Raw genomic sequence first — 56,235 nt, 5'->3', positions numbered from 1 at the left:
GAAAAAGAAACTCGGCATTGTAACAGTAGTACATCCAGGTGCCCGCTGGCACCGCTGCGATCACCTGATTGACCGCTTGCTGCATCGCATCCGGGGCATTCATATCATAGTCGATGCGGGTCACGACTTCGACCAAATCGCGGGGCAATTCGAACTGAGGCGGCATGCAAGCGATGATGTGTTGGAACCCTGCCTGCTGGTTGTGGCGCAAGGTGGTTGCGACCTCGACGTCGTCTTCGACCAAGACCAACGCGACTGGACCTTTTTGAGGAACAGCCTGACGGGAGTTGGTGAAGCTGCTTAAATTGTCGTACTGCATAACGTTCGGTTTCTCATGTATACTCTCTTTCATTCGGTCAATCTGCGGCGCATTGCAAGAGAGGCGGGTGGCTGGTACATCGCCAAAATCATTTTTCTTTGCTCTGGATATGCCCATGACGACGCCGAAAAAGCTCTTCATCAAAACTTATGGTTGCCAGATGAATGTCTATGACAGTGAACGCATGGCCGAAGCGCTGGGCGGGCAGGGCTATGAGCAAACGGCAACGCCTGATGATGCCGACATGATTTTGCTCAATACGTGTCACATCCGCGAGAAAGCAGCCGAAAAGGTCTATTCTGAGCTGGGGCGCTTGAAAACCTACAAGGCGGCGAACCCGGATGTGAAGATTGGTGTGGCCGGATGTGTTGCACAGGCCGAAGGGGGCGAAATCATGCGCCGCCAACCTGCGGTCGATCTGGTTGTTGGGCCGCAAAGCTATCACCGCCTGCCTGAAATGGAGGCCCTGACGCGCACAGGCGCGACGGCTCTGGACACAGATTTTCCAGAAGAAGACAAATTTGAACGCCTGAAGGCTCGCCCCAAAGCGGCCCGTGGCCCGACCGCGTTCCTGACAGTGCAGGAAGGGTGTGATAAATTCTGCGCCTTTTGTGTGGTGCCTTACACACGCGGCGCCGAAGTCAGCCGACCTGCCGCGCGTATTCTGGACGAGGCACGCGATTTGGTCGAACGCGGCGTGCGCGAAATCACCTTGTTGGGGCAGAACGTAAATGCCTATCACGGCGCTGGGCCAGACGGCTCGGACTATACACTGGCCAAATTGATCTGGGATTTGGACCGTGTGGACGGGTTGGAACGCATCCGTTTTACCACCTCGCATCCCAATGACATGACCGACGAGCTGATCGAAGCGCATGGGACATGTGCCAAGTTGATGCCCTATCTGCACCTGCCAGTGCAGTCGGGCAGCGACAAGATATTGAAGCGTATGAACCGCAGCCACACCGCAGAAAGCTATTTGCGCGTCATTGAACGTATCCGTGCGGCGCGCCCTGACATTGTGATGTCAGGCGACTTTATCGTCGGTTTCCCCGAAGAAACCGAAGAAGATTTTCAAGCAACCCTCGATTTGGTCGAGGCCGTGAAATACGGCTATGCCTATTCCTTCAAGTATTCGACTCGCCCAGGCACACCTGCCGCTGAACGCGCACAAGTCGATGTAGCCCAAGCGGATGACCGTTTGCAGCGACTGCAAACTTTGATCGTTGCGCAACAACAAACCATCCAACAGGGCATGGTGGGCCGCACTGTCAGCGTGCTTTTTGAAAAGCCGGGACGGGATCCAGGGCAAATGGTCGGCAAAAGCGAATACTTGCATGCGGTGCATGTGACAGATTCGCGTGTGACCGCAGGCGATATCGCCAAGGTTAGAATCACTGGCTCCGGGCGCAACTCTTTGTCCGGTGAATTGGCCTGAACTGAACTAAGAGTTGTAAATTCAATAGGAAAAGGCGATCCTTTTGGTAACTGAGGCCAAAATGGGCACAATATATAGTCGAAATGGGTTCACAGGACGTTAAAATATCCTTAGGCTGAACGATGTATTGCAAGCGCCGATCCCGTTCTCGACGTGGTTTCGACTTTTGCGGGGGGGCAATTAAAAAGGGACAAGTGTGGTGAATTCGTTTTCCCAAACAGTAAAAGATTTTCTGACCGTAGCGGCTGTCACCGCTGTGGCATCTACTTCATTCATGGTTTCGGACGTATCCGCGCAGGCGTTTGGGCAAACGCGGTCCCAAGAGGGACGCGACCAAGGACGGTATATTCCAACGATCTGGGTTGATCCCGATGGTTGCGAGCACTGGGTGATGGATGACGGCACGGAGGGCTTTATGACGCCCCACGTGAACCGGAAAGGTATTCCAGTCTGCCGCCGTGGTAATCTATGCGGTGTGATGCAATCGGATCAGTTTTTCAAAACGGATAGCTTCCGTGTTCATCCGGCCGGCAAGCAACGTCTGACAGAGTTCTTTTCGAACTCGACTGCGACCAGTTTTATTATCGTAGGTCACACGGATAGCCGTGCCAGCGACGCCTATAATTTGCGGCTTTCTCTGAACCGCGCCAACTCGGTGGCGGCAGTGGCGCAAGAATCGGGCGCTCGGATTGCAGATGTACGCGGTTTGGGCGAGCGGGTTCCGACAGCGTCGAACAAGACGGCACATGGTCAAGCTAAGAACCGCCGTGTTGAAATCATCTGCATTCAATAAGGGACAGGTATTATGACTAAGTTGAAATTCGTCCCACTGCTGATCGCGACTCTTGGGGTAACCGCTTGTGCCAATGGCCTTCCTGCGGACAAAACAATCGACCGCGGATTTGACCAAAAAAGCCTAAGCCAGCTTCAAGCGGGTATCTGGGTTGACCCGAATGGGTGTGATCACTGGATCATCGATGACGGTGTAGAAGGTTATCTTTCGGCGCGTCTTGACCCGTTCGGCAAACCAGTGTGTTCCGGTATCGCCGAGCCGACGCAAACAGTCGGTGACTTTAAAGGCGGCTCTACCTTTAACGATCCGAACTAATTGCGCTTAAGTTGCATGAAAAAAGGCCGGAGCGTTCCATGCGCTCCGGCCTTTTTGTTTGAAACGGTAAAATATCGCAGGCAGGCCGTTGCACCTGTCCGCATAACTTGCCACGCTTGATCAAATCAAACGCAAGGAGCAGGCATTGACCCTAGACCAACCGTCAAACGAAGTGGTTTTGGAATTTTCTGACAACAGGTTGCTGATCGACCTGTGTGGTCCCTATGACGGGCACCTCACGTTGATTGAAAACGCGTTGGATGTGCAATTGATTAGGCGCGGCAATGTTCTGGCTGTACAGGGCGAAGAAACCGTGCAATCGCGCGCCGCGGCGGTGCTGAATGCGCTTTATTTGCGTCTTGAGACGGGCAAAGATGTTGAACCCGCAGATGTGGATCGTGAGCTGCGCATGGGCAGCGCGCAACCAGACACCGACGCAGCGACTGGTGATCAACTTGAAATGCCAGTGGGCGACCGGATCGAAATTAAAACCCGCAAAAAGCTGGTCGAACCTCGCACGGCTGCACAAAAAGCTTACGTACAATCGCTTTTCGACCAAGAACTGGCCTTTGGCATCGGACCTGCGGGCACGGGCAAAACCTATCTGGCTGTGGCGGTGGGCGTGTCGATGTTCATCTCGGGCCAAGTGGACAAAATCATCCTGTGCCGCCCAGCGGTCGAGGCCGGCGAACGTCTTGGCTTTCTGCCCGGCACCCAAGAGGAAAAAGTCGATCCCTACATGCAACCGCTTTACGACGCGCTAAATGATTTTTTGCCAGGTAAGCAGTTGGCCAAGCTGAAAGAAGAAAAAACCATCGAAATCGCGCCATTGGCCTTTATGCGCGGGAGGACGCTGTCGCGCGCCTTTGTGGTGCTGGACGAGGCGCAAAACGCGACCACGATGCAGATGAAAATGTTCCTGACCCGGCTTGGGGAAGGATCGCGGATGGTGATCACAGGGGATCGCACGCAAATTGATTTGCCGCGCGGCGTACCCTCGGGGCTTGCCGATGCTGAAAGGTTGCTCAAAACCGTGCCTAAAATCGGGTTCAACTACTTCACGTCAAAAGACGTGGTGCGCCATCCGCTTGTGGCCGCGATCATCGAAGCCTACGAGGCGGACACAACCGCCTCGTGATCCCCTTCATCTTGCCAAATAAACTCCACGGGGGTGTGGGGGTGTGAAACCCCCACGTGCGACATATGCCACATGACATCGACATCTTGATCGAAGATGACCGTTGGCAAGGGATGGACCTTGTCACGTTGGCCACGACAGCGGTGGCGCAGGTATTAGAACACGCCAAACTGGCGCAGGTGGAACTGTCGGTATTGGCATGCGATGACGCGCGTATCTCGGTGCTCAATGCCGATTTTCGCGACAAACCGACCCCGACAAATGTACTCAGCTGGCCCGAAGAAGACCTAAACGCTGACACAGATGGCAACGCACCCCATGCCCCAACCGCTGATCCCGATGGTATATACAGCCTTGGTGATATCGCCATCGCCTATGACACTTGCGCGCGCGAAGCAGCAGCGCAAAACAAACCGATGGACGACCATGTGACACATTTGATCGTGCATGGGGTTTTACATTTGCTTGGTTATGACCATATCCGTGACAATGATGCCGCGGTCATGGAAGCCCTTGAAGTCAAACTACTTGGCAAAATGGGGGTGCCTGACCCATATTAAGGTACATCGATAGCCCACCCACATCCGGGGGGCATGTGAACTGGACAGGAGCCAATGGGCGAAAACGACGGACCGTCTGACGCAGCGCACCGCGCGCAGTCAGACAATGACACGGACCAACCCAATCAAGAGGTTGGATTTTTTGCGCGCGTCATCGGCGCGCTCAGCCCGGAACAAACGCCTCAGGACGATGCGGCCCCAAGCCATCCGCGCCCACAAAGCCACGGTATCATCAACCTGCATCGTATGCGGGTCGAAGACGTGGCCGTGCCGATGGCCGATATCACAGCCGTGTCTGACACCGTTTCCCTAGAAGAACTCGTGGCCGTGTTCAAAGAAAGCGGCCTGACGCGATTGCCTGTATTTGAGGGTACGTTGGACACCCCGCTTGGGTTTGCCCACCTCAAGGATATTGCGCTGAACCATGGCTTTAACGGATCCGACAAGGATTTCGATTTGCGCGCGCAACTGCGCCCTTTGCTGTTTGTGCCGCCTTCGATGACCATCGGTGTGCTGCTGACCAAGATGCAGACAGAACGGCGCCACATGGCGCTGGTGATCGATGAATATGGTGGCGTCGACGGGTTGGTCACGATCGAAGACCTAATCGAACAGGTCGTTGGTGAAATCGAAGACGAACATGATGTCGAAGACGACGTGCATTTCACCCGCGAAAAATCCGGCTGCTATCTGGCGCTGGCCAAAACGCCTCTGGATGAATTTGAGGCCGCAGTGGGCGTGTCGCTAACCACCCATGAAGATGTGGACGAAGAGGAAATCGACACGTTGGGCGGTCTTGTTGTCATGCTGGCGGGCCGTGTGCCTGCGCGCGGCGAAGTGGTGCAACATCCCGATGGCCCAGAATTCGAAGTGATCGATGCCGATCCGCGCCGCATCAAACGGCTGCGCGTGCGCCTGACAGGGCAGGACGCCGCCGAATGATCGCCCTTTCGGCGCGCATCGCGCAATTGCCGCGGTGGGCACAGTTGGGACTTGCAACGCTTTGCGGTGCATTCGGCGCTTTGGCGCATGCGCCGTTTGGATTTGTCCCAGCCATCGTAATCCCACTTTGTGCAGGCTTTGTCTTGCTACAAGCGGCCAGCACGGTGCGCATGGCGACATTGAATGGCTGGGCGCTGGGGCTTGGCTATTTTGCGCTGACCCTCACATGGATTACTGAACCTTTTCAGGTTGATGCCGCGACAACGGGCTGGATGGCACCTTTTGCCGTGGTGTTGCTTGCGCTTTTACTTGGGGCTTTTTGGGCCGGTGCTTTGGCCTTTGCCCGTTGGGCTGGCGGCGGGGCAATAACCCTTGTGATCGCATGGGCAGGCGCTGAAATGCTGCGCGCTTACATCTTCACAGGCTTCCCATGGGCGACACCTGTACAGGCGTTGGTCGATGCGTGGGCCGGGCAGGGGCTAGCGTGGCTTGGGCCACACGGGATGATGTTGGCGACGCTTGGCGCGGTGGCGGCAGTTTTGGCGTTGCCCAAGGGGTGGTATAGTTTTGCTGGCTTGGCGGCCTTGGCTTTGTCACTGCTGTTTGCAGTGCCGATGCAGGACAGCGCGTTAAGCGAACACACGATCCGCATGGTCCAACCAAACGCGCCGCAAGATGAAAAATGGGATCCCGAGATGATCCCGATCTTTGTCAATCGCCAGATCGATTTCACTGCAGCGCCCGGCGATCCAGACCTTATCCTATGGCCTGAAACCGCGCTGCCGTACTTGGCCGAAAATGCGCAACCAGTCTTTGATGTCATTGCCGATGCCGCGCGCGGCGCGCCTGTGGTGCTGGGTATCCAAAGACAGCAAGACAATGCCTACTTTAATTCCCTCGTAGTGCTGGATGGGGCGGGGCAGGTGACCCAGAGTTATGACAAGCACCACCTAGTGCCGTTTGGCGAATACATGCCCGCCGCGTGGTTGTTTCAGCGCATCAATGTTGGCGGTTTGGCCCAACGGGCACAGGGGGGGTATTCGGCCGGGCCAGGGCCGCAATTGCTGGACTTTGGGGCGGTCGGCCGGGCCTTGCCACTTATTTGTTACGAAGCCGTCTTTGCTCATGATGTCGGCAATGTGCCTGAACGGCCCGGTTTTTTGATGCAATTGACCAACGATGCGTGGTTTGGCGCGCGATCGGGTCCGCAACAGCATCTTGCACAAGCGCGGATGCGCGCGATTGAACAAGGTCTGCCCATGGTGCGCGCCGCCAATACCGGCATTTCGGCGATGATCGACCCCAAGGGGCGGGTGATCGCATCACTCGGTTTGAACGAGGCCGGATATCTTGACGCCATGTTACCTAAGCCGGGCGCGGTTACGCTTTATGCACGCACTGGCGATGTGCCGTGGGCGGTGTTTCTGTTGATCAGTGGTATCGCGTTTGTGTTGCGCCGTTCCCGTAGGCGGCGGGCGGGTGCCATTGACGGGTCTTGATCGGGGGCGTAAGTGCGTTTGAACCTGTCGCAACGGCTTCCTGACGCGACGGATGCAATTTGATTGGAGCACGTATGTCCCGCCAGAATTACACTTTCACTTCGGAATCTGTTTCCGAAGGTCACCCCGATAAGGTTTGCGACCGCATTTCCGATGCTGTTCTGGATGCCTTTTTGGCCGAAGAACCCGAAGCCCGCGTCGCCTGCGAAACCTTCGCAACGACCAACCGCGTGGTGATTGGCGGCGAAGTCGGCCTAAGCGATCAGGACAAATTGCACACCTATATGGGCAAGATCGACGAAATCGCGCGCGCGTGCATCAAAGACATCGGCTATGAGCAGGACAAGTTCCACTGGAACACCTGCGAGGTGACCAACCTTCTGCACGAACAATCCGCGCATATTGCCCAAGGTGTCGATGCGGCAGGGGACAAGGACGAAGGTGCCGGCGATCAAGGCATCATGTTTGGTTTTGCAACCAACGAAACACCCGAACTCATGCCTGCGCCGGTCCACTATTCGCACGCGATTCTTCGCCGTCTGGCCGAAGTGCGCAAAAATGGCACTGAACCTACTCTTGGGCCGGATGCAAAATCGCAACTGTCCGTAAATTACCGCGATGGCAAACCTGTTGGCATCTCTTCCCTTGTGCTGTCGACGCAGCACTTGGATGAAAGCCTGACCAGCGAAGACATCCGCGCCATCGTCGCCCCGTATTTCCACGAAGTGCTGCCTGATGGCTGGCTGACGGACGATACGGAATGGCACGTGAACCCGACGGGTAAGTTTGTGATTGGCGGCCCTGATGGGGACGCGGGCCTGACCGGGCGCAAGATTATCGTGGACACCTATGGCGGTGCCGCCCCACACGGTGGCGGCGCGTTTTCCGGCAAGGATCCGACAAAAGTTGATCGCTCAGCGGCCTATGCGGCGCGCTATTTGGCGAAAAACGTCGTGGCGGCCGGATTGGCTGAAAAATGTACCATCCAGCTGTCTTATGCGATCGGGGTGTCCAAACCTTTGTCGATCTATTGCGACACGTTTGGCACCAGCGAAGTGGACGAAGAGGCGATCGAACGCGCTGTTGCGCAAGCGATGGACTTGACCCCACGAGGTATTCGCGAACACCTGTCTTTGAATAAACCGATCTATCAGCGCACTGCGGCCTATGGCCACTTTGGTCGTACGCCCGAGGCCGATGGTGGTTTCAGCTGGGAACGCACGGATTTGGCGGATGTGCTGAAATCCAGCCTCTAACCCCCTGCTTTTGGGAATTGAAACGTGGGTGCCGTCCCGCAATTGCGACGGCACCGACGGGGCCACATTTTGGATAAAATTTGTGACAGTTCCATCACCAAACGGTGCTTGGCATTTAAAACTGATCTGGCTTAGCCTTTCCGTGTCGAAGGAGAGGTTGCTGACATGAATTTGCGCTTTATCACGCCCGTACTGCTGGCTCTTGCACTTGGTGGGGCGGCGACTGTGATCGCAGCCCAAGATGCCGAAACCCCAAATGCAGAAAACAATGAACCCCGCGCTGAAGCGCCAGCTGTCCCGGCGCCGGACGCGTTAGAACCGCCGATGACAATGCGGCGGATGGCGGAAATTATCCAAGCCATCGATCCCGACGCTCAGGCGGGCGGCAGTGGGATTCAATTCACCATCGACGACATCCCTTTGGTTGTCATCGCAGACCCCAACGCAGACCGGATGCGCGCGATGGTTCCGATTCGTTCAGCCGACGGCATTTCTGCGGACGAGTTGATGCGTTTGATGCAGGCAAACTTCGACAGCGCTCTTGATGCGCGTTATGCGGTGGCTCAGGGCCGACTGTGGGCTGTGTTTATTCACCCGCTCAGCCCATTGGAAAAAGACCAGCTGTTTTCTGGTTTTATACAAACAATCAACCTCGCACGGACCTATGGGCAGACCTATTCAGGTGGCGCAACGGTATTTGGCGGCGGCGATAGCAACGGTATATTTCAGGACCTGCTGAAAGAGTTGCAGGAACTCGGCGAGGAAATTTGATAAGGTTCAACAACCCTTTTGCGCTTAAGCGCAGCGAGGGGCCAGCCCCTCGCACTCCCCGAGGTATTTATAACCCAAAGAAAGCAAAAGCACCCTTGGTGAACTAGTCACCAAGGGCGTCTTCGGGTGCGGTCATCGGCACCTCTGCCTGTTCCGCGTCGTAAAGATGGCGTAGATTGGTAAATAAGTCCTTACCATCTTTGGGTTCCAAATACCTCGGGGTTTGGGGCAGAGCCCCAATCAGGTGAACACTGCATGTGGTTCGCTGGTTTTTGCCGCCCAGTTCGATCACGTCTGTCAGGTCTTGCCTGTCGAGGGACTCCTTAGTATACGCGCGAACGTCGACAAGGCGTAAATACCGCGCATAGCATTGAGATGAGTAGGGTCGAAACCATTCGGCCCTCTTTGTTTTGCAAAACGCCTGACCAATGGAAACCCGAAAGACCGGCGGAGACAACCGCACGGCCCGAAAAACACAAGATGTTAGGAAAACGACGCCACATGGCTGATAAATTGATGGAGGAATTCGAAGCCCTCCTTGAAGAAAGCTTCGAAATGGACACACCCGAAGAGGGGTCTGTCGTTAAAGGCAAAGTACTCGCAATTGAAGCGGGTCAGGCCATCATCGACGTCGGCTACAAGATGGAAGGCCGCGTTGAGCTCAAAGAATTTGCAAATCCCGGTGAAGCTCCTGAAATCGCTGTTGGCGATGAAGTAGAAGTCTTCTTGCGCTCGGCTGAAAACGCCAAGGGCGAGGCCGTCATTTCGCGCGAAATGGCGCGTCGTGAAGAAGCTTGGGATCGTTTGGAAACAGCCTACGCTGGCGAAGCCCGCGTCGAAGGCGCGATCTTTGGTCGTGTCAAAGGTGGCTTTACCGTCGATCTGGGCGGCGCTGTTGCGTTCCTTCCCGGCTCGCAGGTTGATGTGCGCCCTGTGCGCGATGCGGGCCCATTGATGGGTCTGAAGCAGCCGTTCCAGATTCTGAAAATGGACCGCCGCCGTGGCAACATCGTTGTGTCGCGTCGTGCCATCCTTGAAGAATCACGTGCTGAACAGCGTGCCGAAGTCATTGGCAACCTGACCGAAGGTCAGAACGTCGATGGTGTGGTCAAGAACATCACCGAATACGGTGCGTTCGTGGACCTTGGCGGCGTAGACGGCTTGCTGCACGTCACCGACATGGCATGGCGTCGCGTCAACCACCCGTCGGAAATCCTGACGATTGGCGAAACGATCAAGGTGCAAGTCATCAAGATCAACAAAGAAACCCACCGCATTTCCTTGGGTATGAAACAGCTGCAAGAAGATCCATGGGATCTGGTTGCCGCCAAGTACCCGCTGGAATCCAACCACACTGGCCGCGTGACCAACATCACGGACTACGGTGCCTTTGTTGAGCTGGAACCCGGTGTTGAAGGCCTCGTTCACGTGTCCGAAATGTCTTGGACCAAAAAGAACGTGCACCCCGGCAAGATCGTGTCGACCAGCCAAGAAGTCGAAGTCATGGTTCTGGAAATCGATGGTGCCAAGCGCCGCGTTTCCCTTGGCCTGAAACAGACTATGCGCAACCCATGGGAAGTGTTTGCAGAAACCCACCCCGAGGGCACAGAAGTCGAAGGCGAAGTCAAAAACATCACCGAATTCGGTCTGTTTGTTGGCTTGCCCGGCGACATCGACGGCATGGTGCACTTGTCCGATCTGTCTTGGGACCAGCGCGGCGAAGAAGCCATTCAGGATTACCGCAAGGGTGATATGGTTGGTGCCGTTGTGTCCGAAGTCGACGTTGAAAAAGAGCGCATCTCGCTCTCGATCAAAGGTGTCGGCGGTGACAAATTCTCCGAAGCGGTTGGCGGCGTGAAGCGCGGTTCGATCGTGACGGTTGAAGTCACAGCGATCGAAGAAGGTGGCGTCGAAGTGGAATATGAAGGCATGAAGTCCTTCATCCGTCGCTCTGACTTGTCACGTGATCGTGCCGAACAGCGCCCTGAGCGTTTCTCGGTCGGTGACAAAGTTGACGTGCGCATCACCAACATCGACAGCAAGACCCGTCGTTTGGGTGTGTCGATCAAGGCGCGTGAGATCGCGGAAGAGAAAGAGGCCGTGCAGCAGTACGGGTCTTCGGACTCCGGCGCGAGCCTTGGCGACATTCTTGGCGCCGCGTTGAAGACAGACGACGAGTAAGTCAGACCTTCTCTTCAAGAAAAAGTGATAAGAAAGAGGGGCCCATTTGGGCCCCTCTTTGCTTGTGTGGCAGCAAATTTATAAGACCGAATCAATTTATCAACTTTGGACCGCTCACTTGAATCTCCGGCGCGCGATCGAGCTTTAAGACACAAATGATGCGGGCGAGGTCGATTTCCCCGGTTTTGAGGCGGAAAAAATCCGCTTAGACCAAAGGCTTCCTATTCACGATCCGTGTTATTCTTCTTATAGTCGCAGGTGGAAAATCTATCAGGCGATGCGTCGCTTTGGGAGGAATTGCTATGATCCGGTCTGAGCTGATCCTAAAGATCGCCGACGAAAACCCGCACCTGTATCAACGTGATGTTGAACGGATTGTGAATACGATCTTTGACGAGGTCACTGATGCAATGGCGCGGGGGGACCGTGTGGAGCTACGTGGATTTGGCGCGTTCTCTGTCAAAAAGCGCGACGCCCGCGTCGGGCGCAACCCGCGTACTGGCGAAACGGTCGCAGTCGACGAAAAACATATTCCATTTTTCAAGACGGGGAAGCTGTTGCGCGATCGTCTGAACGGTAAAGCATAATGCGCTACATTCGTTACTCTTGTATTGCCGTGTTTGCGGTTGCTTTGATTGCAGTTGCGCTGGCCAACCGCGGTTCGGTCACATTGAAATTGTTACCGGACGAGATCGCGGGTCTGTTTGCTGTGGCACCGACGGTGTCATTGCCCCTGTTCCTGGTGATCTTTGGCGGTATCCTAGTGGGTGTGCTGGTTGGCTTTGTTTGGGAATGGATGCGTGAACATACGGTGCGCGCTGAAAATGCCCACAATGCACGCGAAGTGCGTCGCCTGATGCGTGAAGTGAAACGCCTGAAGGACGAAAAGCACGAAGGTCAGGATGAAGTTCTGGTTCTGCTGGACGAGGCAAGCTAGGCCCCCGATGTGCCCTCAGTTTCGGTAAAGATCTGTGGCCTAAGTCGCCCTGAGGACGTGTCTGCGGCGGCAGAGGCGGGGGCAGCTTATGTCGGTCTTGTATTTTTCGAAAAGTCACCACGTCATGTGTCGTTGAATGTTGCGCGCGCGCTTGCGTTAGAGGTGCCTGTAGGGATCGCTAAGGTGGCTCTTGTTGTGAATGCGGATGATGCGGCCTTGGACGCGCTAACGGCAACTGTTCCGATAGATGTTTTGCAGCTGCATGGGGCTGAAACACCTCAGCGCGTAGCCGACGTCAAGGCGCGCTATGGCTTGCCTGTGATGAAAGCCGTTGGTGTGGCTGATGCCAGTGATTTGCCAACGTTGGACAGCTATGCTGGGGTGGCCGATCAACTTTTGGTCGATGCAAAACCACCCAAAGGGGCTGATCTGCCGGGTGGCAATGGCTTGGCCTTTGATTGGCGTTTGATTGCTGGGCGACGCTGGCCGGTGCCGTGGATGTTGGCCGGGGGGCTGACCCCTGACAATGTGGCCGAGGCTATTCGCTTGACCGGGGCTGCCCAAGTTGACGTAAGTTCAGGCGTGGAAAGCGCGCCGGGGGTCAAAGATGCGGAACTGGTGCGCGCCTTTGTCGCCGCCGCGCGCACGCCATGAACGTTATTTTCCGAGAAGCAGAGGAGGCGGACGTGAATGCCGTCCTTCAATTGTTGCAGGACGATATCCTTGGCGCGACGCGCGAAAGTAATGACATCAACATCTACCTGTCCGCCTTTCGGCGGATGCGGGTTGAGGGCAGCAACCATCTGATTGTGGGCGAACGCGACGGGCGTATCGTGGCCACCTATCAAATCATTTTCATTAGCGGGTTGTCATTGCGCGCCAGCCGCCGTGCACAGATTGAATCGGTGCGTGTTGCCAGTGATTTGCGGGGGCAACGCATCGGCGAAGCGATGTTCGCAGATGCCGAAACCCGGGCGCGCGCTGCGGGTTGTGTCTTGATGCAATTGACCATGAACAAAAGTCGTGAACAAACGAGCCGCTTCTATCAGCGCCTTGGCTTTACCCCTTCGCATATCGGGTATAAACGCGATCTGATCTGAACGCGCGAGGGCCATATGGCAAACGACCTTTTCAATTCCTTCATGACCGGCCCAAATGAACAAGGCCGCTTTGGTGACTTTGGCGGACGTTTCGTCTCTGAAACGCTTATGCCGCTAATCCTCAGTCTTGAAGAGGAATATGAGAAAGCCAAAACTGACGAAACGTTTTGGGCCGAGATGGATTTCCTGTGGAAGCACTATGTGGGTCGTCCCAGCCCGCTGTATCATGCCGAACGCCTGTCAGAGCATCTGGGTGGTGCCAAAGTCTATATGAAACGCGACGAGTTGAACCACACGGGCGCGCACAAAATTAACAACGTGATGGGGCAGATCATTCTGGCCCGTCGTATGGGCAAGTCTCGGATCATTGCTGAAACTGGTGCGGGGCAGCACGGTGTCGCCACGGCGACTGTCTGTGCCAAATTCGGTTTGCAGTGCGTCGTTTACATGGGCGCCCACGACGTCGAACGCCAAGCACCAAACGTGTTCCGCATGCGCCTTCTCGGGGCCGAAGTTATCCCTGTCACGTCGGGTCGCGGTACGCTCAAGGACGCCATGAACGACGCTTTGCGTGACTGGGTCACAAACGTCGATGACACGTTCTATTGCATCGGCACCGTCGCTGGTCCGCATCCGTACCCTGCGATGGTTCGCGACTTCCAAAGCATCATTGGCAAAGAAGTGCGCGAACAGATGACCGAGGCCGAAGGCCGTTTGCCCGATACGCTGATCGCCGCGATTGGTGGCGGATCCAACGCAATGGGCCTGTTCTTTCCTTTTCTTGACGACAAAGACGTCAACATCATTGGTGTTGAGGCTGGCGGCAAGGGCGTCAACGCCAAGATGGAGCATTGCGCCTCTTTGACCGGTGGCCGTCCCGGCGTGCTGCACGGCAACCGGACGTACTTGTTGCAAGATGACGACGGGCAAATCCTTGAAGGGTTCTCGATCTCGGCGGGCTTGGATTATCCCGGTATTGGCCCAGAACACGCTTGGCTGCATGACATTGGGCGTGCGCAATATGTGTCGATCACAGATGTTGAAGCGCTTGAGGCGTTTCAGCTGTGCTGCACCCTCGAAGGCATTATTCCCGCGCTTGAGCCTTCCCATGCACTCGCCCACGTGATGAAAATCGCACCGACGTTGCCTGCGGATCATATCTTGTGCATGAACATGTGTGGGCGCGGTGACAAAGACATCTTTACCGTCGCCAAAGCGCTTGATTTCGAGATGGGCGAGTTCGCCTAAACGTCAGACCGCGTGGGTGCGCAGCACCTCAAGCGATACAATATCCAACGCGCGTTTGTGCGTCGCTTTCAGGTTGATTTGCGGCGCACACCCTTCGTCATGGGCTTGCAAAAAACGTGCCGCACACAAGCACCAACTGTCGCCCGGGTTCAGCCCCGCAAACCCGTATTCCGGGCGCGGTGTGCTTAGGTCATTGCCAACATATTTCGAAAAAGCAAGGAATTCGGCCGTCACCACCGCACAGACTGTGTGGCTGCCTTGATCGGCCGCACAGGTGTTGCAATGCCCGTCACGAAAGAAGCCGGTCACAGGATCCACACCACATAGGCCCAGCGGCGCGCCCAATACGTTTACACTGTCTTCAGGGGTCATGTGGTTACTCTTGGGTTGCGGATACGATTTGGCGAAACATGTCTATGTTGGCGTCAGTCACGCCGGGTTCGCGGAATTTGCGGTCTGCTGAGGTGGTGACAACAACCACACCCGCGTTCTGATCAATATAAAGGTACTGGCCATAAATGCCACGGCCCATGAACTGACCGGGCGTGGCACCCACCGGAATCCACCACTGATAGCCATAGCCGATCTTGCCCGGCTCTGTGCGTGCACTTGGCATGGTCGAGACTGCAATCCAGTCAGCCGGAACAATTTGCTGCCCCTGCCATTCCCCGTTTTGCAGGATCATTTGCCCGAAACGTGCGTAATCTCGTGTCGTGATGTTCAACCCACCAAGGACAAAGGCAACTCCGACGCCGTCCGTCAGATAAAGCGGATCCTGTTCAAGACCCAATGGCGCGATCAGCTTTTCTGACATCAGATCAGAGATATCGCGCCCAGTCGCGCCGCGTGCGACCATGCCAACCACATGGGTGTCGATCGAGGTGTATTTCCACGTTTCACCTGCGGGCGCAAAGCTTTCGGTGAGGCCCGCGGCAAAGTCATCCATCTTGCCGCCTAGGGCAAGGACGCGCCCCATCCGGTTGATATCACTGTCATAATCTAAATAATCCTCGTCAAAGGTGATGCCGCTCGACATCTGAAGCACATTCAGCACTGTCGCGCCCTCATAGGCGCCGCCCTTCAGCATCGGTGCATATTTGATAACGGGATCGTCTAAGGAATCGATGGCTCCCTCGTCGACCAAAATTCCGAATAGGGCAGACAGATAGCTTTTGGCGACAGACCAGCTGATGCGGCGATCATCGGGCGAGGTGCCTTGGTAATAGGCCTCGTGCACGATCTGCCCGTCCTTCAACACAAGCGTCGACGTGACCGTGCGGGCAGTTACCCAATCTTCATAAGGGGCAGGCATGCTCAACAAAGCGCCGCTTGGCAGCGGGCTGACAGGGGCGTTGCCCTTGGGGATATCTCTGTGGAGGAAAGCACCATCCATATGAGAGAAATTCGACACAATGCGATTTTCGTCAAAAAGAGAGTTCACGGCGAGCAGTCGGGTGATTTCCTCGCGCTTCCAGAAACCAACCAAAATAGCGGCGATTATCAACGCCAAACTGATCCGGATTATCCATTTTAGAACACTGCGCATGATCTATCCCCTTTTGTGGTGGATTTATCCATAGCGCATTGGTGGGCTTGCGTCAGCCCGTCCAGTTCACCCAGCGGCCGTGGAAATCTGCACGACCCAAAGATAAAGTCAGATCGCCGGGCCACAGCCGCAGGGTCAGTGCCGCCCCAACAGCGCCGGTTGTGTCGCCGTCGGTTTCCATTTGCACCCAGGCAAGCGGCGTTTCGGGCGTTGCTTGTGCCCCTTTGGCTTCGATCATCGCTGCGCCGCGCGCTTGGGCTTTGGCTGGGAAATATTGCCAAGCGACGGTGTGCTGAATGATGTGCATGTGGCCTTCGGGCACTGCACCAAGACGGCGTTCTAACCAGTTGATTGCGTCATCTTTTTCGACTTGGGCTTCCATCACGGAAGCGGCGGCGCGGGTAAGGGCCAGCCGATGCGGTTGATCAGCCCACAGATAGGCCGTGAGGCGCAACAGGTCATCAGAATCGTTTGGAGACAACGGATTAAGGTCGACACCTAACCTATCCACAACCTGTGGATTGGCGGATGGGGGGGCGTGGCCAGTCCAGTCCGGTTTCAGTTTCAAAACAGCGTCATTTGGGCCAAGAATATTGTGGCCTGTGTCCAGCGCGAAACGATCCCACATGAGGTTCAAGCCTCCGCTCGCGCCAAGTTCCGACAGCACAATGGGACGGTCGAAATGGGACAAAGCCACATGGGCCATAGCAATAAGTGCCGCACTACGGCGCACCTCGTTGGTTTGTGGCGGGCTTTGGGTCCAGTCGAGAAAGAAGTTTTCGTGAGTCTTCAATGCACTTAGCACCGCCTTTTCAAGCGTTGCATCATCAACGACGTTGGGCGGATACGCTGCGCTAAGCGCGGCATCATGGCCACCAAGCACCAAGGCATGCAAACCGCCAGCGATGCGCAAAGGCAAGGAATGCCCAGCCGGCCCGATGTCCCCCTGATAAGACGCCATTTTTTGCCCCAGCGCGGTGCGATCATCCCAATTGGCGGCAAGGATGCCCAAAACACGACCCATCAAGGGCGATTCCATGCGCGTGCAGGTTTCTGATTGATCGCGGAACGCTTGGATCAATGTCATGAGAAACGATCCATTAACTTTTGCATGGCGGAACGTTCGTCGGCTTTTGGGGCGGATTCGGCCGCAGGTGGTTTGGGCTCTGTCACGGTTGGTTTTGGTTTTTTGGGAGATTTGACTCCTCCGCCCGAACGGGGGGGCGAGACACGCAAAGCGACGGCGTTCATGAATTTCGGCCCGTCTCCGCTTGCCAAGTGCGGTGCGCCATCAGAACAGCCGCGCAGCACGTCATCAAGCCACCCTTCGTCGGCCTTGGGAAAGTCGCGCAGCACATAGCCTGCGACGGCGTCTTTGTGACCGGGGTGGCCGACCCCCATACGCACGCGGGCGTATTCTGCGCCGATGTGCGCATGGATCGAGCGCAGACCGTTGTGCCCCGCATGCCCGCCACCGACTTTCCAGCGCACCTTGCCGGGGGCAAGGTCAAGTTCGTCATGCAAAACAATGACGTCTTCAGGGTCAATTTTGTGAAACCCCATGGCGGCGCGGACGCTGTCACCGGACTTGTTCATATAGGTTTCAGGCTTAAGAAGGATCGCACGTTCCGACCCAAAACGTCCGTCGCAAGTGACGCCTTGATGTTTGGATTTCCAGCCAGAAAAGCCGTGATCGGCAGCGATCATGTCGAGCGCCATAAAGCCGATATTGTGCCGGTTGCGTGCATATTTCGCGCCCGGATTGCCAAGGCCTACGATCAGTTTCATGGATGTGCTCCGTGTGAAATTCTGCTGTGCAGCATAGAAGGCGCGGCTAGGGCGGACAAGGACTGTGCGTGATGGGATGGTTTGGCAGCGGATACGCGGTAGAACCTTGAAGCAAAGAAAGCTCTGGCATCGCCCAAAGGATCGTTGTTCGTTGGATGAACAAATGCTTGTCGTCGCGCACCCTTACGCGCCAAGATGACAATCGTCAGTTTCAGCAACGCATCTGGTAGAAACTGGCAACTGTAAGGCACTTGCGAACAAGGGAACCACTATGTCTAGCGATCCTCTGCTTCAGCCGTTTCAGCTTAAACACCTGACGCTGCGCAACCGGATTATGACCACCAGCCATGAACCGGCGTATCCAGTGGATGGCATGCCCAAAGACCGCTATGCGGCTTATCACGCGGAACGTGCCAAGGCGGGCGTGGCCTTGACGATGACGGCAGGCTCTGCCGCAGTCAGTCGTGATAGCCCGCCGGTGTTCAACAACATCCTTGCCTATAAAGACGAGGTGGTGCCGTGGATTCAGAACCTGACAGACCGCGTGCACGAACATGGTTGCGCTGTGATGATCCAGCTGACGCATTTGGGACGGCGCACCACATGGAACAAGGGGGATTGGTTGCCTTCGGTGTCGTCATCAAAGCACCGCGAACCTGCGCACCATGCCTTTCCCAAACTGATCGAAGATTGGGATATTGACCGGATCATCACAGACTTCGCGGATGCGGCGGAACGGATGAAGTCCGGTGGCATGGATGGGATCGAATTACAGGTCTATGGCCATTTGCTGGATCAGTTTTGGTCGCCATTGACCAACGATCTGGTTGGGCCTTATGGCTCGGATACGTTGGAAAATCGCATGCGTTTTCCGCTGGATGTGGTCGAGGCGATCCGCAAGCGCGTGGGCGACGGGTTCATCGTTGGTTTGCGCTATACTGCGGACGAGGCGCAAAAAGGCGGCATCACGCCTAAAGAAGGGTTGGAAATATCCAAGCGCATTGCGGCCACAGGGCAGATCGATTTCCTGAACGTGATTAAGGGGCGGATTCATACAGACCCGGCCATGACCGATTTGATCCCGGTGCAAGGCATGACATCCGCACCCCATCTTGATTTTGCAGGCGAGGTGCGCCGCACCACCGGCATGCCAACCTTCCACGCAGCGCGCATTCCGGATGTCGCAACGGCCCGTCACGCGGTGGATGCGGGCTTTTTGGATATGGTCGGGATGACCCGCGCCCACATGGCGGATCCACATATTGTGCGCAAGATCGTTGAGGGCCGCGAGGACGACATTCGCCCCTGCGTGGGCGCGACCTACTGCCTTGATCGTATTTACCAGGCGGGTGATGCGCTGTGCATTCACAATGCCGCAACGGGGCGCGAGCAGTCGATGCCGCACGACATTCCAATTGCGGCGACAGCAAAAAAGGTCGTGGTTGTTGGTGCAGGCCCAGCCGGGCTTGAGGCCGCGCGTGTGGCGTCTGAGCGTGGCCATGACGTGACGGTGTTCGAAGCCGCAGCCGAGGCGGGCGGACAAATCCGCCTTACGGCACAATCACCCCGCCGCCGCGAAATGATCGGGATCATCGATTGGCGCATGGCCCAATGCGCGGCGCGCGATGTGCGGTTTCATTTCAACACATGGGCCGAGGCAGCAGATGTCAGGGCCTTGCAGCCCGACGTCGTGATTGTCGCCACGGGGGGTATCCCAAATTTAGAATTGTTTGAGCAAAAGGGCGAACAGGCGCATGTCGTTTCGGCGTGGGATATTATTTCAGGCGACGTAAAGCCTGCGGGCAAGGTTTTGATTTATGACGAAAGCGGGGATCACCCGGCTTTGCAAGCGGCTGAGGTTGCCGCCAACGCAGGTGCTGCGGTTGAGATTATGACGCCAGACCGCACGTTTTCGCCTGATGTGATGGCGATGAATTTGGTCCCCTACATGCGCTCGCTTCAAGATAAGGATGTGACCTTTACTGTCACGCGTCGCCTGCTTGGGGTTGCGCGCAGTGGCAACACGCTGACCGCGACGATTGGCACCGATTACAGCGATCATACATATGAAAACGAAGTGGATCAGGTCGTTGTAAACTATGGCACTTTGCCGCTGGATGATCTGTACTTCGAGCTGAAGCCATCGTCGACGAACTTTGGCGAACTTGATTACGACGCACTTATCGAAGGTTTGCCGCAAGACATAAAACGCAATGAAAACGGGATGTTCCAACTGTTCCGCATTGGCGATGCTGTGTCGGCGCGCAATACCCATGCCGCCATTTATGATGCTTTGCGATTACTCAAGGATATCTAAAATGCGCAGCAGGAAAACCATTCAGGTTGTGTCCTGCCATGCTGGGGGCGAGGTGTTCAGGCATGCGGAGACGTGGGCTCATGTTCAATCCCAGTCCAAAGATAGTCGGCGCATTTAAGTTAGAGAGTACCTTCAAACAACTTTGTTCCGGTTCCTTTAGCAGATCTTTGCCAAATGTGCGGGGACAGTTGATTCCGGCCGGAACTGTATTTCGTTTTTTAACACTAAATGTGCGGCTGATGCTGTCCGGCTTCAGCCCCAGAAACGTAAAAGGCCGCCCCAGAGCAGGGCGGCCTTTCTACATCAATGTAGCGCGCGAATTACGCGTCGGCTTGATCGGCGGCTGGTGCGTCAGCTGCGTCGCCTTCGGCTTCTCCATCCTCATCGTCACCCGCAGAGCGCAGGCCAGATGGGGCAGAGATGTTGGCGATGACAAAATCGCGGTCGATCGATGGCTTTGCGCCTTCGGGCAATTTGACCGAAGAAATCGTGATCGCGTCGCCGATTTCGATTTCCGACACGTCAATGGTGATGTGATCGGGGATATCGCCCGCAGTCACGACCAATTCAACTTCGGGACGGATCAGTGTCAGTACACCACCTTTTTTCAGGCCGGGTGACACGTCTTCGCCAACCACTTCAACACCGATAAACAGGTTGATTTTGGTGGTCCGCTTGAGGCGCATAAAGTCCACGTGTGTGGGCAAGTCTTTGACCACATGGCGCTGCACGTCGCGGCAGATGACGCGGACGTCGTCGTGGCCTTCGACTTTCATGTTGAACAGGGTCGATTTAAACCGGCCTGCGCGCAACATTTTCAGCAGTTTGTTAAAGGGCAGATTGATGGGCAGCGGATCTGTGTCGCCACCAAATACAATCCCCGGAACCATGCCATCGCGGCGTGCTTGACGAGCGGCGCCCTTGCCTGTCCCCGTCCGTTCCAGAGCTTCGAGATCAGGAATCTCTCCAGCCATGATAATTCTCCAAATGTTAGGGCGGGATGCCTCCAAGGCTGTCACCCCGCGTGAAGTGCGCGCTATAGACCGGTTTTTGCCCGGTGAAAAGTGAAAATGCGCATGTGCCGGGGCTGGACGGGGTGCGTGCGACGTGCCACCGCTTGTGGATGCAGTTGTATGACGACCTTTATGCCTCGCGACGGGCTTTGGCGGCCTTTGTCGTGATCGGTATCGGCTGGGCCAGTTTTTCGGCGCAAATGCCTGTAATCAAGGCGCAAGTTGGTGTGGGCGATGGGTTCTGGGGCGCGCTGGTTCTAATAGGGTCGACGGGGGCGTTGATGGCGATGTGGTTGGCGCCTCTGATCTATCGCGTGTTGGGAACATGGGCGATGATTGCGGGCATTGCTGTGATGCTTGCGGGCTTTTTGCTGACGGGGGTGGCGCAGGGGCCGGTGATCGTTGGCGTCGCGCTCTTTTTGGCGGCGATGGGGTCCGGGGTGTCGGATGTGCTGGCCAACGCCGAAGTGAGCGAGGCAGAGGCGGCGTCAGGGCGCAATTTGATGAACCTCAATCACGGCCTGTTTTCGGTGGCCTATGCGATCGCAGCGGTGTCTGTGGGGGCGGCACGTGAAAACGGGTTTGGTCCCTTCGCAGTGTTTTGCGGCATGGCGGTGGTCGTGGCGCTGCTGATGACATGGATGCGGTTGCCGGACCGACGCCTGCCGCAAGACGGCACGGGCGAGGCGGCAGGCATGCCCTATGGCATCGTCTGGGTTGGCGGTTTGGTCGTTCTGGCTGCTTTTCTAGGCGAAGCAGCATCCGAAGGCTGGTCAGCATTGCATTTGGAACGCACCTTGGGCGGTGGCCCAGCCGAGGGCGCATTGGGCCCCGCATTGTTGGGCGTTGGTATGGCGGTCGGGCGTTTGGGCGCACATATGATCGGTGCTGCGTGGCCACCCATGCGGGTTATGATCGCCGCGTCTTGCCTTGCAGGCGTAGGTTTGGCGTTGGTTGGTTTTGCCCCAAATTTAAACGTGGCTTTTATCGGTTTTTTACTCGGGGGGCTCGGAGTATCGGTGGTTGGGCCGTTGGCGTTAGGATTGGTGGGGCAGGCTGTGTCTGCGCGGCACCGACTTGCGGCCATTTCCCAAGCGGCGGCGCTAGGGTACGCCGCATTTTTCCTTGGCCCTGTGGTCATGGGCTTTGTCGCCGAAGGGTTCGGGTTACGCGCATCGTTTTATGTGATCGCTGCAATTATGTTGGTGGTCGCTGGGGGCTTGTTGCCAGCTTGGTCGCGGATTTTGAAAATCAACGGGTGATGCTGGCCGTGCTTTTTGCATATTTGAAGAACAATGAAGCGAAGCACTGTCCCCTTCATTGTTCTTTTAAATACTCACATGCGTTCGGTCAGACACCCGCACGGGTTTGCGATTGATCGATCAGCCTTGCCAGCGCCCTTCAAATCCTTCGGGAATCAGCAAGTTGTGGCGGCCCAATTCGGTCGCTTGTGTTTCTCCGCACAGGGCCATTGTGGTGTCGAGTTCCTTTTTGATCACCTCAAGGGCTGATGTCACACCCTGCTGACCCATCGCTCCTAATCCATAAATGAAGGCGCGCCCGATATAAGTGCCTTTAGCGCCCATCGCGACAGCCTTTAGGACGTCTTGGCCTGAGCGGATGCCGCCGTCGATGTGTACTTCGACTTTGTCACCAACAGCGTCCAGAATGGCAGGAAGTGCCTTGATCGAACTGAGTGCGCCGTCGAGTTGTCGGCCGCCGTGATTGGAGACGATGATCGCATCCGCGCCGACCTGCAGCGCCATTTTGGCATCTTCGGCGTCAAGAATCCCTTTCAGGATCAAGGGGCCGCCCCACATTTTTTTGATCTCTTTAACATCGTCCCAGTTGAGCTTTGGATCGAAGCTTTCGGCTGCCCAAGTCGACAGCGATGACATGTCGCTGATCCCGTCAATATGACCGACAATGTTGCCGAACTGGTGGCGTTTGGTTTGGGCCATGCCTGCAATCCAGCGCCATTTTGTCGCCAAATTGGCGATATTGCCCATGGTTGGGCGGATCGGGATGGACAGGCCGTTGTGGATGTCTTTGTGTCGTTGGCCAAGGATCTGCAAGTCCAGCGTCACCACAAGGGCCGAGCATTTCGCGTCCTTGGCACGTTGAATCACGCGCTTAATGTAGTCTTTGTCCTTCATGGCATAAAGTTGAAACCAAAAAGGTTTGGTCGTGTTTTCAGCGACATCTTCGATGGAACAGACCGACATTGTGGATAGCGTGAAGGGGACACCAAAAGCTTCGGCGGCCTTGGCGGCCAATATCTCGCCGTCCGCGTGCTGCATGCCTGTGGACCCAACAGGGGCAAGTGCCACGGGCATCGAGACATCTTGGCCGATCATTTGGCTGGCTGTGCTGCGCCCGGTCATGTCCACGGCAACCCGTTGGCGCAGCCGGATTTGATCGTAGTCCGTCACGTTTTCGCGGAAAGTTTGTTCAGTCCAGCTGCCAGATTCGCAGTAATCATAGAACATTTTGGGCACGCGCCGCTTATAGATACGTTTCAGATCGTAGATGTTTGTGATGACAGGCACAGTGAAACCTCGTGTAATTGGTCAACTTTCATTACCAATTTGAACATTTGGGATCAACATCCTTTTTTGATTTGCATTTATAGTACGATTTGGCACTTGTTTGGTGCGATTTCGTATTATATTGAAAGTGTAGTACGAAATTGCACCAAATGGAGAGCCCCATGACTTTAACTCGAAGAAAAACACTGGCGTTGCTGGGCGGTGGCACAATTTTGGCGGCAACAGCTGGCGCCGGATACAAGGTGACCCGCATGCCGCTCACGGCTTTTGAACCATGGGCGACTGCAGGCAATTATAACGAGCCGCGCATGCGTGCGTTGAGCTATGCGATCCTTGCGCCCAACCCACACAACCGCCAGCCGTGGCAGGTGGACTTGCGCACAGACGCCGAGGTGACTTTGCGCGTCGACCGAAACCGATTGTTGCCCCACACTGATCCCTTCAACCGCCAGATCGTTGTTGGTTTGGGGTGTTTTCTTGAACTGATGTGCCTTGCGGCGGCGCAGGACGGGTACGGCGTTGATCTAGACTTGTTTCCAGATGGCGAGGACCCGACCGGGCTAGATGATCGCCGTGTCGCGGTTGCGCGTTTCATTCTCAACGGGACCACGCCTGAACCTGATTTGTTTGAACAGGTCATGACCCGCCGATCCTATAAAAAACCATTCGACACCAGCCAGCCTGTCGACGCGGCGACCTTGAGTCGCGTTTTGGCGGCTGCCAAGTTCACGTCCTTTGCAGGATCGGTGGCACCAGATGATATCGCGGCACTGCGGGGCATCAGTCGCGACGCGCTCCGGATCGAGTTGGAAACGCCTCGCACCTACAAAGAAAGCGTCGATCTGCTTCGAATCGGCCACCGCGAGGTCGCGGCCAATCCGGACGGCATCGATTTCACCGGCCCCATGTTCGAAGCCATGGCGCTGACTGGCATCTTTACGCGCAAGGCTGCGTTGGATCGCACGTCGATGACCTACATCGAAGGGGAAAAGGCCGTTTTCGCCAATACTGATACCGCGATGGGGCATCTGTGGCAGGTCACGCCGACCAACACGCGCAGCGATCAAATTAACGCAGGGCGCGACTGGCTGCGCATGAATTTGGCGACTGCGGGACTTGGGCTTGGGATGCAACCGCTGAGCCAGGGCTTGCAGGAATACCCGGAAATGTCCGATATCTATGATCAGATGCACGCACGGCTGGCACCAAAGGGTGGAGTTGTGCAAATGTTTGCCCGCATTGGCTATGGCCCAAACGTTGGGCAAAGCCCGCGCTGGCCACTGGAAAGCAAGATTGTGAATGCCTGATCAAAACCCTGCCGTGTTCTTTGAAGTGTTCACCGAAATCGGCATCATCGAACAGCTGAGCCGCGCCGTCTTGGAAACGCGGTTGCCAAAAGGACTGATCGCGCCGCATTTCGCGGTTCTTAATCATCTGGTGCGTGTGCAGGATGGGCGCACCCCGATCGAAATCGCGCGCGCTTTTCAGGTGCCCAAGACGTCGATGACCCATACCCTAAAGGGGTTGGAAGCGCGGGGTTTGGTGGATGTGCGCCCCAATGCCGAGGATGGACGATCAAAGCGGGTTTGGCTGACAAAGGCGGGCCATGCGTTGCGCGCCGACACGATTGCCACGTTGGCTGCCGAATTCGCCAAGCTATCTGCGGAGTTTGATGTGGCGCGATTGGCCGACATTCGCCCGGTGTTGCGCGATTTACGCATCATGATGGACGCCGCGCGCGACTGAACGTGCGCGCGGTGCATTGCCCTAAGCGTGCGGTCGCGTTAAACGCCGCGCCATGACAGAACGCCCACATCGCAATTTTTATGGTCGCCTCAAGGGAAAGCCCCTGAAGAGCAGCCAAAAGACCTATATCGCCGAAGACCTTGCAGCACTTTCGCCCGGTCCCGTGTCGTGGGAGGACAACCCCGAACGCGCACCTCTTGACGTTGATGCGCTGTTTGGTGGGCGTCCGCTGTGGCTTGAAGTTGGGTTTGGCGGGGGCGAGCATTTGGTGCATCAGGCTGCTGAAAACCCTGACGTTGGGATTATTGGCGCAGAGCCATATATCAACGGGGTGGCCATGTTGCTGGGCAAAATCCGGCGCGCCGGTGTCGACAATCTGGCCGTTCATCCGGGTGACGCGCGTGATTTGATGGACGTGTTGCCCGAAGCCAGCGTTGCGCGCGCGTTTTTACTGTACCCTGATCCATGGCCCAAATCGCGTCATCATCGTCGCCGTTTTGTGACGCCCGAGCATTTGGAACCCTTGGCGCGGACCTTGAAACCGGGCGCGATCTTTCGTGTGGCGACGGACATTGAGGATTATGTGCGTCAGACATTGGAAGAGGTCCCGAAAGCGGGCTTTGATTGGCTGGCTGAGGGGCCAGCTGATTGGCGTGAACCTTGGGATGATTGGATTGCGACACGTTATGAGCAAAAGGCGCTGCGCGAAGGCCGTGTGCCACATTATCTGACCTTTCGCCGTCAGGGCTGAGCGGGGAGGGGGCGCTGCCCCCGGCGCTTTGCGCCTCCCCCGAGGTATTTTTAACCCAAAGATATAGAGCGCTTTCCCGGTCGGTCTGGACGGGCCTTGGGCGAGGGGGTAGGAGTGCGCCTTGAAACAAGATGCGAGCGTGCCCCATGTCCAGCCACGGCGACCCTATTCCGATGATCTCTGCCAAGTCTGGCCCTTTGAGTGGCGTGGCCAATGTGCCCGGCGACAAGTCGATTTCGCATCGCTCGTTGATCCTTGGGGCGATGGCGGTGGGCGAGACGACCATCACGGGCTTGCTTGAAGGTCAGGATGTGTTGGACACCGCCAAGGCCATGCGCGCCTTTGGGGCTGAGGTCACGGATCATGGTGGCGGCAAGTGGTCTGTGCACGGAGTTGGCGTTGGCGGGTTTGCCGAGCCGGATCAGGTGATCGATTGTGGCAATTCCGGAACGGGTGTGCGTCTGTTGATGGGCGCGATGGCGACTTGCGATATTTCTGTGACTTTTACGGGTGATGCGAGCCTGAACAAGCGGCCTATGGCGCGGGTGACTGACCCATTGGCGCTGTTCGGCTGTCAATCCGTGGGCCGTTCTGGTGGCCGTTTGCCAATGACGCTTGTGGGTGCGCCGGAACCTGTGCCTGCGCGCTATGTTGTGCCGGTGCCGTCGGCGCAGGTGAAGTCTGCGGTTTTGTTGGCGGGCTTGAATGCGCCGGGCCAGACTGTGGTGATCGAGGCCGAGGCCACACGCGATCACACGGAACGGATGTTGGCGGGATTTGGCGCTGAAATCAGCACCGAAGTGACCGACGAGGGCCGCGTGATTACCTTGACTGGCCAGCCCGAATTGCGCCCACAACATATTGATGTGCCGCGTGATCCATCTTCGGCTGCGTTTCCGGTTTGTGCGGCGTTAATCGTGCCCGGATCGGACGTTTTGGTGCCCAGCATTGGGTTGAACCCGACGCGCGCCGGCTTGTTCACCACCTTGCGCGAAATGGGCGCTGATCTGACTTATGAGAACGAGCGGATCGAGGGCGGTGAGCCTGTGGCTGACCTTCGTGCGCGTTTTTCGCCGGACCTGAAAGGCATCACAGTGCCCGCAGAACGCGCGGCAAGCATGATTGACGAGTATCCTGTCCTGTCTGTTATCGCATGCTTTGCCAGCGGCGTGACGGATATGCCCGGCGTGAAAGAATTGCGCGTCAAAGAAAGCGACCGGATTGACGCGATGGCTGTCGGTTTGCGCGCGGCTGGGGTTGAGGTCGAGGATGGGCCGGATTGGTGGCGTGTCACGGGTTTGGGCCACGGTAATGTGCCCGGAGGCGCGCTGTGTGCCAGCCATTTGGATCACCGCATTGCGATGGCGTTTTTGGTGATGGGCATGGCCACAAATGGGCCGATGTCCGTGGACGATGGCGGGCCGATTGCCACCTCGTTCCCGATTTTTGAACCGCTGATGGCGCAATTGGGCGCCGCAGTGAGCCGCGCTTGATGCAGACGACGCAGCCTTTCACGGTCGCCATTGATGGCCCTGCGGCGGCGGGCAAGGGCACCATTGGACGTGCCGTTGCGGCGCGATTTGGGCTAGCACATTTGGACACGGGGTTGCTGTACCGCGCGGTTGGGGCGCAAGTCCTTTTGGGGGCGGAACCGATTGCGGCGGCGCAGGCTTTGCAGGCCAGCGCGTTGGAACGCGATGATCTGCGCACCGCAGATGTGGCCGAGGCCGCAAGCAAGGTCGCCGTCATCCCAGAGGTGCGCGCAGCCTTGTTGGATTTTCAACGCGCTTTTGCGCGCCGCGCTGGTGGTGCTGTGCTGGATGGGCGCGATATTTGCACCGTCATTTGCCCGCAAGCCGAGGTGAAAATGTTTGTCACCGCCACGCCAGAGGTGCGCGCAGAACGGCGCTTTGTTGAACTTACGCGCCGTGGGCATGCGCCCGCCGAAGAAGACGTGTTGGCAGATGTCAAAGCGCGTGACGAACGTGACAGTCAACGTGCCGCTGCACCTTTGAAACCTGCGACAGACGCGCACATCCTAGATACATCGGAAATGGGAATCGATGCGGCCGTGGCCGCCGCGATCGCGATCGTCGAAAAGGCGCGTGGCTTAAGCTGAATGCGCGCCGTCTGACAGTGTTTTCACAAAAGCCAGCACATCTGCGACGCTGTCACCGCTGGCGATTTTGCTGACGATGGCGGACCCAACGACGGCTCCGTCTGCTACGGACGCAATCGCGCGTGATTTTTCTGGTGTGTTGATACCAAATCCGACAATGACAGGCAGTTCGGTAGAGTCTTTGATCCGCGCGACTTCGGGGCCGACATTGGTCGCTTCGGCCTCGGCCGAACCGGTGATGCCGTTGATCGACACATAGTATACAAACCCCGAGGTGTTTTGCAGGACGCGGGGCAGGCGCTTTGCGTCTGTGGTCGGCGTTGCAAGGCGAATGAAGTTCAGACCAGCGGCTTGGGCCGGGATGCACAGTTCGCTATCTTCTTCGGGGGGGAGGTCCACGACGATCAGACCATCGATGCCTGCCGCCTTGGCGTCGGCCAAAAACGTGTCCACACCGCGCGAATAGATCGGGTTGTAATAGCCCATAAGAACAATGGGCGTCGTGTCATCTTCTTCGCGAAAGGCGCGTGCCATGTCGAGAGTGCGCTGCAAGGTCATACCTGCTTCCAAGGCGCGTTGTCCGGCCAATTGGATTGTCGCACCGTCCGCCATTGGATCGGTAAAGGGAAGGCCAAGTTCGATAATGTCGACACCTGCGCTGGGCAAACCGCGCACGATTTCAAGCGATCGGTCGTAGTCGGGATCGCCCGCCATCACATAGGAGACAAAAGCCTTTTTACCCGCAGCTTTGAGGGCGGCGAATTTGGCGTCGATCCGGGTGCTCATCTTCTTCTCTCCGTTTGAGGTTCACCTTGACTGCCCCAGAGCAGCGCGAAAGGCAAGCGCCCTCAGAACGAGATGTGGTAGCGGATGGAATAGGAATTCGCACCGGGGTTGTCGTCGCTCAGGCCTGCGTTGGATTTGTGCGCAATGGCGGCCGAAATTGCGCGGCCATTGTCGAATTTATACCCGACACCTAGCAGGCTGCGGATTTCGAACGTCTGACCAAGGTCATTGCCCGCGGTGCCTTCTTCGTAAAAGCCCGGCATAATCGAGCTGTCGATGAACACGCCATTGTCAAACTGCACTCTGTTCCAAAGACCAGCACCAACAAACAGGTCGCCTTCTGCGCTGACGCTGACATTTGCGCCAAAGGCTGCAGAAAAACGTCGGCGTTCGAAAAACGAAGAGTGGCGGTATTCGAAATCAAAGACAGCAGAATCGTCCCCGCTCTCGGAAAAATCCGTCACGCCAAGCCCCAGCGTGATTTCTTGGCTTGCCGCCGGAAGTGCGAGAAAGGATAGGGCAAAGGCCAATGAAGCAGAGCGAAGATGTGTCATGCGAAGTCTCCTGCATGCGGGTGATCAGATGCGGAACATCGCAGTCGAATACCAGAACTGACGTGGCGATAAGATATTTTCACACATGAGGGCAATTCACGATTTCCCCAAAGCACCAAGATGTCACTGTCTTGCAACCTTGCACCGTCCTGCTAGAAGCAGCGAAACAGTAGAAATGAGGGTGCTATGGGCTTTAAGATGGGGATTGTGGGTTTGCCGAACGTGGGCAAGTCGACGCTGTTCAACGCGCTGACCAAAACAGCAGCAGCACAAGCGGCGAACTTTCCGTTCTGCACGATCGAACCCAATGTGGGCGAGGTCGCTGTGCCGGATGCGCGCCTTGATGCATTGGCCAAGATTGCCGCCTCTAAATCCATCATTCCCACGCGCATGACCTTTGTGGACATTGCGGGCTTGGTCAAAGGCGCGTCCAAGGGCGAGGGCTTGGGCAACCAGTTTTTGGCCAACATCCGAGAAGTCGACGCCATCGCCCACGTGCTGCGCTGTTTTGAAGACGGCGATGTCACCCACGTCGAAGGTCGCGTGGACCCGGTGGCCGATGCAGAAACCATCGAAACGGAATTGATGCTCGCCGATATCGAAAGCATCGAGAAACGTTTGCAAAACATCGTGCGCAAGGTGCGCGGTGGCGACAAGGAAGCCGTTCAGCAAGAACGTCTGATGCGTGCCGCGTTGGAAGCACTCGAAAACGGTCAGCCCGCGCGCTTGGTCGATGTGGACGAGGATGACGTTAAAGCGTGGAACATGTTGCAATTGCTGACCACAAAGCCGGTCTTGTTTGTCTGTAATGTTGGGGAAACTGAGTCCTCAGCAGGCAATGCGCATTCAACTGCAGTGGCTGCGATGGCGGCCGAACAGGGCAACGCGCATGTGGTCATTTCCGCCCAAATCGAAGAAGAGATTAGCCAATTGGAGTCTGACGAGGCGGTGATGTTCCTTGAAGAAATGGGCTTGGCCGAGGCCGGTCTCGATCGCCTCATTCGGGCCGGATACGAGCTGCTACACCTCGAGACATATTTTACTGTAGGCCCCAAAGAAGCACGCGCTTGGACGATCCAGGCGGGCACCTCTGCGCCAAAAGCGGCGGGTGTCATTCATGGCGATTTCGAAAAAGGGTTCATCCGGGCGGAAACGATTGCCTATGATGATTTTATCGCCTTAGGGGGCGAACAAGCGTCTAAAGATGCGGGCAAAATGCGCGCTGAAGGCAAGGGCTACACCGTCAAAGATGGCGACGTATTACATTTCCTGTTCAACACGTGACGACCTGACTGAACGGGAAAACGCTTTGATTTTTGATACAAAGCAACGCGCAATGCGGTCTGGCAAAAGTCCAGACTGTAAGGTCTGAAAGCGGGCCGGCTTTGTGCTGAATCGAGTCGTTTGTTGGTATGTTTAGGGCGGCCAAGGATTCCAGTTGGCTGTTTTGGCAAGGTGGGCAATCGTGGTTTTGCCCTGAATGAATGTGTTTTGCTGCGATGTGCACTCGATCCAAAAATCGCCTAGCACTAGACCTACGGCCGCGAATGCTCAAAGGTGGGGCCTGAAAAACCATGAGGCCCAAATATGTCGAACCCATGTATCATCTGCGTTGCCATAACCGGGTCTGTTCCCGTCAAAGCCGACAATCCGGCCGTGCCCGTCACTGTGGCGCAGCAGATAGAAAGCACACATGCGGCGTTTGAGGCAGGCGCAAGCATTTGCCACGCTCATGTGCGCAATGCGGATGAGACGCCCAGTTCTGACCCCGACAAGTTCGCGGCTCTCAAAGAAGGGGTCGAAAAACACTGTCCCGGTATGATCATTCAGCTTTCGACAGGTGGACGATCTGGCGCAGGCACTGAACGGGGCGGCATGTTATCACTTTGTCCTGATATGGCGTCGCTGTCAGTGGGGTCGAACAACTTTCCAACGCGCGTATATGAAAACCCACCAGAGCTTGTGGACTGGCTTGCCTCGGAAATGGTCAAATACGATGTGAAGCCAGAGATCGAGGCTTTTGATTTGAGTCACATCTTAATGGCGTCGCAAATGCACAAACTGGGCAAGATCAAAGCGACGCCATATGTGCAATTCGTGATGGGCGTAAAGAACGCGATGCCTGCGGAACGTTTTGTATTTGATTTCTATCTACAAACCGTCGAACGCTTGTTCCCCGGTGCACCGTGGTGTGCGGCTGGGATTGGGGCCAATCAGGTTGTTCTGAATGAGTGGGCTGTGGCAGCGGGTGGGCATGCGCGCACCGGCCTCGAAGATAATGTGCGCTGGGACAAGTCTGCGCTGGCACCATCCAATGCTGCCCTTGTGACACGATTGACCGAGATTTGCGCCAAGAACGAACGCCCGGTGGCGACCCCAGCACAGGCCCGCGACATCCTCGGGTTGCGTGCGGCCTGAGGGGCGTGATTTCCTGACACAGGAAATCGTACATTTTTCCCTTTGGAAAAATGGCCCTCGCGCGTTGCGTGACCTGTGGACACCCGGGCACCGTTCCGCCACGCTGCTTATAATTACGGAGGAAAATCATCATGGATATGTCATTTACGCTACGCCCGGAAAACCGCGATCTTTTGGGCCGCGTCTCGGCCATGATCCGCGATGAGATTATGCCCCTTGAGGACGAATACGCCGCCGAAGTCGGCAAAGGTGATCGCTGGCAATACACAGACCGTCAGACTGAAATTTTGGAAACCCTGAAAGCCAAGGCCAAATCGGCGGGGTTGTGGAATTTCTGGCTGACAGACAGCGACAAAGGCATTGGCCTGACAACCGTCGAATACGCCCACTTTGCCGAAGAGATGGGCAAGACGCCGCTTGGGGCTGAGGTGTTCAACTGCTCAGCACCCGATACAGGCAACATGGAGGTTTTTGAGCGCTACGGCACCGAAGCCATGAAGCGCGACTGGCTTGCGCCTTTGCTTGAGGGGCAGATACGGTCGGCCTATCTTATGACCGAACCTGATGTGGCGTCTTCGGATGCCACGAACATCTCGATGTCTTGCGTGCGGGACGGTGATGATTACGTGCTGAACGGCGAAAAATACTGGGCCAGCGGCGCAGGGGATCCGCGCTGCAAAGTCTACATCGTTATGGTCAAAACCCAAGGCGACGAGGCCCCCAAACACAAGCGCCAATCCATGATTGTGGTGCCAGCCGGGTCTGATGGTATCGAAATCCTGCGCCCGATGATGGTCTATGGCCATGATGATGCCCCACATGGGCATATGCACATCCGCTTTACCAATGTACGCGTCCCGGCCGAAAATTTGCTGTTGGGTGAGGGGCGTGGATTTGAAATCTCGCAAGGTCGTCTTGGCCCCGGACGTATTCACCATTGCATGCGCGCGATTGGTCAGGCCGAGGCGGCGCTGGAATTGATGTGCAAGCGTTCGCTTTCCAAAGAAGCATTCGGCAAGCCTCTGGCGCAACTTGGCGCGAATTACGACATCATCGCAGAGTGCCGGATGGAGATCGAGATGGCGCGGCTGTTGTGCTTGAAAGCGGCGTGGATGATGGATCAGGGCGATGCGCGTGCAGCCGCGCCTTGGATCAGTCAGATCAAAGTTGTGGCCCCGCGTGTGTCTTTGAAAGTCATTGATGAAGCTGTGCAAATGCATGGTGGGCAAGGGATTTCTCAGGACACGCCGCTGGCGCATGCTTGGACGCATCAGCGCACATTGCGGCTTGCTGATGGGCCAGATGCGGTGCACCGCCGTCAGGTGGCACGGGCAGAGCTTCGGAAACATACGCAACAACCTGTCTGACCGAACAAGCAATCCGCCGACAAAATGATTGGGTTTTGTCGGCGCTTGCAGTTCCAGCCTGCGACACGTTTTACCGCGGTCGCAGGTTTTTTCTTGGTCCAAGCCAGATGACGGGTTACCGATACAGATAACCCATGATCTGTGCGAGTGGAGCGGCCATGCGAGATATGCAAAACACGTCTGATCTGGCCATGCGCCCGGCGGAAACGGTGATGCGTCTTGACCGCATGGGGGCGATGATGCCGACGCGCCTTAGCTTCCTAAGGGTTCTTGTGCGGCGACTGTGTCGTGAGCATGCGCGCGTCACCCGCCCACATTGGGACATGTCGTCTGAGGGGCATGGGCGGGCTGTCTATTCCGTTTCCCTTGGCGGGCACACATATTCTTTGGTCGCGATTTCGAACGATCTGCCTGCGGATCAACGCAGCGACCGGGTGATTGCAACGGCTTGGGATGCCGCCTTTGTGCTTTATGATGGTGTGCCTGATGCCGCCGAAATCGCCCGCATCGCCGCCAACGCGCCCCTGCAAGAGGCCGGGCGGTTTGGCCCGCGTGATTTGGTTCTAAGCCGCGCAAACAAGTCCGTGCGCATGTGGGAGGCTACGGTTAAGGCGCTGAAACAAAACACCCAACCTGACGCCGCCTTGATCCGCGACATCGGCTATTTGATGCGCACCACTGCCGTGTATGGCAACGGGAAATTCGGCATTGCCGACCGCCACTTGATCGCGGACCGCCCCGGGCTGGGCGGCCCGTTCGCGCCCGAGATGCTGGCGGTGTATCTGATCCGTCACTTCACGCTGGATCTTGTGCAACACGTCGGGCAAGGGGCGTTGGATCGTACCCTCGCGCGGCATATTGGGATCGGCAACGCAACGGGGCTTGGGATGGCGCCGTTTCTTGTCACGCATCCGGTCTTGATGAACAATTGGGTGCAGGCGCGCGAAACGGCGCTGGCGCAGGTGCGCAAGGTCGCGGATCTGGATGGAATCCAACGCGCGCGACTTAATGATCTTTGCGCCCGTGCTGCACGCCACATTAGCCAATGGCATGTGCCTGCCGCCGATCACGACGCCATTTTGCGAAACCTCGAACTCGAATGGGTGGATTTTACCCCGCAGCTTTTGACGCTAAGGGGGCCATTGCCCATAGACCGGGTGTGGCAAGCGGCCCAAGATCAAAGCATCCCCTTGCAGGAATTGTTGGCCGCATTGCTGATCGAAGCGTTTCCAGACCAAGTTGACGGGTTAGAAGACGGCATGGGCGACCCATTTGGCGCACTCGTGCACCCGTTCGCGGGCACGGATGCCGTGCGTTCGGCATTAAAGGCGGATTGGCAATGGGCCTTGTCGCATGATTACGTCAAGGCGGACGCCTGTCGCCGGTTTTGGTATGTGAGTGCGGCCAAACTTGAACCGCGCATCGGTGATCGTTTTGCAGATCTGGGGGCCGAACTTGAAACGCCGTTGGATATCGCGCGACGTGTTGCGGCGCTTTATGCTGACTTGCCTGAACGCGATCAACCTGTGTCTGCTTTCCTTGCTAAGCATCCCGAACACGCTTTTGTGATTGACCGCGCCGCGACGCTGGCGCGTTATCCTTACAGTGAAATTCGCGATAATCTTATCGCTGCGACATGTCGCCCCATTGATATGTTGCGTTGCAAGCTCAGTTATTTTGGTGCGACAAATTTTGATCCGAAGTCCGACCTTTGGACACGTATAACGCTTGCGCAGGGCGCACCCTTAGGGGATGAATTGTCGCCGGGTTTGGATGATTGGTGGTTACCGGTACTATGAATACAGAAACATCTTGGACGGAACTACACGCCCTTTCTGTAAAAGCAGCGACCGGGGCGGGCGTGCCTGCCGGGCAGGCGCTGGCGTTTGGCGCTATGCTGCCGCGCCATCTGGCCGAAGGCAGACCCCAAGCGCCATTGGCCGATGTTTTGCAAACCCCTAAAACCATCGTGTCTTTAGCCCACCAAATCGAAACAATGATCGAAGAGGCTTCTGTTTCGCCGCGCCTTGTGCAGGCCAATGTGCCAGACGCGGGCCACTGTGCCATTTTGACCAGCTGGATCGAAGGCTTGCCCTGTCAGGCCGAGGTCGTCTCGACCCCCGAAGGCGTGCAGGCCTACCTGTCGCTTGAAGCGCCAAGCAATCGCGCGCGCCCTGAACGGATCAGCATCGGTCACGACCTGTTGAAACTTTTAAATGAATTTGCTGCTCGCACCTATGTGCCCGACAGCGCAGAATCGCGCGCGAATGGGGCCGGGGCCGAGGCGATGGTGCTCGACTAAGCGTCATCTTTACTGCGTGCCCGCTACTGAGGCATGGGGCGGCTGGCCAGCGCGGTGTCGGCGGCATCAAATGGGTTCTCAGGATAGCTGACACCAGCCAGATACAAACCCATGGAAGGCGCTACAGTTCCGCAAGCAGACCGCGTGCGCGCGGCCAACGCGTCTTTGATGTGATCAGGGGTCCATGACCCGGACCCGACGCGTTCGAGCGTGCCCACAAAGCTGCGCACCTGATTGTGCAGGAATGACCGGGCGCGCACATCGAACTGGATTTCGGGACCATGTGTGCCTTCGATACGGGTCACGTCCAAACGTTCCAACGTCTTGATCGGGCTTTCTGCTTGGCAAATAGTCGACCGGAAGGTGGTAAAATCATGCTTGCCGAGCAAGTGTTTTGCCCCGGCCTGCATCGCATCCACATCAAGTGGGTGTTTGACCTGCCAGACCAATCCCTTGAGGTGGGTTGCAGGCGCGCGCCGCATCAGGATGCGATAGATATAACGCCGCTCGCGGGCGCCAAATCGCGCGTGCCAATCTGACGGCGCACGGGCACAATCTACAATGGCCACTGGCACTTTGTGCAAATGAAAATTCAGCGCTTCGGACAACCGGAACGGCGCCCAGTCTCGTTGCAGGTCGCAATGCGCCACCTGTGCAAGCCCGTGCACGCCAGCATCGGTGCGCCCGGCGGCGGCAATATTGTGCGTCCCCGGTTCAAGTTGGGCCAAAGCCGTTTCAATCGCACCCTGCACAGAGGGGCGATCATTCTGGCGCTGCCACCCCGAAAAGGGTGCGCCGTGGTATTCGATTTTCAAAGCATAGCGAGGCATGGCCGCCCCCTACCGCCAAATGCGCGCCCAAGCAACGGTGCAGCGTGAACCACGACAAAAGAGGGGCGCGCCCGCACCCGATCCCACCACTGGCGATATGACGTTTGACACCCTATGTTGGCACGCAAGCCCAAAGGAGAACGCCACGTGGTTCTGACGACAATTGCCGACAGTGTTTTGGATGTCGCACAAGGCATCTATGACACTGGTTCTGATCTTGTGGGCACACCAACCATTCGGTTGGGCGTTACCGGGCTTGCGCGATCGGGCAAGACGGTGTTCATCACATCGCTTGTCGCAAACCTGCTGGATCGGGGGCGAATGCCGCATCTTTTGGCCGCCAGCGAAGGGCGCATTGCTGCGGCCTATCTGCAAACGCAACCTGATGACACGGTGCCGCGGTTTGACTTTGAAACGCATATGGGCGCGCTGACGGGCACGCCGCCGCGCTGGCCGGAAAGCACTCGCGCGGTCAGCGAATTGCGGGTGTCTTTGCGGGTCAAACCAAATGGTTTGTTGGCGGGCTTACAGGGGCCACGGACCATCCACCTTGATATCATTGATTATCCCGGCGAATGGTTGCTTGATTTGGGGTTGATGGATCAAACCTATGAAGAATGGTCCGCCGCCACCCTCAAGCGGCTAGAAACCCGTTCGGTCGGTGCTGCATATCTTGCGCTGGCCACAGACACCGACGGTGCTGCACGACTGGACGAAGTCCAGGCGAAAACCTTGTCGCAGACTTTTACCGACTATTTGAACGCGGCGCGCGGTGCAGGGTTTTATGATTGCACGCCGGGGCGTTTCCTGTTGCCCGGTGATCTGGCCGGAAGCCCTGTTTTGACTTTCGCACCTTTGGCCGCGGGCGATGATCCGCGCCGGTCCTTGCGCCGGGAAATGATCCGCCGCTTTGAGGCCTATAAGGCCCAAGTCGTACGCCCTTTCTTTCGCGACCATTTTTCGCGCATCGACCGCCAAGTCGTGCTGGTCGATGCGCTGGGCGCGATCCACAATGGACCTGCGGCCGTTGAAGACATGCGCGGCGCGATGACCGACATACTTGGGGCGTTCAAACCGGGGCGTAATGCCTTCCTGACAAAGCTGTTTCGAGGCAAGCGGGTGGAAAAAATCCTGTTTGCGGCCACCAAAGCCGACCATTTGCACCACGCGCAACATGGTCGTTTGACCGCAATTATGGCGGCCCTGACACGCGAAGCCCGCGACCATGCGCGTTTTGCAGGGGCCGAAACCGAAGCACTGGCGCTGGCCTCGCTACGAGCCACGACCGAAGACACGATGACCCACGCGGGCGCGCCGCTTGACGTGGTGCGCGGCACCTTGCTTGATACGGGCAAACAGGCTGCTTTTTATCCCGGCGCGCTTCCTGATGATCCCGCGCATATCTTGTCCGCCGCCAAGGGTGGTGCAGACAAGTGGTTGGACGAGGATTACCAAGTGATGCACTTTGCCCCAGCGCCTCTGACACTGCGGCCGGGGGACGGGCCGCCGCACATGCGCATGGATCGGGCCGCACAGTTTCTGATCGGTGACAAGTTATGACTGCGCTCGTCTTGCGCGCAGCTCGCAGCACGGACGCGGGCAAAGTGGGCGCGATACTGTCCGAATTCATCGATACAACCCCTTGGATGCCACGCATTCACACTCGGGCCGAAGATATTGGTTTTGCAGCGAATATGATCGATCGTGGATGGGTGACGGTGGCCGAGGCTGATGCACAAGTCGCAGGGTTTTCCGCCCAAGCAGGCACAGAACTGCACGCGCTTTACGTGGCAGAGGCACCGCGCGGCAAGGGCATCGGCGCGGCCTTGTTGCAGGCGGCAATGGCGCAAACCGATCAGCTGACCTTGTGGACCTTTCAGGCCAACACCCGGGCGCAGACCTTTTATACCCGCCACGGCTTTGCCCAAAAAGAACACACAGACGGTGCCCGCAACGACGAAGGCCTGCCGGACATCCGCTTTGAATGGCAAAGGGAGACTGCGTGATGGCCAAAGGCCCTGTTTTGATCGAACTTGACGACACAGCCCCACCCCCTGTGGCCGAAGCCCCGCCTGTGCCTGACACCGACGTGCCCGCACCAACCGGTGTTGCGATGCAAATGGCGGCAAAGACCATGGCGGGCAAACCATCACGGATCGCGCGGCTGTTTTGGGCCGTGACGGGTGCGTTGCTTGGTGCGATCATCAGCACGGCTGCGTGGGATTTTGTCACCGGCTGGATTGAACGCACGCCGATTGTAGGCTGGGCGGTGGCGGGGCTGATTGCGCTCTTTGTGCTTGTTTTGCTGACAATCGCAGTGCGCGAACTGGCCGCTTTGAATCGCTTGGCCCGCGTTGATGGCTTGCGACATGCGGCATCACAGGCGCTGGAAACCCACGATCTTGGTGCGGCGCGCCGCGTTGTGGACAAGCTGGTGACCCTGTACCGCGGCCGCGCTGACACCGATTGGGGCCTGACGCGGTTGGCTGAACTGCGCGGCGATCAGATGGATGCGGCCGGCTTGATCGCTTTGGCTGATGACACGCTGCTGTCTTCGCTGGATCGAGCCGCCGAACGCGAAGTTGCCGCCGCCGCACGCCAAGTTGCTACAGTCACTGCTTTGGTGCCTTTGGCGCTGGCTGATGTTGTGGCGGCCCTGACTTCGAACTTACGGATGATCCGTCGCGTCGCCGAAATTTACGGCGGGCGTGGCGGGGTGCTGGGCAGTTGGCGGCTGACACGCGCGGTGATGACACACCTTGTTGCGACCGGGGCCGTTGCCGTTGGGGACGACATGTTGGAACCGATTTTGGGTGGCTCAATTCTGGGCAAAATATCTCGCCGCTTCGGAGAAGGTCTGGTGAACGGTGCGCTGACTGCACGGGTTGGCGTGGCCGCAATGGAAGTGTGCCGCCCGCTGGCTTTTCAGGCCGGACAACGCCCCAAAGCGCGTCATTTGGTAAAACAGGCATTGGGTGGGTTGTTTGTGGCCGGAAAGACGGATGGTTAGTGGCATACATGTTGTGATTGAAATTCGAATTCAAAAACAACGGACTAAGTGCGTTTTGGTGCGGTTTTCGATTCCGACTGTCGGCATGCGCATCCTGTAAAGGTCTGGAATACCCCGCCTTTTTCGCAAAGAAGACCGCCCCTATTTTGCGGGCAGTGCAAGGAGTGGATTATGGAAGCGATTTTGGTGTTGCTGGGCCTCGTGGTCTTGGCCGTTCCCATAGCCGTCGTGTATTTATTGGTATCTCAATCGGGCCTGCGCGCGCGCGTTGTGCAGCTTGAACGCAAGATTGCGCAGCTGGCCGACACCCAAGGCACCTCAAGCAAAATTGCCCCCGACGTCGCGGTTCAATCTGCACTACCACGTGTTAAACCGCAGGCGACGACCCCGGATGCCGCGCCTGAAGCTGCGAAAGCTCCAAAACCACAGCCGGTCACTGCCCGTACCGCCCCGGCGCAAGAAACGATTATCAAAGAACCGACCGGACCAAGTCGCGCCACCCTTGTCATTGCGTGGGCTGCGGCCAATTGGTTTTACGTCGTTTCGGCCTTGTCGCTGGCGCTCGCCGGTCTGTTTTTGGTGCAATACGGTGTCGAAAACGGGCTACTGCCACCCGCAGCCCGCGTTTTGGCTGCCATGGGCTTTGGCGGCGCATTGATTGGCGCGGGCGAATGGATCCGGCGGCGCTATGGCGATGGACCGGATGCTGCGACGGCCTATTTGCCGTCCGTCTTTTCCGGAGCAGGCCTTGTGTCCCTGTTCGGTGGCGTGGTCGCCGCGCGCCTGCTTTATGATCTGATCGGGGTCGAGGTCGCTTTTGTTGGCATGGCCGCAGTCGGTTTGCTGGGCGTTGTTTTAGGCTGGATGCATGGCCCGCTTTTGACTGCCGTGGGTGTCATCGGCGCGTTTGTGGCCCCGATGCTTGTGGGCAGTTCCGTGCCTGCGACCAACTGGCTGTATCTGTATTTTGCAATCGTGACGGCCGTTGGTCTTGGTGTTGATACGTGGCGGCGCTGGGGGTGGGTGTCCGTGCTTAGCGTTGCTTTGGGCTTTTTGATGGGTTGGTTGACCGTGCTGGGTAGCAGCATGGAATTGTTGCTTGGGTTCATGGGGTACGCAGGTGCGCTTGCTATCTTGGCAATTGTTGTGCCCGCACGGTCAATCCTGCCTGATCATAACGGTGTGCTGATCAGTGAATGGGCGATGAACGCCGCAGGCCCGCGCCCCGCGTTTCCAACTGTGCTGGCGGGCAGTGCCGTCGCGGCGGCAGTTGCTGCTTTGGTGTTTGCAGCACCCAACTGGATCGAGATGTTTTGGCCGTCAGTTGTGTTGTTGGCCCTTTTGGCGGTCTTATTAACCGTGTGGTCAACCTCTGGCCCGGCTTTACAGGATGCGGCTGCTTTGCCGATCCTTGGTGCTGTGGCCGTTGTCGCGATCGAGGGCACAGAGCGCGGTGGTGTTGTGCGTGATTTTGCCGCCACCTACAGCGAAAATATCGAGGCAGCTTTTCCAACACAGGTCACGACCCTGTGGGCCATCGGTTTGGGCCTAAGTTTGCTGGCTGCGGGGCGCGCGTTGCGTCCCGGCCTTGGATTGGTTTGGGCTTTAGGGGCAGCTTTGATCGCGCCGGCCATGGCGATCGCGCTTGAAGTCACTTGGCAGCCTGCGCTGGTGATCGGGGCCTATCCTTGGGCGCTGCACGCGATGGCGATGGCGGTGGTGATGGTGGGCCTTGCTGTGCGATTTGCGCGCATAGACGGGGCAAACAAAACGCGGATGTCGCTGTTTGTCCTATCGGCCCTTGCGTCGATCAGTTTCGCGATGGTGTTGGTGCTGTCCTTGTCAGCCTTGACGGTTGCGCTGGCAATCACGGTGCTGGCGGCTGCCCTTTTAGATCGACGGTTTGATTTGCCACTGATGCAGATCGTGGTCGTCGTTGGCGTGGTGGCCGTCGGGGCGCGGTTGATCGCGGATCCGGGGTTGGAATGGGCGTTGGTTGCCCCGGTGTGGGAAATCCTGCTGGCCTATGGGGGTGCGTTGGCGGCCTTTGTCGCGTCTCTTTGGGCATTGCAGCGCAAGCAGCGCACAACAGCGCAGGTGATGCTGGATACTGGTGCGTGGTCGACGGGGGGTACTTTGATTTCGGTGTTGTTGTTCCGCTTGCTGGAAAACGTGACGGGCGCTGACAACAATGCGACCCATTGGGCGATGGGCCTTTATGCGACGATCTGGTTGGGGTTGATGATGGCGCAACTGTTGCGGTTGGAATCCCTGACAGGCGTGCTGAGCCTTGTGCGCGCACTTTTGGCTGTGGTCTTTGGTTTTACCGGTTTGGGTGCTTTGCTGTTGGGGCTGACGGTGTTGTCGCCTTTGGTGACCGACTGGGGCGGAGACGTGGCGGGGCCTGCGTTGTTGAACACCTTGCTTGTGGCCTATTTGCTGCCTGCCGGGGTGCTGGCGTTGGGGGCATGGCGCTTGCGGACCCGTTTGTTGCGGCTTGGGTTTTTTGGCGTTTCTATCGCCCTGGCTGCGGTTTGGGGTTTTGCGGCGTTGCGCCATATCTGGCAAGGCGCGGCTGGGATGACATTGGACCATGGTTTCCTACAACCCGAGCTTTACAGCTATACCGTGGCGCTTTTGGTGGTGGGGGCTGGGTTGTTTTACCAATCACTGGCGCGGGCTTCGACGGTGCTGCGCCGCGCGGGGTTGGTGGTCATTGGGTTGGCGGTCGCCAAGGTGTTCTTGATCGATATTTCGGACCTTGAGGGGCTGACACGCGTGCTTTCACTGGTGGTGCTGGGCCTGTCTTTGGCGGCATTGGCGTGGCTGAACCGTTGGGCGCAGACCCGTTATGACGACACCTAACGCAGCGGATCACCGCGCGGGAAGGCGGGCAGAACCGTGCCGCAGACCAGATGGGTCAGCAGGCGCGGGACAGGTGGGATCATCGAGGCTGGAAACAGCAGGCGATCTCGCAAAACCGGCAACCAGCGGCTGTCTGATTGGTACTGCGGGGTGAAAGCCCAGCTCATTGCTTGATACGTTCGCACGTGCCAGCGGCGAGCTTTGGCAAAGGCGGGCAGGGCCTGTGCGACGGGGTGGGCTTTGAGTGCACGTGCTAGCGCATAGGCATCCAAAAGCGCCATGTTAGCACCTTGTCCCAGCTGTGGGCTGGCGCGGTGGGCCGCGTCCCCGATATGGGCGATCCGATCTGCATAGGGTGTTGCCAGCGTGCCGTGGGCATAGCGCGCCATGGTCAGCTGATCTGGGTCGGTGATTTGCGCGGCGAAGTCAGCAAAGGCGGGCCAGAGGCTGGCTGCTTGATCCTGCCATGCTGCAAGCCCGCCCGTGCGCCACGCGTCATAGCCCCCCTGAGGCAACGACCAAAAGATTGCGGCCATTGGTTTTTCCTGCCCCGGCGGGGTGCCAATCGGCAAAATCCCCACCATGTTAGAGGCCTTGCGGTAGGTTTGACGCAGCTCGTCTTTTGGTAGTTTGCTCGCCTCGGGCCAATCCACATTGGCCCAAAGCGCGCCGTAGGGCAGGTCTGTGGCCGACATTGGCGATAGGGGCGAATGCGCGCCCAAGGCATCGACAATCAGGTCAAACGGTTCTGTCATGGTGCCATCCGCAAGGGTCAAAACCCCGGCATGGGCCTGCGTCACCTGTGCGCCGGTCCGAACCTTTGTTCCGCTGGCAATGGCGCTGTCCCACAAAGCCTGAAACAGCGCATTTCTATGCAGGGCAAGGCCTTTGCGCTGGCCGTTTGCGCGGTCATACCACACATCAAGCACCCGGCGCCCGCTGTCGCCCTCGTGGCCCAACATCCGGTGCACGAGATTGCCCGTCGCGATGGTTTCGTCCAGAACGCCGCAAACCTTTAGAACGGCTTGCCCTACGGGTTGGATGACCAGCCCCGAACCGACGGGTTCAGGGGCCAAGAACTGATCAAACAGCGTGACATCCGCGCCGTTCTGTCTAAGCAAAATGGCGGTGGCCAACCCACCAATACCAGCTCCTGCGATGGCAATTTTCATCCGTGTTCCCTTTGTTTGAACCCTGAGAATACTGGTTTGTGCCACGGGGGCCATAGGGCATTCGAACGTGAGGTGGTTTGATCCAAAGGAGCACCTCGCGGTGCACATCATTTTTAGGGGTCTTGTAGAGCCCGCCGCGCGCGTTTTATAAGTCGCGCATGTTGTATGTGATCCGCAATGTACGAATTATGTCCCCGGCGCTCTAAAGAGACGCCGGACAAAGGTGCTTGAGCTTATCGCACCGCCCATGCCATTCCTCGCTTTAAATGACCTATGAAGGACGCCACCCATGTGCGCCGACACGCCCGAGTATAAAACCACACTAAACTTGCCCAAGACCGATTTCCCAATGCGCGCAGGCCTGCCCAAGCGCGAGCCCCAGTGGCTGGAGCGCTGGGCGCGTATTGGGGTGTATGATCGTTTGCGCGAAAAGGCCGTTGCGGCTGAGGGTGCGCGTGCGCCGTTTACGCTGCACGATGGACCGCCCTATGCCAACGGGCATTTGCATATCGGTCACGCGCTGAACAAAACGATCAAGGATATGATCGTGCGTTCGCATCAGATGATGGGGCGCGATGCGCGCTACATCCCGGGTTGGGATTGTCACGGTTTGCCCATCGAGTGGAAGATCGAGGAACAGTACCGCAAGAAGGGCCGCAACAAGGACGACGTGCCGATCAACGAATTCCGGGCCGAGTGTCGTGAGTTTGCGGCCGGCTGGGTTGATATTCAACGCAACGAGTTCAAGCGTTTGGGTGTGCAGGGCAATTGGGATCAGCCGTACCTGACCATGGATTTCCACGCAGAACGTGTGATTGCCGAAGAGTTCATGAAGTTCCTGATGAACGGCACGCTATATCAGGGGTCTAAGCCTGTGATGTGGAGCCCTGTTGAGCAGACGGCATTGGCCGAGGCCGAAGTTGAATACCACGATAAGGACAGCTTTACGGTTTGGGTGAAGTTTCAGGTTGTCGGCACGGGCGATGCTTCGTTGGACAGTGCCAAAGTGGTGATCTGGACGACGACCCCTTGGACGATGCCATCCAACAAGGCAGTCGTTTACGGCGAGAATATTTCCTATGGCCTTTACGAAGTCACGGGCCGCCCTGAGGAATGCTGGGCCGATGTGGGCGAACGGTTTATTCTTGCCGACAACTTGGCGGCAGACGTCATGGGTCGCGCGCGGCTTGAAGATGGCATGTGGAAACGTGTGAGCGATGTTTCGAACGATGATTTGGCCAAGATCACGCTGACCCACCCCCTTGCCGGTGCGACAGATGGCAACGGTGAATGGGACGACATCCGCGATTTCCGCGCGGCTGACTTTGTCACCGACACCGAAGGCACAGGTTTCGTGCACTGTGCGCCCAGCCACGGTCTTGAGGAATACGAACTGTACCGCGACCTTGGCATGCTCGAAAAAGTCATCACCTACAACGTGAACCCCGACGGGCGCTTTCGCGATGATCTGCCGTTCTTTGGCGGCAAGGCGATCCTGAAGCCCAATGGCAAAGAGGGCAATGCCAACGCTGCCGTGATCGACAAACTGGCCGAAGTCGGCGGGCTGCTCGCGCGTGGCAAGATCAAGCACAGCTATCCGCATTCGTGGCGCTCCAAAGCGCCGGTGATCTATCGCAACACGCCGCAGTGGTTTGCCGCCATCGACAAGCCCGTGGGCGACGGTTTGGACACCCATGGCAAGACTATCCGTGAACGTGCCTTGACCGAGATCGACAACGTCAATTGGACACCCAAATCGGGCCGCAACCGCCTGCATTCGATGATGGAGGCACGCCCGGATTGGGTCTTGTCCCGTCAACGTGCATGGGGCGTGCCGCTGACGTGCTTTACCAAGAAAGGCGCGCTGCCCACGGATGATGATTTCTTGCTACGCAATCCACAGGTCAACCGCCGCATCACCAGCGCGTTTGAGGCCGAAGGCGCGGATGCATGGTATGATGAGGACGCCAAGCAGCGCTTTCTTGAAGGCGTTGTGAACCCGGATGATTACGAGCAGGTCGTGGACATTCTGGATGTGTGGTTTGATTCCGGATCGACCCACGCGTTCACCTTGCGGGACCGCGAAGACGGGTCCGAAGACGGGATCGCCGATGTCTATATGGAAGGCACGGATCAGCACCGCGGTTGGTTCCATTCCTCGCTTTTGCAATCAGTCGGCACCACCGGACGGGCGCCGTACCGTAATGTAGTGACGCACGGGTTCACGCTGGATGCCAAGGGCATGAAGATGTCCAAATCCATCGGCAATACCATCGTGCCGGAAAAAGTGATCGAACAGTACGGCGCAGATATTCTGCGCCTTTGGGTGGCGCAGGCGGATTATACCGCTGATCAGCGTATCGGGCCTGAAATCCTGAAAGGTGTGGCCGACAGCTATCGCCGTTTGCGCAATACGATGCGGTATATGCTGGGGTCTTTGGCGGACTTTACGGAAAACGACCGGGTCGCGCCCGAGGACATGCCAGAGCTTGAACAACTGGTGCTGCACCGCTTGGCAGAGTTGGATCAAACTGTGCGCGAAGGCTATGCAGCCTTTGATTTCCAACGCGTGGTGTCGGCGGTGTTTAACTTTGCCACGGTCGATCTGTCGTCGTTCTATTTCGATGTGCGCAAGGATGCGCTGTATTGCGACGGCGACACGTTGCAACGCCGGTCTGCGCGCACGGTGCTTGATATCCTGTTCCACCGTTTGACCACATGGCTTGCGCCTGTGCTGGTCTTTACGATGGAGGAAGTCTGGCTTGAGCGAAATCCTGGTGAAGACAGCTCGGTGCACCTGACTGACATGCCCGACACACCTGCTGAATGGCGCAACGATGCGCTGGCGTCAAAATGGGCCGGCATTCGCGCTGCGCGCCGTGTTGTGACGGCAGCTTTGGAAGTGCAACGTACCGACAAGGTGATTGGGGCGTCACTTGAGGCGGGTCCTGTCGTCTATGTCGAAGACGGCGCGTTGGCCGAGGTGCTTGGTTCAGTGCCTTTCGATGACATCTGTATCACGTCCGTCATTTCGGTAACGACCGATGCGGCCCCTGAGGGTGCATTCCAATTGCCAGATGTGGCGGGCATCGCAGTGGTGTTTGAAAAGGCCCAAGGCGGCAAATGCGAGCGCTGCTGGAAAGTGTTGCCAGATGTGGGCACGCACAGCCATTCAGGTGTCTGTGGGCGTTGCGCCGCGGCGTTGGGTTAAAGGCGGAGGACACCTCCGCCTTACTGTCGGGCGTTAAGTAAGGTGCACGTGTCGTGCACCATTGCTTAGTAAAAGTTCTGCGGGTCGATATCGACAGCGAGCCGCAGATCACCTTTAAGCCGCAGCGGCTTGATCCAGTGCGCAATTGCGTTTTGCAACGCGACGCCCTTGCCCGCTTTGACCAGCAAGCGCACCCGATGACGCCCCCGCACACGCGCGATGGGGGCAGGGGCGGGGCCAAACACTTGTGCGCCTATGCGCGTCAGGGGGGCCGTGTTGCGCGCCAGCGCGTTGGCCGCATCAAACACAGCCGCCACATCTGGCCCGCTTAGGATAATCCCGGCCATGCGGCCATAGGGCGGCACGCCCGCCGCTTCGCGTTCTGCCGCCTCGGCACGCCAAAACCCTTCCTCATCCCCGGCCAGAATCGCCCGTATCACCGGGTGTTCGGGTTGGAATGTCTGCAACAGCGCCGTGCCGGGTTTTTCGGCCCGTCCCGCACGCCCCGCCACCTGTCGCATCAGCTGAAACGTGCGTTCGGCGGCCCGCAAATCCGACCCTTGCAGACCCAGATCCGCATCAATCACCCCCACCAAGGTGAGGTTGGGAAAATTGTGCCCTTTGGCGACCAATTGCGTGCCAATCACAACGTCCGCGCCACCTGCCGCGATGTTTTCGATTTCAGCCTTTAAGGCCCGTGCCGATCCGTACATGTCCGAACTCAGCACGGCGACGCGGGCATCGGGAAACAGCATGACCGCCTCTTCGCCTAACCGTTCGACGCCGGGTCCGACAGGGGCCATGCGGTCTTCGGCCTCGCAGGACGGGCAGGTGGTCGGCATCGGCTTTGTTTCGCCGCATTGATGGCACATCAAGCGCTTGAGAAACCGGTGTTCCACCATGCGCGCGTCACATTGATCGCACCCCACTTGATGCCCACACGCACGACATAACGTGATGGGGGCAAAACCGCGACGGTTCAAAAACAACATCGCCTGTTCGCCTGCCTCAAGACGTTTGTCGACCTCGCGTTTCAGAGTATCCGACACCCACCGATCCGAAGGCAGTTTTTCGCCGCGCATATCCAGCGCTTTCATGGTCGGCATGACCGCCGGGCCAAAGCGCGATTCCAGATCAAGGCGGGTGTACTTACCGCTTTGCGCATTGGCCCAAGATTCAAGCGACGGCGTGGCAGACGACAACACCACCTGCGCGCCCAACAGCGATGCGCGCAGCACAGCCATGTCGCGGGCGTTGTACAACACGCCTTCTTCTTGCTTGTAGGACGTGTCGTGTTCCTCATCGACCACGATTAGTCCAAGGTTTTGATACGGCAAAAACAAAGCCGAGCGCGCACCGATCACCAGTTGCGCATTGCCTTGGCCAACCATGCGCCAGATGCGGCGGCGTTCGGTCATGGTCGCACCAGAATGCCACTCGGCAGGGCGCGCGCCGAACCGCACCTCGACCCGTGTTAGGAATTCGGCCGTCAGCGCGATCTCTGGCAACAGCACAAGGGCCTGTCGCCCCGCGCGCAAGCAGGCGGCGACCGCCTCAAGGTACACTTCGGTCTTGCCTGATCCCGTCACACCGCGCAGCAAGGTGGTGCCGTACGTGCCCGCCGCCACAGCGCTTGCCACATGGTCCGCCGCTTTGGCCTGATCTGGGGTCAGTTCCTTGCTGGGGCGCGAGGGGTCAAGCGGGGGGAAGGGCAGATCGCGCGGGCTGTCTTGTTCGGCAACGGCACCGTGTTTCACCAGCCCCTTGATGACCGACGAAGTCACGCCGGACAATTCGGCCAATTCCTTGAGGGTGAAAGACAGATCGCCATATTCGGCCAGAAATTCCAACACGCGCGTGCGCGCATCTGTCATGCGATCGGGTTCGCCCGTGCCGCGGCGATAGATTTTCTGCATCGATGGCGGGTCACCCAAACCCGGTGCGCGGGTGGCAAGGCGCAGCATCGCAGGCATCGGCGTCAGGGTGTAGGCGGCGGCCTTGCGCAAGAAATCGCGCATTTCTGTGCGCATCGGCGCGACATCCAAAACGCGCATGACACTGCGCACCTTGGCGTAATCATAATCCCCGGCACCCGGTCCCCAAACCACGCCCAACACTTTGCGTGGACCCAATGGTACCTCGACAAAGGCACCCAAATGGCAGCCCCCTTCGGGTGCTTTGTAATCTAACGCACGGTCCAAGGGTTGCGTTGTCATGACCGCAACGAGCGCGCCTTCGTCGAAAAACGAGGGGCTCATGGGGCGCATCGGTTTATGTGGGGTTTTCGCTTCACCCGCCATGAGGTAAAGCCTGATTAAGCAAACGCCAAGCCATCAATGAGGACCGCGCCATGAAATTCTTTGTAGATACCGCCGAGATCGACGCCATTGCAGAACTGAACGACCTTGGGATGGTTGATGGGGTCACAACGAACCCATCGCTGATCTTGAAATCGGGCCGTGACATTTTGGAAGTGACCAAAGAAATTTGTGATCTGGTCGAAGGGCCCGTCAGCGCCGAAGTGGTTGCCCTTGAATCCGATGCCATGATCGCCGAAGGGCGCAAACTGGCCGAGATCGCGGAAAACATCACCGTCAAGCTGCCCCTCACATGGGACGGGTTGAAAGCCTGTAAGGTGCTGTCGGGCGAAGGCAAATTGGTCAACGTCACGTTGTGTTTTTCCGCCAACCAAGCGCTGCTGGCGGCGAAAGCAGGGGCGACGTTTATTTCCCCGTTCATTGGACGCTTGGACGATATCCACATCGATGGCATGGATTTGATCGAAGATATCCGCACAATTTACGACAACTATGGCTTTGAAACCGAGATTTTGGCCGCCTCAATCCGTTCAGTTGGGCACATCACTCAGTGCGCGCTGGTGGGGGCTGACGTGATCACGGCACCGCCAGAAGTCATCAAGAAATTGGCCGGGCACCCGCTGACAAATGCGGGCCTTGATCAGTTCATGAAAGATTGGGCCAAAACGGGCCAGAATATCCTGTAAACTCAGGAGCTTCCGGCCCGCCGCAGCAACACACGCAACATATCCGGTCCGAGGGGGAAAAGCCCGGACTGGACTCCGTGAGCGGTGGTTTGCGGTGTCTGTGTCATGACGTTTGTATGCGTGATTCTTCGAATTCAATCATGGGGAGAAGGCATGGGCGGTTCCCCCCTTTCCTGACGCCAATGCGCAACAACTTGGTGGATGCAGCGATTTTTTAGAACTTCAGGGCAGATTTCCATGCTGCCCTGTGCTAAGAACCCGCAAAACGAATAAGAGACCGGTATGAGCAGCCAACCCAAGATTGATGACGCCCTGCGTGAGGCGATTATTTCTCGTCCCGATGTGATTTTGGACGACAAGGATTTGATGCATGCCCTGATTGCGGCCAACGAACGTGCGATGGGCGGCAATATCGTTGATTTACGTGGGCTGGCGATGGAACGCCTTGAGGCGCGCCTTGATCGGCTTGAGGACACGCATCGCTCGGTGATTGCGGCGGCTTACGAAAACCTTGCGGGCACTAATCAAGTGCACCGTGCGATTTTACGGATGCTCGACCCGCTGGAATTTGAACAATTCTTACGCGACCTTGCCGGCGAAGTGGGTGAAATCCTGCGCGTTGATGCGGTCAAGCTGGTGTTGGAATCAGTGCAAAACGACAACGATCCGTCCGTTAAACGCCTTGGTGATGTGCTGAACGTCGCCGAACCGGGCTTTATTGACAGCTACTTAACCCAAGGGCGCGGTGGCAATGTGCGCCAGGTCACTTTGCGTCAGGTGCAAGATGTGGATCCGACGATTTACGGTGATCAGGGCGATTGGATCCGCTCTGAGGCATGTCTCAAACTTGATTTTGGCGATGGGCGTTTGCCGGGCCTGTTGGTGATGGGCGCCGAAGATCCGCACATGTTTGGCCCGCAGCAAGGCACTGATTTGCTGGCGTTTTTCACGGGCGTTTTTGAACGCGCGATGCGGCGCTGGCTGGGATGACCTTAATCTCTGCCGCGGCCCGAGATGCGCTAGAAGGGTTTTTGGCCCATCAAAGCGCGATCAAGGGCGCGGCGGAAAACACAGTTACGGCCTATTGCGGCGACATCACTGAGTTTTTGGCCTTTATGACGCTCCATTCTGGGCAAACCCAAGGGCTGGGCGCTTTGGCACGCATCGGGACGCCGGACATGCGCGCATGGATGGCACGCACGCGCTCTGGCGGGGTGGGGCCGCGATCGCTTGCGCGCAAATTGTCGGCGGTCAAAGCGTTTTACAAGTGGCTAGCGGTCCGCGAAGGGTTTGAACCCACAGCCGTTCTATCCACCCGCGCACCTAAGTTTACCAAGAAGCTGCCGCGCCCAATTTCCGAAGAGTCGGCGCGCGATGTGCTGGATATTGCGCCGTTGCAATCGGACAAGCCTTGGGTGGGATTGCGCGACACGGCTGTTCTAACGTTGCTTTGGGGCTGTGGTTTGCGGATATCCGAAGCGCTTGGCCTGCAAGGGCGTGACGCCCCGTTGCCACAGGTCGTGCGGATTATCGGCAAGGGCGGCAAAGAACGCATTGTGCCGGTGATTGATGCGGCGCGCAGTGCGGTTGATGCCTATGTGACGGCCTGTCCTTATGATTTGCCGGACGATGGCCCGCTGTTTCGCGCGATTCGCGGCGGTGCCTTAGCGCCGCGCGCCATTCAAAAAGTCATGTCCAATGCGCGCATGCAGTTGGGGCTGCCGTCTTCTGCCACGCCGCACGCGATGCGCCACAGCTTTGCCACGCATTTGTTGAACGCTGGTGGTGATTTGCGCGCGATTCAGGAGCTTTTGGGCCATGCGTCACTGTCCACGACACAGGCCTACACGGCCGTGGACACGGTTCGGCTTATGGATGTGTACGCCAAAGCCCATCCAAAGGCCTAAAATCACGTAAAAGTGCGCATAGATCGCAAGTCATTTTTGCAAAGCTGTGCAAAGATGTATTATAGCATACCAGCGTATGCAAAATTCTGATTGATAACTTAGGGGACCACACATGATCCGCAAACTCGCGATGGCCGCCGTTCTGACGGTAGCTGCAGGTGCAGCAAGCGCCCAAGATTGTACTGCAGTCACAGTCGAAGACCAGTTTGACCTGACCGAAGAGCAAATCGGCGTACTGTACGAATGCTTGTCCGAAAAAATGGCGACTGGCTATGCCAAAGAAGGTGACGCAATTGCCGCGAACTACCGTGATTGGGCCCCAACCGCGACGCGTGCGGCTGTTGCTGGTGCACACCAGAACCGCCTGCTGAACACCTTCGCGAACGATATCGCTGCAGAGCAATATCTGAAGTTCGAAGAAGAAGGCGTTGTGATGCCGATCGGTTCGATCCTTGCCAAAGAATCGATCACGATTTCGCTGAAGAAAAAAGCGGCGCGTCCTGGTCCTTTGTTCACCATGATCAAAGTCGGTACCGACCTGGCGCCTGACGCGGGTGGCTGGCTTTATGGCGGCATCCAGCCAAACGGCAAAGTTATGAAAGTCAAACAGTCTTTCTGCCACGACTGCCACGTTGGTTGGGAAGCACAAGATAGCTTGGGTTACCCTGTGCACGAAGTGCGCCTCGGCAACTAAGTTGATCTTTTAGACTAAGTTTAAAGAAGGCCGTCCCATCTAGATGGGGCGGCCTTTTTTGCGTTTGCAACCTTGTGACTGATGTCGCATGAAACAGACATGACCAAAAGATATCTTGCGCTGTACGTCCACTTGCTGACCGCTACGGGTGCCGTGTTTGCCATGTTGGCGATGCTGGCGGCTGTAGAGGGCAAATGGGACTTAATGTTCTTGTGGTTGGTTGTCGCCTTTTTCGTCGATGGGATCGACGGACCTTTGGCGCGCAAGTTTGATGTGAAGACTCATGCACCCGAATTTGACGGCGTGTTGTTGGATCTTATCATCGACTACCTGACCTATGTTTTTATCCCTGCGTTTGCGCTGTTTAAGTCGGGGCTGATGGATGGTTGGACGGGGTGGGTTGCAATCATTCTGATCACCTTTGCCTCGGCGCTTTATTTTTGCGACACGCGGATGAAAACCAAGGACAACTCCTTTTCCGGGTTTCCGGGGTGCTGGAATATGGTGGTTCTGGTGATTTTTGCGCTTGAGCCGAATTTCTGGGTGTCTTTGACTTTGGTCAGTGTGCTGGCTGTCGCGATGTTCTTGCCACTGAAATTCGTCCACCCGGTGCGGACAGAACGGTGGCGGAGTGTGACACTGCCGATGGCTTTGGCTTGGACGTTCTTTGCCGGTTGGGCCGCGTGGGTGGGTTTCCACCCTGAAAGCTGGGCGCATTGGGGGCTGGTTGTCACGTCGATCTATCTGGTGTTCACCGGGATTGCCCAGCAACTGTTCCCGCAACGATAAAGCGCCCGTCTTCAGGTTTCGAAAATGAGGCGGAAACTGAAACAGTTTCCGTGCACCTGTTTTCCGACACGAAAAACAATCGGATTTTGCCCCAAAGTCCGGTTCTAAATAAGGAAACCGCCAGCTTTTTCATGGCGCAGCAGGGCGACTTTTGTTTCGACCCCGCCTGCACCTGAAAATCCAGTTAATCCTTTAGCCCCCATAACCCGGTGGCACGGAATAATGACTGGGATCGGATTGCCGCCACAGGCTTGCCCAACAACTTGCGCCGGAATACCGAGCTGTTTGGCGATGTCGCCGTATGTGACCGTGTCGCCAAAGGGTATCGCCGCCATCGCGGCACAAACATCGCGTTGCACCTGAGAGCCCCCCACGCGTAACGGCAAGTCAAACGCCGTCAGTGTCCCTTTGTCGTAGGCACGCAATTGCGCGATGGTCGCATCAAGTACATCGGACTCATCTGTGCGCCCTGAACGCCCCCAGTCAAGACGCACAATAGCGCCGTTTTCTTCGGCCACAGTTAACGCGCCAAACTGCGTTTCTATATCACGGTGTAACATGATTTAACCTTGGCTGACCCTAGGCCCGATACGCAACCCGGAACCTGTGCATCCCAACACGCTTACTTGTGCTTTTTGAATCCTCGCCAGCAGGCATCAAAAGGCGTAAGGCAACATATATGTCCCGCTTTGTCCCTCTTGCAGACTCAGGCACTTTGCCTAAATGGCGACGCCCCAAAGCGCTGTTGTTTCTGATGGCGTTTGCGATGCCGATCGCCTTTTCCGTTTGGCTGGCGCTACTGAACAACTTTGTGGTTGAGGCCGCAAACTTTGATGGGCGCGACATTGGGCTGTTGCATGCGGTCCGTGAAATTCCCGGCTTTCTGGCTGTTGGCGTTATCGCGGTCATCATGTTCATGCGCGAGCAGGTGCTGGGGCTTATTTCACTGATCATGCTTGGCCTTGCCACGGCTGTTACTGCACAATTCCCCGAATTGACCGGCATCTTGATCCTGACCTTCATCAGCTCGGTTGGGTATCACTATTACGAAACGGTCAACCAATCGCTGCAACTGCAATGGTTGACGAAAGCCGAAGCGCCGCAAATGCTGGGCTGGCTGCTGTCAGCCGCGTCTTGCGCCACGTTTATTGTCTATTTCATCATCATGGTGCTGTGGGAGCCGCTTAGCTTGACCTACAACACGGTTTATATGGTGGGCGGCGGCATCACGGCCGGGGTCGCTGTTTTTGCCATGCTTGCCTATCCGCAATTCGAAGCGCCGCACCCCCAACTCAAAACCATCGTTTTGCGTCGCCGCTATTGGCTTTATTACGCGCTGCAATTTATGGCCGGGGCGCGACGCCAGATCTTTATGGTGTTTGCAGGCTTTATGATGGTCGAAAAGTTCGGCTTTGAAGTGCATGAACTGACGGCGCTGTACCTGATCAACCTTGTGGTCAACATTTTGGTGGCTCCGATCCTTGGTAGAGTCGTTGCGCGTTTTGGTGAACAAAAGGCGCTGATCTTTGAATATAGCGGCCTTGTGCTGGTGTTTCTCGCTTACGGAGGCGTCTATTTCCTTGGTTGGGGTTTGATGGTCGCCGCAGCGCTTTACGTGATCGACCACATCTTTTTTGGTTTGGCGCTGGCCCTTAAGACCTACTTCCAGAAAATCGCCGCCCCCGGAGACATCGCGCCAACGGCCGCCGTGGCCTTTACTATAAACCACATCGCAGCCGTCGGCCTGCCACTGCCTTTGGGACTGTTGTGGCTGGTCTCACCCGGGGCCGTGTTCTTTTTGGCCGCAGGTATGGCGGCGGTTTCGCTGACACTTGCGCTGTTGATCCCGCGCCACCCGGTGCCGGGTTATGAAACACGCCTAGCTGCGATTTTGCCAACCCCGGCGGAGTAACTATGGCACAGGGGCGGTTCCTGACTGGGTCGACCATGGGCCATGTGGTGCGCATGACGGCAACAGGGGCCTTTGGCATCACCTTTGTGTTTCTGGTCGACGCGGCCAATTTGTTGTGGATTTCGCAGCTGGGCCAGCCGCAACTTGTGGCGGCCATTGGGTTTGCCTATGCGATCCAGTTCTTTTCCGTGTCCTCGGGTGTGGGGTTGATGATCGCCGCCACCGCCCTGGTGTCGCGTCGTATCGGAGAGGGCGAAACCGATACCGCTCGCCGCCAAGCCGGAGCAACAATCGCAATTTCCTGTGCGATCCAAGGTCTCGTGGCTTTGATTGTGGTGACGCTGCGCCATGACCTTGTGGCGTTTGCCGGGGCAACTGGGGAAACGGCGCGGCTGGCTGCACGCTACCTTGCGTGGACGGTGCCGTCACTTGTGCCGATGGCTGTGGCCTTTGCGGCATCGGGCACTTTACGCGCCGAAGGGTTGGGGGCCAAGGCGATGTATGTCACGCTGATTTCAGGCGCTTTGCTGATGGTGCTTGACCCAATCTTTATCATTTGGTGGGGGCTTGGGCTGGACGGCGCGGCCCTTGGGCTTGTGCTGTTCCGCTTTTGCCTCATGGGGCTGGCGCTGTTCTTTGCCGCCTATCAGCACAACCTGATCGCGCGGCCCACTTGGGATGGGGTGCGCGCCACATGGGCCCCCTATATGGCCATCGCGCTGCCTGCGATTGCCACGCAAATGGCGACGCCTGCGGGCAACTATTTCCTGACAATCATTATGGCGCGGTTTGGCGATGATGCCGTTGCCGCGTGGGCCGTGGTGGGGCGACTGACGGTTCTGGCCTTTGGAGGCATCTTTGCACTGTCGGGGGCCATTGGTGGCATTTTTGGCCAGAACTTTGGGGCAGGGCACTATGACCGGTTGCGCAGTACCTATCGCGATGCGTTGATTTTTTGCGCCATCTACACGCTTGTCACTTGGGCTTTGCTATGGGCCGTCACGCCGTTGGTTGTCGACGGCTTTGGGCTGACGGGGCAGGGGGCCGAGGTGCTGCGCGCCTTTACCACCGTGGGGGCGGGGGGCTTT

The 56,235-nt window shown here is 57.3% G+C and carries 51 protein-coding genes, 1 pseudogene and 1 riboswitch; of the genes and pseudogenes, 39 read left to right on the top strand and 13 right to left on the bottom strand.

Annotated elements, in window-relative coordinates; translation table 11 throughout:
* Positions 1 to 436: pseudogene (locus ABJF76_RS06155) on the bottom strand (hypothetical protein); the annotation flags it as partial.
* Between ABJF76_RS06155 and miaB the strand changes: the two are divergent.
* The 15 genes from miaB (at position 435) to trpB (ending at position 14,497) form a co-directional block, all read left to right on the top strand.
* Positions 435 to 1,757 carry a tRNA (N6-isopentenyl adenosine(37)-C2)-methylthiotransferase MiaB gene (miaB, locus tag ABJF76_RS06150; RefSeq protein WP_413819859.1) on the top strand — a complete coding sequence of 441 codons (1,323 nt, stop codon included), beginning with the start codon at positions 435 to 437 and terminating at the stop codon, positions 1,755 to 1,757. The pseudogene ABJF76_RS06155 and the gene miaB sit on opposite strands and share 2 nt — an antisense overlap.
* A 274-nt stretch (positions 1,758 to 2,031) precedes the next feature.
* Entirely contained in the window at positions 2,032 to 2,550 is a 519-nt protein-coding gene (locus ABJF76_RS06145) for an OmpA family protein (RefSeq protein ID WP_413819939.1), read from the top strand.
* Between the two features lie 12 nt (positions 2,551 to 2,562).
* Complete coding sequence (locus ABJF76_RS06140) at positions 2,563 to 2,865, top strand: hypothetical protein (RefSeq protein WP_413819860.1); 303 nt, start codon at positions 2,563 to 2,565, stop codon at positions 2,863 to 2,865.
* A gap of 145 nt (positions 2,866 to 3,010) precedes the next feature.
* Positions 3,011 to 4,003 (top strand): PhoH family protein, encoded by a 993-nt coding sequence (locus ABJF76_RS06135; RefSeq protein ID WP_413819861.1) that lies wholly within the window; start codon positions 3,011 to 3,013, stop codon positions 4,001 to 4,003.
* Positions 4,004 to 4,068: 65 nt separating this feature from the next.
* On the top strand, positions 4,069 to 4,563 hold the full coding sequence (ybeY, locus tag ABJF76_RS06130; RefSeq protein WP_413819862.1) for an rRNA maturation RNase YbeY: 495 nt from the start codon (positions 4,069 to 4,071) through the stop codon (positions 4,561 to 4,563).
* Positions 4,564 to 4,617: 54 nt separating this feature from the next.
* Positions 4,618 to 5,505, top strand: coding sequence for a hemolysin family protein (locus ABJF76_RS06125; RefSeq protein WP_413819863.1), 888 nt, complete (start codon positions 4,618 to 4,620; stop codon positions 5,503 to 5,505).
* Positions 5,502 to 7,004 (top strand): apolipoprotein N-acyltransferase, encoded by a 1,503-nt coding sequence (lnt, locus tag ABJF76_RS06120; RefSeq protein ID WP_413819864.1) that lies wholly within the window; start codon positions 5,502 to 5,504, stop codon positions 7,002 to 7,004. Before ABJF76_RS06125 ends, lnt begins: the two co-directional genes overlap by 4 nt.
* Before the next feature lie 21 nt (positions 7,005 to 7,025).
* Positions 7,026 to 7,075, top strand: a riboswitch (SAM-SAH riboswitch).
* 3 nt (positions 7,076 to 7,078) lie between these two features.
* The gene (gene metK, locus ABJF76_RS06115) at positions 7,079 to 8,260 is read left to right on the top strand and encodes a methionine adenosyltransferase (protein ID WP_413819865.1); all 1,182 of its coding nucleotides are present in this window, start codon (positions 7,079 to 7,081) and stop codon (positions 8,258 to 8,260) included.
* A gap of 165 nt (positions 8,261 to 8,425) precedes the next feature.
* Positions 8,426 to 9,031 carry a hypothetical protein gene (locus ABJF76_RS06110; RefSeq protein ID WP_413819866.1) on the top strand — a complete coding sequence of 202 codons (606 nt, stop codon included), beginning with the start codon at positions 8,426 to 8,428 and terminating at the stop codon, positions 9,029 to 9,031.
* A 480-nt stretch (positions 9,032 to 9,511) separates the two neighbouring features.
* Positions 9,512 to 11,212 carry a 30S ribosomal protein S1 gene (gene rpsA / locus ABJF76_RS06105; protein WP_413819867.1) on the top strand — a complete coding sequence of 567 codons (1,701 nt, stop codon included), beginning with the start codon at positions 9,512 to 9,514 and terminating at the stop codon, positions 11,210 to 11,212.
* Between the two features lie 302 nt (positions 11,213 to 11,514).
* Positions 11,515 to 11,799: an integration host factor subunit beta gene (ihfB, locus tag ABJF76_RS06100; RefSeq protein ID WP_413819868.1), complete on the top strand. Its 285-nt coding sequence runs from the start codon at positions 11,515 to 11,517 to the stop codon at positions 11,797 to 11,799.
* Positions 11,799 to 12,149 (top strand): LapA family protein, encoded by a 351-nt coding sequence (locus tag ABJF76_RS06095; RefSeq protein ID WP_413819869.1) that lies wholly within the window; start codon positions 11,799 to 11,801, stop codon positions 12,147 to 12,149. The genes ihfB and ABJF76_RS06095 overlap by 1 nt, the downstream gene beginning before the upstream one ends.
* Before the next feature lie 9 nt (positions 12,150 to 12,158).
* Positions 12,159 to 12,803, top strand: a complete 645-nt coding sequence (locus tag ABJF76_RS06090; RefSeq protein ID WP_413819870.1) for a phosphoribosylanthranilate isomerase — start codon at positions 12,159 to 12,161, stop codon at positions 12,801 to 12,803.
* The gene (locus ABJF76_RS06085; RefSeq protein WP_413819871.1) at positions 12,800 to 13,249 is read left to right on the top strand and encodes a GNAT family N-acetyltransferase; all 450 of its coding nucleotides are present in this window, start codon (positions 12,800 to 12,802) and stop codon (positions 13,247 to 13,249) included. Before ABJF76_RS06090 ends, ABJF76_RS06085 begins: the two co-directional genes overlap by 4 nt.
* A gap of 15 nt (positions 13,250 to 13,264) precedes the next feature.
* Complete coding sequence (gene trpB, locus ABJF76_RS06080) at positions 13,265 to 14,497, top strand: tryptophan synthase subunit beta (protein ID WP_413819872.1); 1,233 nt, start codon at positions 13,265 to 13,267, stop codon at positions 14,495 to 14,497.
* A 3-nt stretch (positions 14,498 to 14,500) separates the two neighbouring features.
* On the opposite strand, the gene ABJF76_RS06075 is transcribed toward trpB, so the two are convergent.
* From ABJF76_RS06075 to pth, 4 genes are read right to left on the bottom strand one after another with little or no spacing between them, the layout of a single operon-like run.
* The gene (locus tag ABJF76_RS06075; protein ID WP_413819873.1) at positions 14,501 to 14,869 is read right to left on the bottom strand and encodes a DUF2237 family protein; all 369 of its coding nucleotides are present in this window, start codon (positions 14,867 to 14,869) and stop codon (positions 14,501 to 14,503) included.
* A gap of 4 nt (positions 14,870 to 14,873) precedes the next feature.
* Complete coding sequence (locus ABJF76_RS06070; RefSeq protein WP_413819874.1) at positions 14,874 to 16,043, bottom strand: serine hydrolase domain-containing protein; 1,170 nt, start codon at positions 16,041 to 16,043, stop codon at positions 14,874 to 14,876.
* 52 nt (positions 16,044 to 16,095) lie between these two features.
* Positions 16,096 to 17,130, bottom strand: a complete 1,035-nt coding sequence (locus tag ABJF76_RS06065; protein ID WP_413819875.1) for a DUF2332 domain-containing protein — start codon at positions 17,128 to 17,130, stop codon at positions 16,096 to 16,098.
* Positions 17,127 to 17,831: an aminoacyl-tRNA hydrolase gene (gene pth / locus ABJF76_RS06060; protein WP_413819876.1), complete on the bottom strand. Its 705-nt coding sequence runs from the start codon at positions 17,829 to 17,831 to the stop codon at positions 17,127 to 17,129. Before pth ends, ABJF76_RS06065 begins: the two co-directional genes overlap by 4 nt.
* Before the next feature lie 271 nt (positions 17,832 to 18,102).
* Here pth and ABJF76_RS06055 point away from each other — a divergent pair, with 271 nt between their 5' ends.
* Positions 18,103 to 20,148 carry an FAD-dependent oxidoreductase gene (locus ABJF76_RS06055; RefSeq protein ID WP_413819877.1) on the top strand — a complete coding sequence of 682 codons (2,046 nt, stop codon included), beginning with the start codon at positions 18,103 to 18,105 and terminating at the stop codon, positions 20,146 to 20,148.
* Positions 20,149 to 20,468: 320 nt separating this feature from the next.
* Here ABJF76_RS06055 and ABJF76_RS06050 read toward each other — a convergent pair whose 3' ends face one another.
* Positions 20,469 to 21,122, bottom strand: coding sequence for a 50S ribosomal protein L25/general stress protein Ctc (locus ABJF76_RS06050; RefSeq protein WP_413819878.1), 654 nt, complete (start codon positions 21,120 to 21,122; stop codon positions 20,469 to 20,471).
* An 83-nt stretch (positions 21,123 to 21,205) separates the two neighbouring features.
* On the opposite strand from ABJF76_RS06050, the gene ABJF76_RS06045 reads away from it, so the two are divergent.
* Positions 21,206 to 22,423: an MFS transporter gene (locus ABJF76_RS06045; protein ID WP_413819879.1), complete on the top strand. Its 1,218-nt coding sequence runs from the start codon at positions 21,206 to 21,208 to the stop codon at positions 22,421 to 22,423.
* 120 nt (positions 22,424 to 22,543) lie between these two features.
* On the opposite strand, the gene ABJF76_RS06040 is transcribed toward ABJF76_RS06045, so the two are convergent.
* Positions 22,544 to 23,710: an L-lactate dehydrogenase gene (locus tag ABJF76_RS06040; RefSeq protein WP_413819880.1), complete on the bottom strand. Its 1,167-nt coding sequence runs from the start codon at positions 23,708 to 23,710 to the stop codon at positions 22,544 to 22,546.
* 161 nt (positions 23,711 to 23,871) lie between these two features.
* Between ABJF76_RS06040 and ABJF76_RS06035 the strand changes: the two genes are divergently transcribed.
* From ABJF76_RS06035 to ABJF76_RS06015, 5 genes are all read left to right on the top strand, one after another.
* Positions 23,872 to 25,017 carry an Acg family FMN-binding oxidoreductase gene (locus ABJF76_RS06035; protein ID WP_413819881.1) on the top strand — a complete coding sequence of 382 codons (1,146 nt, stop codon included), beginning with the start codon at positions 23,872 to 23,874 and terminating at the stop codon, positions 25,015 to 25,017.
* Complete coding sequence (locus ABJF76_RS06030) at positions 25,010 to 25,456, top strand: MarR family winged helix-turn-helix transcriptional regulator (RefSeq protein ID WP_413819882.1); 447 nt, start codon at positions 25,010 to 25,012, stop codon at positions 25,454 to 25,456. Before ABJF76_RS06035 ends, ABJF76_RS06030 begins: the two co-directional genes overlap by 8 nt.
* A gap of 52 nt (positions 25,457 to 25,508) precedes the next feature.
* Entirely contained in the window at positions 25,509 to 26,207 is a 699-nt protein-coding gene (trmB, locus tag ABJF76_RS06025) for a tRNA (guanine(46)-N(7))-methyltransferase TrmB (protein WP_413819883.1), read from the top strand.
* Positions 26,208 to 26,353: 146 nt separating this feature from the next.
* Positions 26,354 to 27,700: a 3-phosphoshikimate 1-carboxyvinyltransferase gene (gene aroA / locus ABJF76_RS06020; protein ID WP_413819884.1), complete on the top strand. Its 1,347-nt coding sequence runs from the start codon at positions 26,354 to 26,356 to the stop codon at positions 27,698 to 27,700.
* Positions 27,700 to 28,326 carry a (d)CMP kinase gene (locus tag ABJF76_RS06015; protein WP_413819885.1) on the top strand — a complete coding sequence of 209 codons (627 nt, stop codon included), beginning with the start codon at positions 27,700 to 27,702 and terminating at the stop codon, positions 28,324 to 28,326. The genes aroA and ABJF76_RS06015 overlap by 1 nt, the downstream gene beginning before the upstream one ends.
* Here ABJF76_RS06015 and trpA read toward each other — a convergent pair.
* Together trpA and ABJF76_RS06005 are read right to left on the bottom strand one after the other, a co-directional pair.
* A complete protein-coding gene (gene trpA, locus ABJF76_RS06010) occupies positions 28,318 to 29,112 on the bottom strand; it encodes a tryptophan synthase subunit alpha (protein ID WP_413819886.1) in 795 nt (264 codons plus the stop codon). The two genes, ABJF76_RS06015 and trpA, sit on opposite strands and share 9 nt — an antisense overlap.
* Positions 29,113 to 29,174: 62 nt before the next feature.
* A complete protein-coding gene (locus tag ABJF76_RS06005; protein WP_413819887.1) occupies positions 29,175 to 29,666 on the bottom strand; it encodes an acyloxyacyl hydrolase in 492 nt (163 codons plus the stop codon).
* Positions 29,667 to 29,852: 186 nt separating this feature from the next.
* Between ABJF76_RS06005 and ychF the strand changes: the two genes are divergently transcribed.
* The 5 genes from ychF to ABJF76_RS05980 all read left to right on the top strand — a co-directional run bounded on the left by ychF (position 29,853) and on the right by ABJF76_RS05980 (position 35,753).
* Positions 29,853 to 30,950 carry a redox-regulated ATPase YchF gene (gene ychF / locus ABJF76_RS06000; RefSeq protein ID WP_413819888.1) on the top strand — a complete coding sequence of 366 codons (1,098 nt, stop codon included), beginning with the start codon at positions 29,853 to 29,855 and terminating at the stop codon, positions 30,948 to 30,950.
* Positions 30,951 to 31,253: 303 nt separating this feature from the next.
* Entirely contained in the window at positions 31,254 to 32,084 is an 831-nt protein-coding gene (locus tag ABJF76_RS05995) for a 3-keto-5-aminohexanoate cleavage protein (RefSeq protein WP_413819889.1), read from the top strand.
* A 131-nt stretch (positions 32,085 to 32,215) separates the two neighbouring features.
* A complete protein-coding gene (locus ABJF76_RS05990) occupies positions 32,216 to 33,451 on the top strand; it encodes an acyl-CoA dehydrogenase family protein (protein ID WP_413819890.1) in 1,236 nt (411 codons plus the stop codon).
* A gap of 158 nt (positions 33,452 to 33,609) precedes the next feature.
* Positions 33,610 to 35,250: a hypothetical protein gene (locus ABJF76_RS05985; RefSeq protein ID WP_413819891.1), complete on the top strand. Its 1,641-nt coding sequence runs from the start codon at positions 33,610 to 33,612 to the stop codon at positions 35,248 to 35,250.
* Complete coding sequence (locus tag ABJF76_RS05980; protein WP_413819892.1) at positions 35,247 to 35,753, top strand: hypothetical protein; 507 nt, start codon at positions 35,247 to 35,249, stop codon at positions 35,751 to 35,753. The genes ABJF76_RS05985 and ABJF76_RS05980 overlap by 4 nt, the downstream gene beginning before the upstream one ends.
* A 23-nt stretch (positions 35,754 to 35,776) precedes the next feature.
* On the opposite strand, the gene truA is transcribed toward ABJF76_RS05980, so the two are convergent.
* Positions 35,777 to 36,583: a tRNA pseudouridine(38-40) synthase TruA gene (gene truA, locus ABJF76_RS05975; protein WP_413819893.1), complete on the bottom strand. Its 807-nt coding sequence runs from the start codon at positions 36,581 to 36,583 to the stop codon at positions 35,777 to 35,779.
* A 147-nt stretch (positions 36,584 to 36,730) separates the two neighbouring features.
* On the opposite strand from truA, the gene ABJF76_RS05970 reads away from it, so the two are divergent.
* From ABJF76_RS05970 to ABJF76_RS05955, 4 genes are all read left to right on the top strand, one after another.
* The gene (locus tag ABJF76_RS05970) at positions 36,731 to 38,143 is read left to right on the top strand and encodes a YcjX family protein (protein ID WP_413819894.1); all 1,413 of its coding nucleotides are present in this window, start codon (positions 36,731 to 36,733) and stop codon (positions 38,141 to 38,143) included.
* The gene (locus ABJF76_RS05965) at positions 38,140 to 38,589 is read left to right on the top strand and encodes an N-acetyltransferase family protein (RefSeq protein ID WP_413819895.1); all 450 of its coding nucleotides are present in this window, start codon (positions 38,140 to 38,142) and stop codon (positions 38,587 to 38,589) included. Before ABJF76_RS05970 ends, ABJF76_RS05965 begins: the two co-directional genes overlap by 4 nt.
* On the top strand, positions 38,589 to 39,593 hold the full coding sequence (locus ABJF76_RS05960; protein ID WP_413819896.1) for a YcjF family protein: 1,005 nt from the start codon (positions 38,589 to 38,591) through the stop codon (positions 39,591 to 39,593). Before ABJF76_RS05965 ends, ABJF76_RS05960 begins: the two co-directional genes overlap by 1 nt.
* A gap of 171 nt (positions 39,594 to 39,764) precedes the next feature.
* On the top strand, positions 39,765 to 42,458 hold the full coding sequence (locus tag ABJF76_RS05955; RefSeq protein WP_413819897.1) for a DUF2339 domain-containing protein: 2,694 nt from the start codon (positions 39,765 to 39,767) through the stop codon (positions 42,456 to 42,458).
* Here the strand turns inward: ABJF76_RS05955 and ABJF76_RS05950 are convergent.
* On the bottom strand, positions 42,455 to 43,630 hold the full coding sequence (locus ABJF76_RS05950) for an FAD-dependent oxidoreductase (protein ID WP_413819898.1): 1,176 nt from the start codon (positions 43,628 to 43,630) through the stop codon (positions 42,455 to 42,457). The two genes, ABJF76_RS05955 and ABJF76_RS05950, sit on opposite strands and share 4 nt — an antisense overlap.
* A gap of 289 nt (positions 43,631 to 43,919) precedes the next feature.
* Between ABJF76_RS05950 and ileS the strand changes: the two genes are divergently transcribed.
* Positions 43,920 to 46,841 (top strand): isoleucine--tRNA ligase, encoded by a 2,922-nt coding sequence (gene ileS, locus ABJF76_RS05945; RefSeq protein ID WP_413819899.1) that lies wholly within the window; start codon positions 43,920 to 43,922, stop codon positions 46,839 to 46,841.
* Positions 46,842 to 46,906: 65 nt separating this feature from the next.
* Here the strand turns inward: ileS and ABJF76_RS05940 are convergent, their stop codons facing one another.
* Positions 46,907 to 49,099 (bottom strand): primosomal protein N', encoded by a 2,193-nt coding sequence (locus ABJF76_RS05940; RefSeq protein ID WP_413819900.1) that lies wholly within the window; start codon positions 49,097 to 49,099, stop codon positions 46,907 to 46,909.
* A 92-nt stretch (positions 49,100 to 49,191) separates the two neighbouring features.
* On the opposite strand from ABJF76_RS05940, the gene fsa reads away from it, so the two are divergent.
* The 5 genes from fsa to ABJF76_RS05915 all read left to right on the top strand — a co-directional run bounded on the left by fsa (position 49,192) and on the right by ABJF76_RS05915 (position 53,235).
* Positions 49,192 to 49,845, top strand: a complete 654-nt coding sequence (gene fsa / locus ABJF76_RS05935) for a fructose-6-phosphate aldolase (RefSeq protein ID WP_413819901.1) — start codon at positions 49,192 to 49,194, stop codon at positions 49,843 to 49,845.
* Positions 49,846 to 50,127: 282 nt separating this feature from the next.
* The gene (locus ABJF76_RS05930) at positions 50,128 to 50,835 is read left to right on the top strand and encodes a DUF484 family protein (RefSeq protein WP_413819902.1); all 708 of its coding nucleotides are present in this window, start codon (positions 50,128 to 50,130) and stop codon (positions 50,833 to 50,835) included.
* Entirely contained in the window at positions 50,832 to 51,752 is a 921-nt protein-coding gene (locus tag ABJF76_RS05925) for a tyrosine recombinase XerC (RefSeq protein ID WP_413819903.1), read from the top strand. The genes ABJF76_RS05930 and ABJF76_RS05925 overlap by 4 nt, the downstream gene beginning before the upstream one ends.
* Before the next feature lie 112 nt (positions 51,753 to 51,864).
* Positions 51,865 to 52,446: a cytochrome P460 family protein gene (locus ABJF76_RS05920; protein WP_413819904.1), complete on the top strand. Its 582-nt coding sequence runs from the start codon at positions 51,865 to 51,867 to the stop codon at positions 52,444 to 52,446.
* Between the two features lie 99 nt (positions 52,447 to 52,545).
* On the top strand, positions 52,546 to 53,235 hold the full coding sequence (locus ABJF76_RS05915) for a CDP-alcohol phosphatidyltransferase family protein (RefSeq protein ID WP_413819905.1): 690 nt from the start codon (positions 52,546 to 52,548) through the stop codon (positions 53,233 to 53,235).
* 104 nt (positions 53,236 to 53,339) lie between these two features.
* Here the strand turns inward: ABJF76_RS05915 and ABJF76_RS05910 are convergent, their stop codons facing one another.
* Positions 53,340 to 53,795 carry a methylated-DNA--[protein]-cysteine S-methyltransferase gene (locus tag ABJF76_RS05910; RefSeq protein ID WP_413819906.1) on the bottom strand — a complete coding sequence of 152 codons (456 nt, stop codon included), beginning with the start codon at positions 53,793 to 53,795 and terminating at the stop codon, positions 53,340 to 53,342.
* 119 nt (positions 53,796 to 53,914) lie between these two features.
* On the opposite strand from ABJF76_RS05910, the gene ABJF76_RS05905 reads away from it, so the two are divergent.
* Positions 53,915 to 55,147, top strand: coding sequence for an MFS transporter (locus tag ABJF76_RS05905; protein ID WP_413819907.1), 1,233 nt, complete (start codon positions 53,915 to 53,917; stop codon positions 55,145 to 55,147).
* Between the two features lie 2 nt (positions 55,148 to 55,149).
* Positions 55,150 to 56,235: MATE family efflux transporter (locus ABJF76_RS05900; RefSeq protein WP_413822539.1), on the top strand; the 1,086-nt coding region annotated here is incomplete at its 3' end.

The sequence above is a fragment of the Tateyamaria sp. genome (assembly GCF_039940735.1).
Lineage (GTDB): Bacteria > Pseudomonadota > Alphaproteobacteria > Rhodobacterales > Rhodobacteraceae > Tateyamaria.
This window is presented reverse-complemented; position numbering and strand designations above follow the sequence as displayed.

Bases quoted from the DNA above. Each gene is read 5' to 3' on its own strand.
- ABJF76_RS06145 (WP_413819939.1), top strand. From the start codon at position 2,032: ATGGTTTCGGACGTATCCGCGCAGGCGTTTGGGCAAACGCGGTCCCAA.
- ABJF76_RS05960 (WP_413819896.1), top strand. From the start codon at position 38,589: ATGGCCAAAGGCCCTGTTTTGATCGAACTTGACGACACAGCCCCACCC.
- ABJF76_RS06030 (WP_413819882.1), top strand. From the start codon at position 25,010: ATGCCTGATCAAAACCCTGCCGTGTTCTTTGAAGTGTTCACCGAAATC.
- ABJF76_RS06140 (WP_413819860.1), top strand. From the start codon at position 2,563: ATGACTAAGTTGAAATTCGTCCCACTGCTGATCGCGACTCTTGGGGTA.
- trpB (WP_413819872.1), top strand. From the start codon at position 13,265: ATGGCAAACGACCTTTTCAATTCCTTCATGACCGGCCCAAATGAACAA.
- ABJF76_RS06005 (WP_413819887.1), bottom strand. From the start codon at position 29,666: ATGACACATCTTCGCTCTGCTTCATTGGCCTTTGCCCTATCCTTTCTC.
- aroA (WP_413819884.1), top strand. From the start codon at position 26,354: ATGTCCAGCCACGGCGACCCTATTCCGATGATCTCTGCCAAGTCTGGC.
- ABJF76_RS06050 (WP_413819878.1), bottom strand. From the start codon at position 21,122: ATGGCTGGAGAGATTCCTGATCTCGAAGCTCTGGAACGGACGGGGACA.
- ileS (WP_413819899.1), top strand. From the start codon at position 43,920: ATGTGCGCCGACACGCCCGAGTATAAAACCACACTAAACTTGCCCAAG.
- ABJF76_RS06065 (WP_413819875.1), bottom strand. From the start codon at position 17,130: ATGACATTGATCCAAGCGTTCCGCGATCAATCAGAAACCTGCACGCGC.
- ABJF76_RS05920 (WP_413819904.1), top strand. From the start codon at position 51,865: ATGATCCGCAAACTCGCGATGGCCGCCGTTCTGACGGTAGCTGCAGGT.
- rpsA (WP_413819867.1), top strand. From the start codon at position 9,512: ATGTTAGGAAAACGACGCCACATGGCTGATAAATTGATGGAGGAATTC.
- ABJF76_RS05915 (WP_413819905.1), top strand. From the start codon at position 52,546: ATGACCAAAAGATATCTTGCGCTGTACGTCCACTTGCTGACCGCTACG.
- lnt (WP_413819864.1), top strand. From the start codon at position 5,502: ATGATCGCCCTTTCGGCGCGCATCGCGCAATTGCCGCGGTGGGCACAG.
- trpA (WP_413819886.1), bottom strand. From the start codon at position 29,112: ATGAGCACCCGGATCGACGCCAAATTCGCCGCCCTCAAAGCTGCGGGT.
- ABJF76_RS05905 (WP_413819907.1), top strand. From the start codon at position 53,915: ATGTCCCGCTTTGTCCCTCTTGCAGACTCAGGCACTTTGCCTAAATGG.
- ybeY (WP_413819862.1), top strand. From the start codon at position 4,069: ATGCCACATGACATCGACATCTTGATCGAAGATGACCGTTGGCAAGGG.
- ABJF76_RS05940 (WP_413819900.1), bottom strand. From the start codon at position 49,099: ATGAGCCCCTCGTTTTTCGACGAAGGCGCGCTCGTTGCGGTCATGACA.
- ABJF76_RS06055 (WP_413819877.1), top strand. From the start codon at position 18,103: ATGTCTAGCGATCCTCTGCTTCAGCCGTTTCAGCTTAAACACCTGACG.
- ABJF76_RS06070 (WP_413819874.1), bottom strand. From the start codon at position 16,043: ATGCGCAGTGTTCTAAAATGGATAATCCGGATCAGTTTGGCGTTGATA.
- ABJF76_RS06125 (WP_413819863.1), top strand. From the start codon at position 4,618: ATGGGCGAAAACGACGGACCGTCTGACGCAGCGCACCGCGCGCAGTCA.
- ABJF76_RS05980 (WP_413819892.1), top strand. From the start codon at position 35,247: ATGAATACAGAAACATCTTGGACGGAACTACACGCCCTTTCTGTAAAA.
- ABJF76_RS06035 (WP_413819881.1), top strand. From the start codon at position 23,872: ATGACTTTAACTCGAAGAAAAACACTGGCGTTGCTGGGCGGTGGCACA.
- ABJF76_RS05995 (WP_413819889.1), top strand. From the start codon at position 31,254: ATGTCGAACCCATGTATCATCTGCGTTGCCATAACCGGGTCTGTTCCC.
- ABJF76_RS05930 (WP_413819902.1), top strand. From the start codon at position 50,128: ATGAGCAGCCAACCCAAGATTGATGACGCCCTGCGTGAGGCGATTATT.
- truA (WP_413819893.1), bottom strand. From the start codon at position 36,583: ATGCCTCGCTATGCTTTGAAAATCGAATACCACGGCGCACCCTTTTCG.
- ABJF76_RS05950 (WP_413819898.1), bottom strand. From the start codon at position 43,630: ATGAAAATTGCCATCGCAGGAGCTGGTATTGGTGGGTTGGCCACCGCC.
- ychF (WP_413819888.1), top strand. From the start codon at position 29,853: ATGGGCTTTAAGATGGGGATTGTGGGTTTGCCGAACGTGGGCAAGTCG.
- ABJF76_RS05910 (WP_413819906.1), bottom strand. From the start codon at position 53,795: ATGTTACACCGTGATATAGAAACGCAGTTTGGCGCGTTAACTGTGGCC.
- ABJF76_RS05965 (WP_413819895.1), top strand. From the start codon at position 38,140: ATGACTGCGCTCGTCTTGCGCGCAGCTCGCAGCACGGACGCGGGCAAA.
- metK (WP_413819865.1), top strand. From the start codon at position 7,079: ATGTCCCGCCAGAATTACACTTTCACTTCGGAATCTGTTTCCGAAGGT.
- miaB (WP_413819859.1), top strand. From the start codon at position 435: ATGACGACGCCGAAAAAGCTCTTCATCAAAACTTATGGTTGCCAGATG.
- ABJF76_RS05985 (WP_413819891.1), top strand. From the start codon at position 33,610: ATGCGAGATATGCAAAACACGTCTGATCTGGCCATGCGCCCGGCGGAA.
- ABJF76_RS05990 (WP_413819890.1), top strand. From the start codon at position 32,216: ATGGATATGTCATTTACGCTACGCCCGGAAAACCGCGATCTTTTGGGC.
- fsa (WP_413819901.1), top strand. From the start codon at position 49,192: ATGAAATTCTTTGTAGATACCGCCGAGATCGACGCCATTGCAGAACTG.
- ABJF76_RS06110 (WP_413819866.1), top strand. From the start codon at position 8,426: ATGAATTTGCGCTTTATCACGCCCGTACTGCTGGCTCTTGCACTTGGT.
- ABJF76_RS06015 (WP_413819885.1), top strand. From the start codon at position 27,700: ATGCAGACGACGCAGCCTTTCACGGTCGCCATTGATGGCCCTGCGGCG.
- ABJF76_RS06075 (WP_413819873.1), bottom strand. From the start codon at position 14,869: ATGACCCCTGAAGACAGTGTAAACGTATTGGGCGCGCCGCTGGGCCTA.
- trmB (WP_413819883.1), top strand. From the start codon at position 25,509: ATGACAGAACGCCCACATCGCAATTTTTATGGTCGCCTCAAGGGAAAG.
- ABJF76_RS06095 (WP_413819869.1), top strand. From the start codon at position 11,799: ATGCGCTACATTCGTTACTCTTGTATTGCCGTGTTTGCGGTTGCTTTG.
- ihfB (WP_413819868.1), top strand. From the start codon at position 11,515: ATGATCCGGTCTGAGCTGATCCTAAAGATCGCCGACGAAAACCCGCAC.
- ABJF76_RS06085 (WP_413819871.1), top strand. From the start codon at position 12,800: ATGAACGTTATTTTCCGAGAAGCAGAGGAGGCGGACGTGAATGCCGTC.
- ABJF76_RS05955 (WP_413819897.1), top strand. From the start codon at position 39,765: ATGGAAGCGATTTTGGTGTTGCTGGGCCTCGTGGTCTTGGCCGTTCCC.
- ABJF76_RS05925 (WP_413819903.1), top strand. From the start codon at position 50,832: ATGACCTTAATCTCTGCCGCGGCCCGAGATGCGCTAGAAGGGTTTTTG.
- pth (WP_413819876.1), bottom strand. From the start codon at position 17,831: ATGAAACTGATCGTAGGCCTTGGCAATCCGGGCGCGAAATATGCACGC.